We start from the raw sequence: 57,671 nt of genomic DNA on the forward strand, positions 1-57,671 counted from the left end.
ACCAGCGCAAACTCCTCTCCGCCGTAGCGCACGATGAGATCCGCAGGCCGGCTAAGCTCGGCCTGAAGCACCAGCGCGACTCGCTGCAGACACCGATCCCCCCCATCGTGACCAAAGCGATCGTTGTAATGTTTGAAATGATCCACGTCGCACATGATGACCGAAAGCGCCCCTGGGTGGCGGGTCAACCGCAGCCATTCGCGCCTTAAGGTGTCATCGAGCACCCGTCGATTCGCAAGCCCCGTCAACGGGTCGGTATTGCTGAGCGTTTCGAGCGCGTGGTTGTTGATCAAAAGCTCGCTTTCGGTGATCTCGAACTGATGGCGGTAGTGGAAAAGCAGCGTACCCAGCACCAGCAACACGCCCACGACGCTAAAACCGTGCAGCAGATTGGCCCAGGGCAGTGGCACCGGCGTATAGGCGGTACCGGAAGGAAACAAAACGTTCGCCGCGACGAAAAGCGCCACGCTGAGCAGCGTTAAACTCATCGAGAGGTACCACTGCTTACGGGGAAACAGAAACGACAGTGTCCCAGCCAGCGTGATATAGAAAAGAGGCACTCCGGCATCGACACTCAAATAGAACGCGCTAATGAACAGTTGCACCATGACCAGCGCCGTGAAAACGAGGCACGCCGTCATGTACCAGCGCCGATGATTGATCCATAAAATCGAGGCATAGCCGCCCATGAACAGCATATTGATGGTGAAATAAGTGCTATAGAGGTCGAAATCGGAAAGTATGAAGAAGGTCTGGTAACAGGTGCACATGAAGAACGCAAACAGACCCAGCTGGTTACACAGCTCGATTTGTCGACGCAGTCGCACGGGGTTGTCCGCCACACCCGGCGACCAGATTTTTTGAAGGTTACTCAGCATTCAGGGGGTTCCCGTTTTAAACGCCATACCGCGCTATATTCATCCATACCATCCATCCACTATAGGCACCCATTGACCGCAAGATAGTCGACCATAACGCGACGATTCGCCGCGCTTTTCAGAACCCGGAATTCATAAACAAGAGCGAACAGGCAACCCGCGCTCCCGCCTCCAAAAAAGATGCCTGCCGAGGCCGATTTACCTGCTCCAGAATGCTCTTTTGTCCCCTCCACCCGACAAGGCCCGGTCCTCTTAACGCTTGTCCATTCCAACCGTCTTTTGGGACATCATGAGCCTGAATTAATTTGGGTTACAGCTATGTATCGGCGCGGGGTCATCCGGCTTTATAGCCATACCATCTTTAAGCCGCGCACAGGGTACGGACGCGCAGCTAATAAACGAATATTCAACGACTCATAGAGATCCGATGGGTGACCAGCGCCGACGCCTAGGGCTTTTTGTTTCTGGCGCTCGTTCATCCCATTGCTTTTTTGTCACGACGTTCCTCGGAACGCCGCTTCTCTCGCAAGCAGCTGCATACCCATCTGACTACGCGCTTCTCGTTTCCAACCGGCTATATCACGGGGCTCTTGCTGTTCGACCTGGCAGCCTGGACAGGTACTGGCTGGATGGGCCCCCAGACTGCCGCGCCTGTACGCTATATAGGTACCAACGCGTCAGCCAAATTAACGTTAACCATCCAGACCGCTACGGATTATCCAGTGTTCAACAAATGCCTCTATCATAAAAAGTCTCTACAATAAAAAGCGTGTATAAAAAAACTTCTGAACAATAGGGCTAGGCTCTGTCTGAAAAGTGCCTGCGCTCGACAATACGGCGTTAAAAACTGGCTCGCGCGCGAGTCAGATCAGAATGCTCATTTACACGGTGTAAACTCCGTTTCTTCGCCAATTTTTGCCTTTTCTTATCTTCGCTCACCGACTTTTCAGGCAGACCCTAATCTTCAAAAGCGTTAATTAAATGTTCGCAAAACAACTGACTCATAGGCGGCAAGGTCTTGTCACTTAGCGTAATAATCGAAATAGTACGACGCAGTTTAGAGTCATCTACCGGAGCACTCGTTATATCGGGAAAGGCATGATCTTCCTTTGCCGCCGAAGGCAATACGGCAACGCCTAGTCCTGCGCTAACCATACTCGCTACGGTCATCATGTAGGTCGCTTCGCAGGCGGTTACGGGCGTCAAGCCCTCCCTGGCAAAAGCTTCTTCAACAACGGTTCGCAAACTTGTCAAGGCATTCAAGGTAACCAGTGGAAATTGAGCAATATCGGAAACACTTATTTTCTTCAAATTACCTAGCGGGTGTTCATGCGGAAAAATAACTTTAAGCGTTTCTGACTTCTTGAAAAGCGTTTTAACTTCTTTATCCCTGATCCACCCACCCGTAACGCCTATATCGACCTCACCTTCCTTTACCAGCTCGACAATCTTGTTATCGATGGCGTCGCGAACGATAAATTCAGCACCTGGATAGATGGCACGAAACTCCTTGATAACAAAGGGCAATAAAGAGGCAGCCACTGAAGGAAGAACGGCAATGCGCACAACGCCCCGCCTCATTGCAACGATGTCGCGCGCCTCGGTTACAACCGAATCAAGATCGTTGACCATTCTTTGAAATACGGGCAATAACGATGCCCCCACACGAGTAAGTTTTACAGTTCGCGTATTACGGTCAAACAAGCGAACATTTAACGACTCTTCCATATTACGAATCTGTATCGTCAATGCGGGTTGCGTCAGAAAAAGAGAAGTTGCGGCCTGAGTAAAACTCCCTAACTGGGCCACGGCAAGAAATGAGCGTATTTGACGAAAACTAAGATCCATAAAAATCCTTTATAATTACCATTTAATTATTTCAATTGTTTAATTGATTAGCCAGCTTTAACTTGAAACCAACCACTAGTAATCACACTCGATATCAATATTAGGCTTTAGTTCATAGCCTTTAGTCTTATACAAACAACAACGATAGGGTGGCGCATGCACAAAGTAAGAATTGGAGCTGGCGCTGGATATTCAGGCGATAGAATCGATCCAGCGGTAGATCTCGCCAGGCGAGGCAATCTGGATTTTCTCGTATTCGAGTGTCTGGCTGAGAGAACTATCACTAATGCCCAGCTGCAGTTGCTGTCCAGTCAACAAAAGGGGTATGACCCCTTCCTGGTCGCTCGCATGCAGGCCGTCCTAGGCCTTTGTCATCAGAACAACATACGCATTATAACCAATATGGGGGCGGCTGCCCCCTTGGCTGCGGCGCAGTGCATCCGTGATTTGGCACGTGACATGGGACTTGATTCGATACGCGTGGCAGCTGTCGTCGGCGACGATATCCTGACGCAATGCACGAAGAATAGCGCCTGCCTAAAAGAAGAACACGGTTATACGATTGCCGAACATCGTGACCAAATCATATCTGCCAACGCCTACATCGGTGCTGAGTCGATTGCCAAGGCTCTGGATGAAGGCGCAAACGTGGTCGTGACCGGCAGAGCGGCCGATCCCGCATTATTTCTAGGGCCGCTGATCCACTCATTCAAATGGGAAATGAATGATTGGGACAAGCTTGGCAAGGGAACTACGGCTGGTCACCTTCTGGAGTGCGCAGGGCAAATTTGCGGTGGCTATTTTGCCGATCCTGGCAAAAAGGATGTTCCGCAGCTGGCACACATTGGCTTTCCCTTTGGAGATATCTACGCCGATGGTCGCATCGAAATATCCAAGCTGGACAATACGGGAGGCTACATTACTCCCGCAACCGTCAAGGAGCAGCTTTTATATGAGATACATGATCCTGCCCGATATCTTCAACCAGACGTGATAGCGGATTTCAGCAATGTCTGGATCGAGGAGATAGCGACTAATCGTGTGCGTATTCATGATGCCACGGGGCATGCCAAGACCAACCATCTAAAAGTATCGATCAGTTATCACGATGGCTTTATTGGTGAAGGCCAGATTTCCTATGCCGGTATCGGCGCGGTCGCACGTGCGCAGCTGGCCAAGGACATCATTAAAGAAAGACTAACCGGCAATATATACCGTGACTTGAGAGTCGATTTCATTGGCATGAATGCACTTCACGGCGATCAGTTAAGCAGTGGTCATGAGCCGTATGAAGTGCGCCTTAGAGTCCTGGCAAAATGCGACTCCCAGGAGGATGCCGAACGCATTGGCAATGAAGTCGAGGCGCTTTATACCAATGGTCCATCGGGAGGGGGTGGCGCATGGAAATCGACGCGTTCTGCCGTATTTCTAACATCGCCACTCATTGCAGAAAGCCATGTACCCACATCGATCGTCTTCATGGAAACCGCCAGCTCATGATTCTGAGAGATATTGCTCATTGCCGAAGTGGTGACAAGGGAGATACCGCCAACATCTCCGTCATTGCTTATGAAGATAAAGATTACGAGTTATTGGTCAAGGAAGTCACGCCCGAACGTGTGGCCGAGCACCTGCGAGATAGTGTCAAAGGTACCGTTATACGTTATGAACTCCCCAGGCTTGGTGCGCTCAACCTGGTACTCACTCATGCCCTCTCAGGAGGTGTCGTAGGCTCTCTAGCGCTAGACGCCCACGGCAAATCATTGGGCTCGGCGTTACTTAGCTTGCCCATTGGCAGCCACACCAACAACCAAACCAGCAAGCTCGGATGAGCTGCACTACTCCTGACAGAATTCTTACAAGAGGCTCACATGAAAGATTTTGGTTGCTACATCGAGGGGACATGGCGTCCGGCAGAGACCAATGAGTGGATAGACGTGCATGACCCCGCCGACCAGAAAGTACTGGCTCGAATTGCGCGTGGTTCTGCAAAGGATATTGATCAAGCGGTCGCCTCCGCCCAAACAGCGCAGCAGGAATGGGCAACTCGACTACCAAGCGACCGGGCCAGAATTCTCTATAACATTGCACAGGTCATACGAGACAAGGCTGAAGAGCTGAGCATGATCGAATGTCGTGATGCCGGCAAACCCCTGGCACAAGCAAAGGCCGACGCCAATGCGGCAGCTCGCTTCTTCGAATACTATGCCGGCGTGGCCGACAAGATACTGGGTAACTCCATTCCCCTCGGACCGGATTATGTTGATTTTACCGTTCGTGAGCCCCTGGGCGTGACAGGCCAGATAGTGCCCTGGAACTATCCATTGCAAATTGCCTGTCGGGGCATAGCACCGGCGCTTGCCACCGGTAATGCCGTGGTACTCAAACCCGCCGAGCTTGCATGCCTGAGCATCTTCACCATTGCCGATATCTGTCAGGAAGCAGGCCTGCCGGATGGGCTACTCAATATCGTACCTGGCTTTGGTCATGAGGCCGGGGCCGCACTGGCGTCACACCCGGGGATCAATCTTCTCGTGTTTACGGGGTCTGTTGAAACGGGTACGGCGGTCATGCAGGCAGCCGCCAAAAACGTTACGCCCGTTCTTTTAGAGCTAGGCGGCAAATCTCCCAATATCATTTTGCCCGATGCGGAACTGGATACAGCCATACCCTTGATTATAAAGGCGGCCTTCCCTCATTCAGGACAGACGTGCTCGGCCGGATCTCGTGTTCTGGTGCATAGCTCGATAAAAGAGACTGTGATCGAGCGGCTTCGCGACTCGATCGATCAGCTGACCCTGGGGCGTGGACTGGATGATCCTGACCTTGGGCCTGTCGTGAGCGCTTCTCAACGACAGCGCATCGAGGACTACGTATTGCTGGGTCAGCAGGAGGAGGCGGATGTCTACACCGGCGGCCGATTTATCGGAGATGCGGATCAATCCACCGGCCATTTTGTAAAGCCGACCCTTATCTGCCCAGCATCCTCCAGCGCCAGGGTCGCGCGAGAGGAAATATTCGGGCCTGTCCTTACGCTGCTGCCTTTCGATACGCTCGAAGATGCTGAACGCCTGGCCAACGATACGGAATACGGATTGGTGGCGGGCATCTGGGGACGCGATATTGGACGTGCCCATTGGCTTGCGAATCGAATCAAGGCAGGACAAGTATTCGTCAACTGTTACGGCGCGGGTGGAGGTGCCGAAATACCCTTCGGCGGCTACAAGAAATCCGGGTTTGGCCGCGAGAAAGGCATGGACGCCATCCTCTCCTACTCCCAGATAAAGAACGTCTGCATACGCATCGATGCTTCGAACGTCAACTTCTAAAAAGACAATGACATGACTGACGCCAGCCTTTCAAAAAGCCACTGCCCCACACGTGTAGAGTTTGGACGCCAAGCGTGGACGCGTGTCGCGGAAATTGTCCAAAAGAACAACTGGAGCAAGGTACTGTTACTGACCGACCCGGGCTTGAAAGGAAGCCGTCTTCATCGATCGCTTGTCAGTTCATTGAAGAATCTGGGTATCGAACTTGAAGAGTTTGACGGCATCGATCCTGAGCCTACCGATAAAAACGTGGTGTCAGCAATGCGCGTAAGCAGCGCTTTATCACCACAAGTGCTGGTGGTGCTGGGCGGGGGAAGTGCCATTGATGTCGCTAAAGCAGTCGCCATCGTCGCAACGAACGGTGGAGAGATCAGTGATTACGAAGGTATCGACACGTTTGACGTGCCTCCCCTTCCGTTGATTGCCATACCCACGACAGCCGGCACAGGCTCAGAGGTCTCCGGTGCAGCGGTCATCACGGATACGCTGCGAAACAGCAAGATGGCCATACGTCATGCTCACTATGGTCCGGCCACGTACGCCATTCTGGATCCAGAGGCCATCAGTACCACACCACAGCACGTTGCCATTCATTCAGGCATCGATGCGTTCGTTCACGCTTTTGAATCCTATCTTTCCAAATTGGCAAACCCGTTCACTGATGCCCAGAACCTTCACGCCATCCGGTTGATCAGCGATAACCTTCGCCCCTACGTCGCTAACCGAGAGAATCAGGACGCAGCGTTCAATATGCTATGCGCCTCCTCCATGGCGGCCATGTCATTTGGCACGACCGGTACGGGTAATGTGCACTGCATGGCGATGGCACTGGGCAGTAAATATCCGATACCTCACGGGTTGGCGAACGCCGTTTGTCTGCCCCATGTCGCGGAATTCAACTTTATCGCCACGCCTCAACGATTTGCCATATTGGCCGCCACGATGGGCATCGATACGCGAGGATTATCGACATTAGACGCTGGCCGAAAAGCCATTACAGCGATCAAGGAACTCTGTGACGATTTAAACGTACCTCCTCGCCTACGCGACGTAGGAGTAGAAGAGAAGGATTTACCAGAAATTTCTGAGAAATGCTTCTTACTTGACTACAACCGCTGGAATCCACGATGGACGACTGAAAAAGACTTTTTGACACTCTTACAAAAAGCTTACTGACCAAGACCCTTTATTGAAAACAGCACTTCGAAAGAATAATTCCTAAAAAAATGGAGCACACCATGAAACAGTTCAGCCTCAAGAAACAGTTCAATCTCAAGAAACTTTGCATCGCTACCGCAAGCGGCATGTTGCTGGCCTCCACTCACTCGTTTTCCGACGACAAGATCGAGTGGACGGTCACCACCGTTTGGCCTGAAAGCCTTGAACTTATCGAAATAGACAAAGCCTGGGTAGACCGTGTCAATCGTATTACTGGCGATGACCTCGAGATTACCTTTTTCTCGGGCGGAACCTTGATGCCCAGTACCGAGGTTTTCGATGCAGTCGAAACAGGTGCCATTGACGCAGCAGGCGACTGGGGCGGTTACTGGGCGGGCCTTGATTCAGCTTTTTCTCCTCTATCGACTCATACCAGCCTCTTCAACGCCGCTGATTATCTCAACTGGATATTTGAATGGGGTGGTCTGGAGCTTTATCAGGAAGTTTACGGTGAATACGGCATTTATTACCTGCCTTTTGGCCTGGTAACGTCCGAATCAGGCTTTAGAGGAAGAACGCAGATCGATAGCCTTGCCGACCTGGAAGGAAAACGAATTCGACTGGCCGGTCGCGACCAGGGCCGCGTGCTGGAAAAACTGGGCGGCTCACAGGTGACGCTGTCGGGTTCGGAAATCTATCAGGCAGTAGAACGTGGCGTTGTCGACGCCGCCGAGTTCTCCATGCCTGGCGTTGATTTCAACGCTGGTTTTGCCGAAGTAGCGCCCTACTGGGCGACTCCGGGCTGGCACCAGACAGGTGGGGTACATGGCATCATGATCAATAAGGATGCCTGGGATGCGTTACCTGAACAGGTTCAGGAAAGACTCAAAGTGGCCGCTGAAGCCAATATGGCGTGGTCCTTAGCCTGGGCGGAAAGGAAAAATTCGGAAGGGGTGGCTGCCTTTGTCGATGCCGGGGTCGAGATAACGCGATTCTCTGAAGAGGACCTGGCGAGAATCCAGGAAGTCACCAATGAGATGATTCTTGAAAGCGCCTGCGAAAACCCCATGCATGCCAAGGTTTATCACTCGCAGATCAGCTACCTTCAGGAACATCAACAGTGGAATGAAGTATCCGCCCCCTTCAACTTGAGCAGGAACATTACCGATCTGCCTTCTCTCGAAGACATCGAAGCGTGCATGTAATTCTTGATGACCCAATCTGATAATCATCAGATTGGGTTTTTTAAGCGTGTGTGACGTTTGCCCTCAAGCCATCTCGAGCGCTGAAATGAAAAGATTATTCGTCATGATTGACGCCTTCAACGAAGGCGTCGGACGCTGCGTGGCTCCTCTTTTGGCAGTGATCACCTTCATTGTCATTTATGATATTGCCATGCGCTTCGTAATGGGCCGCCCCAGTGAGTGGGTCTTTGATATTACAAAGATGCTCTTTAGCGCCCACTTCATGTTGTTGGCTGCCTATGGATTACTTCATGGAAGTCATGTCGAGGTAGATGTCATCACTCGACTGTTCGATAACAAAAAAAGAACCATTATCAACGTACTGGGCTATCTCATATTCTTTATACCCTTTATCTGGATGCTCATATATTACGGCTGGGCTTTTTTCGAGCGCTCTTTTTCAAGAGGTGAAACTACCTATGGCATGACGGCCATCCCCCTTTATCCAATCAAGGGCGTCATTCTTGTATCGGCCATTTTGCTATTGATACAGGTTGTCTCCGTCATTCTTAAGTGCATTCATACATTAAAAGGTAGCAAGCCATGAGCCTGAGTCCTGAAATGCTGACCGTTGTCATGTTCAGTGGGTTATTGATCGGGCTTTTCATGGGCCACCCCCTCGCTTTTGTGTTGGGAGGAACCGCCGTCATTGGGGCCTACCTGGGGCCCGGGGAGCGCGTTCTTGGAACCATCATCAATAATATCTATGGCAACTCCATGGATAACTATGTTCTGGTCGCCATCCCTCTTTTTATCCTGATGGCACGCTTTCTCAACGACTCCAGCGTCACTGAGAAGATGTTTGAAGCCATGCGGCTTCTTCTTGCGAATTTAAGAGGAGGACTTGCCCTGACGGTGGTGATTGTCTCGGTGCTTCTGGCTGCAACGACCGGTATCGTAGGCGCCTCGATTGCCGTCATGGGATTGATCGCCCTCGCACCGATGCTGAAATACGGCTATCACAAGGGGCTGAGTTCCGGCGTGATCATGGCCAGCGGCTGCCTGGGGATCCTTATTCCCCCCAGTATCATGCTCATTTTGATGGCCAGCTACTCGCCCGTGTCGGTAGGGGCGCTTTTCGCGGGTGCTCTGGTACCCGGTCTCATGCTGGGCGCCATGTATGCGCTTTACGTATTAATTGTCTGTTTTATAAAACCCGCGTACGGGCCAAAAGTGCCTGCAGAGGAGCGCAGCCAGGTTTCCACCCCCCAACTCTTGCTCATGCTGGCCAAGTACGTGCTTCCCCCCATGGCACTCATACTGGGTGTACTAGGTGCGCTGTTTACTGGAATCGCAACGGCAACAGAGGCCTCGGCTATCGGGGTGGGGATTGCGTTCATCCTGTTTTTGATATTCGGCGATAGAAAGATCGGCACATGCTTCAATACGCTGCTCGAGGCGGGCAAGACCACCACCATGGTCATGTTGGTACTGGTCGGGGCAACGGCGTTTACAGGCGTTTTCTCTCGTGGTGGCGGCATGCAGGTGATCAACAATATCGTGCTCGCCATGCCTGGCGGTACGACAGGTGCCCTGATCGCGATCTTTCTGCTGGTGTTTGTTCTGGGCATGTTTTTGGACTGGACGGGCATCGTACTTTTAAGTTTTCCCATCATACTGCCCATCGTTCAGCAGCTGGGTATCGATATGCTCTGGTTCGTTGTCATGGTGGCCGTTGTACTGCAAACGTCGTTTCTTACGCCGCCCTTTGGCTACGCACTGTTTTATCTAAAAGGGGTTGCACCGGCAGGCGTTGAAACCCTGGACCTTTATAAAGCCGTCATACCTTTTGTCGCCATTATCATTCTGGCCTGCATCTTGATGTCCGTTTTTCCGCAAATCATTACTGGACTACCCAGCATACTTTTAAATAGTTAAGGAAAAACTCATGAAAAATGACAAAAAGAGAGAATACGATTATATCGTCGTAGGCAGTGGCGCCGCAGGAGGGATCGTTTCCTCTCGCCTTAGTGAAAAGCATCCGGGCAGCGTTTGTCTTATCGAGGCAGGATCGAGCAACTGGCACCCTTACCTGAATATACCGGCAGGGTTTATCAAGGTCATATTCAAACCCGCGTTTGCATGGCAGTTCTCCACAGAGGCCAATGCACTGACGCTCGATCGAAACATTCCCATTCCGCAGGGGCGTGTTCTCGGTGGTTCGACCTCGATCAATGGCCTCGTTTATAACCGGGGTTTGAAGTCGGACTACGACAACTGGTCGGCGCTTGGCAATGAAGGATGGGACTATAAAAGCGTCCTTCCGTACTTCAACAAGTGTGAGCGCCGGATCGGCCACGAAAAGAGTGAGGCTAGAGGCTCCGATGGCTTGATTTCGGTGACGGATTCGAACTGGTCGGATGCGGTATGCGACGCTTTCATCGAGGGCGCCTCTGAATTTGGTATCGACAAGAACCCGGATTATAACGGGGCCTCCCAGGAGGGAGTCGGATATTTCCAGCGCACCATCTTCTCGGGCAAACGCGTAAGCACTGCCAATACGTATATCAAAAGAGCCAAAAAGCAATTCGGCCTGAGTGTGTTGACGCATTCGCAGGTCACGAACGTACTATTCGACGGCAACCGCGCCATAGGTGTCGAACTCTTCAACTCGAAAAGCGGCGCAAAGGAAAAGATCTATGCCAACAAGGAGGTCATTTTAAGCGCGGGCGCAATCAACACCCCTAAAATTCTCAATTTTTCCGGGATTGGGGATAGCCAGGCTCTGGAAAAACTCGGCATCACGCCCGTTGTAGATCTACCGGGCGTCGGGAAAAACCTGAAAGATCACTATTCGATAAGAATCTCCAATCAAATTGAAAACGCGGTGACTATCAACGAAAAAGCGAAAGGCCCCAGACTCGCTCTGGAAGTTTTGAAATGGGTGGTTAAAAAGCCCAGCATCCTGAGCCTGAGCCCTTCTGTCGTGCATATTTTTTGCCGCTCGAGCGAAGACGCTCAAGAGCCCGATCTGCAAGGCGTGTTTTCGCCCGCCAGCTATCGAAATGGCTACGTTGGGGTGCTGGATAAATACCCCGGCATGACGTGTGGTTTCTGGCAGCACAGACCCAAAAGCACGGGTGAAGTAAAGCTGGTGTCCAGTGACCCCTTTGAGTCGCCCGCGGTACAACCCAACTACCTGCAGCATGAAGAAGATCAGGAAAAGATCATTCTCGGCGCCAAACTGGCACGTAAACTGATGGCAAGCGATGCCCTTGCGCCTTACAACCCTACCGAGACATTTCCAGGCCGCGAGTGCCAAACGGATCAGCAAATTCTCGACTTCTGTCGCCGTTATGGCGTGTCGTCCTACCATTTATGCGGCACCGCGAAGATGGGGCCGTCCAACGACCCGCTGGCGGTCGTGGATTCAAGGCTTCGGGTCAAAGGGATCACTTCATTAAGAGTGGTCGATGCCTCCGTCATGCCCGACATTCCCTCTGCCAATATCTGTGCCGCTACCATGATGATTGGAGAGAAGGCGTCAGACATGATCCTGGAAGATAACGGGAGAAGTTAACGAGGCGTCATGCTTGCATCCACTTCTTGATGAGCCAAACGAGAACTATTCCTGCGTCCAGGCGTCGTACAGGTGACTGCTACATGGACGTTGGAGGTCTACCTTGCTGATCAAGAAGAAAAAAGTGCGTTCTCACACTGAAGATCGTTACCTGGCGCTGGTGTTGGCCACGGCGGCGGGCATTCTCAACGCGATGGCGCTGGGCGCCTTCGGTTTTCTCCCTTCCCACATGAGCGGCAATGTCTCGCAAATATCTGATGAGGTCGCCAGCGCCGACACCCACGGCTTTTTGTTTCTGGCCACGCTGCTGCTCGTCTTCGTCATGGGCGGAATGCTGGCCCGCATTGTCGTGGTGTTGGGCCAACGCATTCGCACCATCTTCTGTTTGATCTTGCTGGCGGAAGGCGCGGCGCTGGCCGCGGTCTCGCTGTTCGAAATTCTGATGTACTCCCCGCGTTTCAACTCGGAAGTACTGCTGGCGCTGGGCTTTTTGATGGGAGTGCATAATTCGACCTCGACCCAGCTTTCCAACGGCCGCGTGCGCGCCACCCACGTGACCGGCACGCTGACCGATGCAGGTATCGCGCTGGGCTCGTTCATCTCGTCACGCTTTTCTCAGGACGCGGCGCTCGACCGGCGCTTTTCCCGCAAGCAGCTGTATACGCACCTGACCACGATCTTCTCTTTTCTGACCGGCTGTATCGCCGGACTCTTGTTGTTCGATCTGTTCGATTTCAAGGCGATGCTGGCGCTGGGGCTGTTTCTAATCATGGTCGCGGCCAGCGCTATCGTGATGACCGTGCGCACCGCCAGCCGGCTAATGGTCGTCAAACGCGCCCAGGTAGAAGGCTCATAATACCCGTAAGGTTCAGGCCCGTTGCGCAATGCCCGCCGTAAAGGCGGGCATTGGCAGGTACAGTGAGCGACTCCTCAAGCTTACTCGGCGAGCGCCTTGTGGAGCGTCAAAAAACGCATAATCGCTACCGCCACCGAATTAACCCGAAAACCGGTTACCCGGGTTCTCACGAAGGTTCTCCATCTCGCGGGCCAGGTGTGAAAGCATGGGAACGCGCGCCCCAGGCGACGCTGAAGGCGATCACCAGCAGCACCACCAGCGACCAGGGGAAGGCGCTGACTCCCAAGGAATCCAGCAGCATACCGCCCGCGACGCCGCCGCCCGCAATCGCGCCGTTCCATGCCACCACATTCATGGAAAGCGCCACATCCGCGCCACTTCCGGCGGTATCCGCCAGCGCGGTTTGCATCAAGGTGGAAGCACCGCCGAAGGTAATCCCCCACACCACAATGCCGATAAAGACGACCACGGAGCTTTGCGTGTTGATACCGAAAATGAACGCGGTGATTGCGAAGGCCGCCAGGCTTGTCAGCACCGTGATTCGCAAATGGCTGTCCACCAGCTTGCCGGCCATCCAGATACCACCTAGTGATGCAACGCCAAAGGTCAATAGCGCCAGATCAACCCGTTCGCCGAGTGCCGTGGCCGCCACAAACGGCGCAATGTAGGTGTAGAGAATATTGTGAGCCAGCATCCATGTGATGACCACGGCAAGCACCGGCCGTACACCCGGGGTCGTAAAGACGCTTCGCAGTGGCATGCGCTCGCCTTTCGGCTGGCCGGGATAGTCGGGAACCCTGGCCATTACCCATACTGCCAGCACCAGTGTCAACGCGGACATCACCCAGAAAGCGGTACGCCAGCCGGCGACCGAACCCATGTAGGTGCCAAGCGGCACGCCCAGAGACAGCGCCACGGGAATGCCGACCATCGCCACGGCCATGGCGCGCCCCTGTTGATGAGCCGCCACCATACGCCGCGCATAACCGGCGAGTAGACTCCAGGCAAGCCCGGCGGCCACCCCCGCAAAGAAGCGGGCAACCAACGTCAGGCCATAGCTACTGGACAGCGCCGTGACCGAGTTGAAAACGAAGAATCCGCCGATGGTAAGCAGCAGCACATTGCGCCGCCGCCAGCCGCGTGTCGCAATCGTCAAAGGAATCGCCGCCAGCATCGAACCCAGCGCATACGCCGTCACCATCTGGCCTGCCAACGACTGGCTGACCCCGAGGCCGTCACTGATTTGAGGCAACAATCCCGCCGGCAGCGTTTCTGTCACGATGCAGATAAAGCCCGTCATGGCCAGGGCCAGCAGGGCGGACATGGGCAGCTTATCGGACGCCGCCGATTCCGCTTGAGTAGAGGAGTAGGCCACAAAAAATACCCTTTCGAAGATGAGGTTTAACCCTGGGCAACAGGCAGCCAGAGCATTCCACGAAACATATGTATCGATCGGTACAAATATGTGGCGACGGGCTATTTATTGTCAAGGACTTTTGTATCGAGTAGTATTTAAGTCGCCCGTATTCAGCAACGCAAGGGAGTTCGACATGGCACAGATGGGGCGCCCCAGAGTGTTTGATCGACAGCAAGCCATCGAGCAAGCGATGCACCTTTTCTGGGAGCAGGGTTACGAAACAACGTCTCTAAGCCAGCTCAAGGCTCAGATCGGCGGCGGCATTTCTGCGCCCAGCTTTTATGCCGCTTTCGGCTCCAAGGAAGCGTTGTTCAACGAGGCGGTTCAGTGCTACCTGGAGAGCTACGCCCGGGTGACAGACGGCCTATGGGACGACGCCATACCGCCCAGAGAAGCGGTCGAGCTGACGCTACGTCGTTCGACGAAAATGCAGTGCGAATCGGGGCATCCCAAAGGCTGTATGGTGGCCCTGGGCACCATGAGCGCCTCAAAACCCGAGCATGCTCATATTACGAAGCCGCTGACCGTTTCACGGGCGCGCACTCATGCCGGGTTTGTACGCTGCGTTGAGCGTGGCATTGCCAGTGGCGAGCTCCAGGAAGGCACCAATGCTCAGGCCTTGGGCACGGCGTTCAGTAGTTTTCTGCTGGGGGTGTCGATATCAGCGAGAGACGGCGTCAAGTTATCAGCCTTCAATGCCTCTATTGCCGAGCTCATGAAGTTGTGGGACGCCGCATGCCACGAGCGGCACTGAGCAAACGTTGTTAGTACGGCGGGAGTAACGGCGTTTAAGCGACGGTTTTCAAGCCCCCCGGTTTTCAAGCAACGACTGAAAGAGAGGGCCTCGAAAACGGCCCTCCCGGGAGCTGATCACGAATTTTTAAGCCGTGAAGGAATCGCGCACGCCGCGCCCCGTGTTATCCCTACTGATACCTTATGCCGAATGCGCTTTTCTGAAAGGAACGAGGTGCAGCACACCCACCACCACCGAGCCTACCAAAAAGCCAATCACCGCCGAGCACAGCGTATTGAAGCCCCAGCCCAGCGCCCCGCCCAAAGTGCCGACGGATTCGTGGATGTTGAGTTCGATGTGATGCACCCAGTCATAAGGCGCGTTGAGCCAGCCCACGCCCTCCTCCCCCAGGTTGACCAGCAGAATATGTCCTCCGACCCAGAGCATGGCGATAGTCCCCACGAAGGCGATGCCCGCCAGCACCTTCGGCATGGCCGCCACCATGCCGCGGCCCAGCTTTTTCATCGTGGAGCTCTCTTTTTGAGCCAGCCTCAAGCCGATATCGTCCATTCGAATCAGCCCCGCGACCACACCGTACACCAGCACGGTGATCACCAGCGCCACGACCACCAGGCTCACCAGCTGCGACCAGAACCCCTGGTGGGCCACCGTCGACAGCGCAATGACCATGATTTCGGCGGAAAGGATCAGGTCGGTGCGAATGGCGCCGCTGACGATGCGCTTCTCGGCCTCCGGCCCTTTCATGACCGCGGGCGTCTCGTCTTCCTCCGCCCCGCTTAGCCGATGCCATACCTTTTCCGCGCCCTCAAACGCCAGATAGGTGCCGCCCAGCATCAAAATGATCGGCAGCAGCATGGGCAGAAAGTGGTTCAACAACAGCGCCACCGGCAGAATGATCAGCAGTTTGTTGCGAATCGAACCCAGCGCGATCTTTTTCACGATCGGCAGTTCGCGCTCGGCCTTGATGCCTTGAAGGTATTGTGGCGTCACCGCCGTGTCGTCGACCACCACCCCCGCCGCCTTCGCCGTGGCGCGCCCGGCGGCGGTACTCACGTCGTCGAGCGACGACACCGACAGCTTCGCCAATGCGGCGATATCATCCAGTAAGCCTAACAAGCCACCCATCATGGGGCGTTCTCCGTCTGTGAGGGCACATGCCATGCGTCAAGCATAACGCGAGTGGGCGCGGCTGACGCGATAGACTTAAGCGCTTTCAAACAAGCGCCGCCCTGACCCGCCGGGTAAACGCCTCGTTGGTTACGACGAGCAAAGCCGTTCCCATGCCGCTGCTGGCGCAGCTTTGATATCCTGACTCGCTCATCAACACCGCCATGGAGGCCTCGTGGGCCAGCAACCCCGCCCGGTCAGCGATCTCGAGCGCTACCACGCCCGCACGGTGCAAACCGGCTTGAAACTCATCAACGCCCTGGCCATGACCACTGGTGTCACTTCACTGTTTTGCGGTCTGGCACTCCCCGTGGCGTTTATGGCCGACGGCAAGCGTGTGCCGCTGGTCGCCAAATACGGGCGGCACTACCTGCTGCGTTATCATGCCGGTACGGCGCTCTGGGCGACTGCCCTGGCGGCGCTGACGCTGTTCGTCATCATGCAGCCCGTCACGACGGATTTTCTGGTCAGCATCAACTTTTTCTTGAGCCTTTTGGCCGTTGTGGGGTATCTCGCGGGGCTGGCGGTGGTTTCGTTGCTGGTTTTCAAGGGTTACCGAGCGCTGCGCCGACGCTTCGATCCCGGTTTCGATGAAACCCCGCACGAGGAAAGGTTGAAGGGGTAAGCGATGGTAGCTGGCCATCATGCCCCAACATCTCTTTAAACTTATAAGGAGCCCCGCTTGAGCAACCACACCCGCCCGCTGACCGCTCTGGAAAAGCACCACGCCCGCACGGTCTATCTGCGCGTGGTGTTCTTCAAATGGCTGCTGGTGCTATTGGGCAGTTTCTTTCTCGTGCTCAGCGTGATACTACCGGTTGCCTTCGTGATCGACGATACCCGCGCACCCCTGGCCCTGATCATCTTCATGGGCTTGCTGGATCTACTCGTGGTGGCGCTCGCCCTTTTCATCATGGCCCATGGCCTGGGGCGGGCCGCCACGCTCAGGCCTACCACCGCGCAACTGCGCGGTCGGCTGATCGAAAAGACGCATACAGCGAGTACAGGCAACGGCGGCGGGCGCTATACCGTGTACACCTATTTCATCGATGACCAACAGATTGTCTGGCCCGCCGGGGCCGAGCGCCTCTACAAGCCGCTGGTGGGTCAAACGATCACGCTGACGGTGGCCATGATCGACATGCGAAGCCGGGCCGGGCTGAAGGCGCTGCTCGAGGGGATCGGTATCGAAGCGCTCAAGAAGCAACCTGCCGCCGTGGGCGTGGTGCTCGCGTGCCCGCCCGTGATCGACGTTCACGGCGCGCTTATCAGGTACGGGCGTTACTATCTGCTGCGCTACCAGCTCAAGACGGCGGCGGCCATCGGTCTGTTCGTCGCGCTTTTCCTGCTGCCCTCTCTGTATCCGGCGACGACCGACTGGCTGGTGGGGCAAAGCCACGTCACGATGCTCGCAATTATTCTGGGGTGGGCCATTGGCAGCGTCGTGGTGACATATTTAATCGCTCGTGGCTACCAGGCGCTGCGTAAATGGCTGAATCCGGCGTATGACGATACGCCGCATGAGGAAAAGCTGAAGGGGTAAGCGCCGTCTTCCAGCGAATCGCCCCGTTTTAGCCTGACTGTCTCGTCATCACCCTGCTTTAGATCATCAGGAGTTCTTTTGAATCACAACGCCCGCCCGCTGACGGCTTTGGAAAAAACCCATGTGCGCACGGTTTACCTGCGCCTGGTCGCGCTTAAATGGGTGGCGCTGCTGTTCGGTGGGCTTTTTTGTCTACTCGGCTTGGCGCTGCCCGCAGCGCTGGTGGTCGACCCACAGGGCTTACCAGAATTGGCCGGCCTTTTCATGCTGCTGCTGAGCCTTTTTTTCCTTGCCGCTGGCACGCTTTTCCTCGCACTCGGGCTCAGGCAGGCGCTGAGGCAGAGAGGCGCGACCACTCGGCTTCACGGCACGCTGACCGAGGTCCGGATCAACGTTCGAGGTTCTGTCTATTATCGCTACTTGATCGACGACATCCAGATCATGTGGCCACCTGGCGCGCAGGATCTTTACGCCCGCTCGATCGGCCGCCCGCTCTCGCTGACGGTGGCCATGATCGACCTTGCCCCGCGCCAAAAGGTACACGCTTTTCTTGCACGCTGGGCCCCCAAAACGCTCAAGCGACAGCCATCGGGCTTCGCCGTCGTGCTCAACTATTCGCCCTACATCAATATTCACGGGGCGCTTGAAAAATACGGGTGCTACTTTCTGCTCTTGTATCAGCTCAAATGGGCCCTGGGGATGGGCCTTTGGGTAGCGCTCACGCTCCTGGTCATCATGCAGCCTTTTGTGCTCACGCTGGTGGCTCGCGGCTCCATTATTACATTCCTCCTGGCGCTCGTTGGCTATTTCATCGTCACCGGCCTGGTCTTTTGTGCAGTGATAAAGGGCTACCACACGCTGCGTAAATGGCTGAATCCGGATTACGACGATACGCCGCACGAGGAAAGACTGAAGGGCTAGCCTGTGCCGACGCGGCGCACGTGGTCCAGAAATGCGCGGAAAGCGGGCGGCTGCTGGGGTAGTAGATATAGAATCCCGGAAACGGCGGCGTCCAGTCGGCGATCAGCTGGATCAGCTTACCGCTTTCCAGAAAGGGGTCGACCTGATGGGCGAACTGATAGGCGATGCCTGTCACTCCCGCAGCAGATCAATAAAGGCCCGCAAATTGGGCGGCACATGGCGGTTATTGGGGTAGTAAAGGTACAAGCCGGAGATGTAAGGGCACCAATCCTCAAGCACCGTCACTAACGTCTCATCTCTAAGGTACGCGTGTGCATAGGGTTCCGGCACATACGCGATACCCAAGCCCGCCACGGCCGCCTCCACCATCAGTTGGCTGCTATCCAGCGTTATGGCGCCAGAAACATCAACCAACACCTCTTGGCCGTGCTGCTGGAATTCCCAGCGGTAGCGTTTGCCACTGGGCAACCTCTGCCTGATGCACTGGTGCAGGGCGAGCTCATCGGGCTTTTCAGGCATCGGTTTGCCCTGTAAATAACCAGGCGAGGCAACGGCAAGAAACCGCAGCTCTCCGCCAACAGGAACGGCAATCATATCCTTGGGGACCGCTTCCCTTAACCTTATCCCGGCATCGAACCCCTCCTCGACAATATCGACCAGTCGTCCCTCTGCCACCAGGTCAAGCTCGACATCCTCATACAGCGTCAGGAATCGGGGCACGACACGCGTAAGCAATAGGCGAATCGCTGCTTCACTGGCGTTGATCCTTAACCTCCCCGTGATCTTACCTTCAAGGCTTGAGGCTTCTTCAAGCAGGGTGTCCAGCTCCCCTAAAAGCGGGCCCAAACGCAAGAGTAAACGCTCACCACTCTCGGTCATCGAGACACTCCGCGTCGTTCGATGCAGTAGCCGCGTACCCAATCTGCGCTCGAGGGTTCGCAGGGTATGGCTTAGCGACGACCGACTAACGCCCATCAGATCAGCCGCACGGCGAAAGCTCTGGTGTTCGGCCACCGCCTTGAATGCTTTAAGGTCGGCTAACGTCGGCTTATTCATTGATGAACATGCTTCACTAACTTGTGCCAATTGTTGAGTATTCTATTAACAGTATTACTGGCCTAGCCTATCTCTCGCAACGCTCAATCGCTTCAAAGGAGATAATAAATGGCTAAAACCTGGCTGATTACAGGCACCTCGACCGGCCTTGGCCGCCTGCTCACTGAACGCCTGCTAGAACGCGGCGACCGCGTGGTGGCCACCCTACGCCGTCCCGGCGCCCTGGATAACTTGCTGGCCCAGCACGAAGAGCGCCTTTACGTGGTGAACTTCGACGTGACCGATACGCAGGCAATGAGACAGGGCGTAGCGCATGCCTTCGACGCTTTCGGACGAATTGATGTGGTGGTCAGCAACGCAGGCTATGGCATGTTTGGCGCCGCCGAAGAAGCCACGGACGAACAGATCGAGCGGCAATTAACGACCAATCTCAGCGGCTCGATTCAATTGATTCGAGCGGTGCTACCCCACCTGCGCGAGCAAGGCGGTGGGCGTATCGTGCAGGTATCGTCGGAAGGCGGCCAAATCGCCTACCCGTGTTTCAGTCTTTACCACGCCAGCAAATGGGGCATCGAAGGGTTCGTTGAGTCGGTCGCGCAAGAAGTCGCTCCCTTTGGCATCGACTTCATCCTTGCCGAACCCGGCCCCACCGCTACCCAATTCGGCGAAGCGCTGGACCGCACGACCCCCATGCCCGTATATGATGAAACACCCGCGGGCGAAACGCGCCGTGCGTTAGCGTCGGGGGCTTTCGCCATTAAAGGCGATGCGATTAAAACGGTGAACCGCCTCATCGATACCGCCGACCTTCCCTCTGCCCCGTTTAGGCTAGCCTTGGGCAGCACGGCCTATCACTCCATTAGCCAAGCGCTGACGCAAAGGATGAATGAACTGGAGACAAACAAACCGCTGACGCTGGCGGTCGATCAAGATGCGTTCATCGCCTAGAGCGTGCCCTAAACAGAGGAGAAATTAAGCCGATGACGGCGCCCTTTCGGCTCAATACCGAGAGCCGTAAAAATAAGCGGGCCAGCCAAGTAATGCGTCTCTGCCTACGAGGCAAGGCGTTCGCTGACGGTGACAGCAGGCGATGACTGCCTCTAACCGGCGCTTGCCAACCAATGAAATTCGCCGAGCAAAACGCTATTATCCGGCTCAGTTATTTTTATGCCGACTCCGTTCGCTTTCACACTCTTGCTGGACACGCCATGCACAACCTCTGGATTCCCGTCGTCGCCATTGTCGTCGTAGCGGGTTTGATCTTCGGCAGCCAGGCCTACTCCGAGGCCCAGCGCGATGCCCATATTTCTGAAGCGATTTCGCAGCGTCTCGACCGCCAAACGCCGGCCGAGATCTCCAACCTGATGAGCGTCAACAAGGGCTATGGGGTGTGCGGCGACTATGCGCTTTCAGGCGCCGAGACCGGGCGCTTTTACTACAACAGCGCCACCGAGCGGCTCGCAGTGGGTAGTGACGAGGCGCTGTACCAGGATAACTGCGCGAGCGTTACGAATTAATCTTCCCGAAATCCAGCCGAGCGCATTTGTAAACCAATCATTTGCACCTTGGTTAACATGGTGGCTAGAATAATGCAGTAAACCCATCCCATAAAAAAAGGTTACTGCCAATATGTACGATACGTCTCGTTCTTTCACACTCCCTACGCCTTCGGCTCTTTCGCACTACTCGCTGAGTTGGAAAATAGTCGCGGTCGTGCTGGGCTCTCTCTTTCTGACCCTGTGCTCCTATATCCAAGTGCCCATGGTGCCGGTGCCCGTTACGATGCAAACCTTCGGGGTACTGTTGATCGGCGCACTCTACGGCTGGCGCCTGGGCGCGCTGACCACGCTTGCGTGGCTGGGTCAGGCTGCCATGGGCCTGCCGGTGCTGGCGGGCGGTGCCAACGGCTGGGTGGCGTTTGCCGGGCCGACGGCGGGGTATCTATTCGCCTTCCCGCTGTGCGCGGCGCTGACGGGCTGGCTGGCCCAGCGCGGCTGGAACGGCCAGCGCGCAGCACTTGCCTTTATGGGCATGATGCTGGCCCACGTACTCTGCCTGGCCGCCGGCGGCGCCTGGCTTTCACAGTTCGTGGGCATGGAGCAAGCCATCGCCCTGGGTGTGACGCCCTTTTTGGTCGGCAGCGTGCTGAAATCGGCCCTGGCCACCGTGACGCTCAAGCTGATCGCCAGCCGCCACCGCGATAACGCGTGACCATCCGGCTACGCGGCCACCACCTGCTCTGCCTGCTCACCTATGTGGGCAAGGGTTACAGCACTGCCTTCGTGGCCAACTACGACCGACTCGCCGTGCGCCTTTCCAGCGCCGAGCCGGTAGCACTGGTCGCGGGGCCGGATGACATCTGCGCCCCGCTGTTGGCCCCCGCGTGCGAGGCGCCCCACTGCCTGAACGACAGCGTCATCGCACGTGACAGCGCCGCGCTCGAGGATATTAGCGAGACGCTGGGCCGCCCGCTGGCGGTTGGCGATCGCTTGAAACTGGATAGCGCCACGCTGGCATCGCTGAGAGCGGCCTTTCGCGTTGGGCGTATTCGGCGGGCGTGCGTTGACTGTCAGTGGCATTCGCTTTGTACGGGCGTGGCGGGGAGTGGTTATGCGGGAGTACGGGTCAACATTATTTGACCCTGCCTTACTCAAATTAGCTATTAAATCCCCCTAGACCTTGATGTCGGCCCTTGATACTAGCCTTGAAGTAGGTAACTCATTGTTGGCGAGCTTGTGTGAAAAAGAGGAGTGCTACTACGGCTTTATTTAGTACCACATGTTTCTTTCACTCAGCGTTTATTACTTGATGGCGCGCCCGTGTTGTGAAGATAAGACATAATGACCTCGACGGCGTGCGCTCGCCGCTCGGCCAGCCACTTCGCGTCGGCTAAATCCTGCTCGAAAATGATTGTTAGCGTGTCTCGCTGGTTTATATGAATGATCGACAGTGAAAGAATTGAGATGTAGAGCTGAGTCGGGTCGACGGCGCTACGAAACACCCCTGCCACCTCGCCGCGTTCGAGGGTGTCACGAATCATGCCCACCAGCGGCGTAGTCTGTTGCACCACCTTCGCCGATTTTCGTAGCATGCGACCACCCAGCAGGTTCTCGTTACGCACGAGGCTTGTAAACTCCGGGTGCTCGGCCATGTGATCGAAGGTGAACTCGACCAGCGCTTGCATACCCGCGACCGGCTCGAGATCGCTCAGATTGAGCGCTTTTTCCTTGGCCCGTAGCTCCTCGTAGACGTGCTCTAACACCGCCAGATAAAGGCCTTCCTTGTCGCCGAAGTAGTGGTACGCCATACGCACGTTGCATGCCGCGGCACGCACGATGCGCTGCATCCTCGCCCCGTCGAAACCGCACTCGCAGAACTCCTCCGTGGCCGCCTGTAGCAGGCGCTCGCGCGTCTCATTGGCGTTACGGCGGGTTTTCCCGGGCCGAGCGTTCGACGATACGCCCAGCGCCTCGCTGTCACTCATTGATACATCCTTGTTCTCTTGTGGTGTCTCACGCTATTGCCCTAACGCGATGCCATCGCTGCGCGGGTCGTGGGCTGCATAAAGCCCTTTTGAGGGGTCAATAAGCACTGCCCCAGGGTGGCCGGCCAGCGCGCTCTGAGCGGGTAGCGGGCTGACCTGGTGACCACGACGGGAAAGCTCTGCAAAGACCGCCTCCCCCGCGTCCTCTTCCAGTTTCAACGTATCACGTCCGTCGGAAAACGTGCGCCCTAAAAGAAAACGCGGTTTTTTCAGCGCGGTGAGCGGGTCCAGGCCGTAATCGATCAGGCGGGTCAGCACCGCCGCTAGGGTTTGCGGCTGGCCATCCGCCCCTTGGGTGCCATACAGCAGGCGCGGCTTACCATCGACGCGGTACATGCCCGGGTTCAGAGTATGAAAAGGCCGCTTACCCGGTGCCAGCGCGTTGGGATGAGATGGATCCGTGTTGAACGCCGCCCCCCGGTTGTGCCACAAAATGCCCGTATCGCCCACGCTGACGCCGCTGCCCCAGTCATAGTAGATCGTCTGCAGCATTGAAACGGCGTTGCCAAAACGGTCCGAAGCGGCCAGGTACACCGTATCACCATGCTGGTAAGCGTGGGGCCACGCCAGCGCGTTGTCTGCCTCAATATGGGTGGCCTGCGCATCGAGATAACGTGGCGAAAGCAGCTCTTCGAAGGGTATCGATGCAAAATCCGGGTCGCCCAAGTGGGCGTTTCGATCCAGAAAGGCGCGCTTCACTGCCTCGACCAGCAGATGGTAATAGTCCGCGCTTCCCTCTTCGATGCCGGCAAAATCGAAACGCTCGAGAATACCCATGATCTCCAGCGTGGTCATGCCTTGGGTAGGCGGGCGGTGGGCCAGCAGCTCGCCGCCCCGGTAAGGTATAGAGAGCGGCGACTCGACTCGCGCCCGCGTTGCCGCCAGGTCCTGAGCCGTCAACGGAGAGCCTGCCGCCGCCAGCCCGGCGGCAATCTTCGCGCCCAGTTCGCCTTCGTAGAAATCCCGGTAGCCATGGGCGGCCATCGAGCGCAGCGACGCGGCCAGCGCCGGCTGGCGCAGAATATCACCCGGCTCGGGCATTTTGCCTTCCGCCATGAATAGCGCCTGTACGCCGGGCATCGTCGCCATCTCGTCACGCCTGAAATCGAGCCAGAAGCGCTGCGAGGGCGTGACCTCAAAGCCCTGCTCGGCAAGCTCGATGGCAGGCGCCAGCAAGGCCTGCCAGCTCATCCGACCGCCACAGTGTTGATGCGAGATATCGTGGGCTTGGCCCCATGTGTCTACCGTGGCCGCCGTGGTCAAGAGTGACCCCGGCCCTCTAGCGGGTAGCGCGCCATCGTGCTCGAACTTGGCTTGGGGCGCCTGGCCAATGCCGGAGAGCGTGCGCACCCCGCCTTGGGCGTCGGCGATGATCATGAAGGCGTCGCCGCCCAGGCCGGTAAAATGCGGGTAGGTCACCGACAGGCAAGCGCCCATGGTGATCGCCGCCTCGACGGCGTTGCCCCCTTGGCGCAATACCTCGCGCCCGGCTCGGGTGGCGAGGGTGTGCGGGCTCGTCACCACGCCTTCCTGGGAGTGCGCCAAAGCGCCTGGGGCCGTGTTCGGGGAAGTTGCCACTATCGTCATCCTTGTTTCAGGCGTTTAGCCGCCGTACACCATATTGGGAAGCCACATGCTGACCGCAGGGAGGTAGGTCAGCAGCAGCAAGGCGATGAGCGCGATGCCGATAAAGGGCAGCGCCCCGCGCACCGTCTGCATGTAATCGACACCCTCAAGCGTCCCCGCGACGAACAGGTTGAGCCCGAACGGCGGCGTGAACATGCCGATCGCCCCATTCACGGTGAGCACCGCCCCCAGGTGGACCGGATCAATACCGATGCGCGTGCCCACCGCGTAAAACAGCGGCCCGAGGATCACCATGATCGAGGAAGCATCCAAGAACATGCCAGCAATCAACACCGTCACGTTGATCAGCAAAAAGATGTGGTAGGGGTTCTCAGAGAGCGACAGGATGGTATTGGCAAGCTGGGTGGCCAAGCCATTACTGGTCAGAAACCAGGCCAGTACCGAGGCCGCCGCGAGAATGATCATCACTTGTGCGGTCGTGGTCGCCGCGTCGACCATGCTCTGAAACAGCTCCTTGACGCTTTTCTCGCGGTAAATCAGCGCCGCGACCAGTAACGCGTAGACCACTGACACCGCGGCGGCCTCGGTGGGCGTGAAGATACCCAGATAAATACCGCCCAGCACGACGACGGGCACACCAAGCCCCCAGGAGGCGTCTTTCAGCCCGGCCAGCACCTCGCGCCAACTGGGTGGATCCATCGGGGCGACGCCATCTTTTTTAGCGCGATACCAGCAGTACGGTAGCAAGCACGCGGCGTATAAAAGCCCCGCGCCCACCCCCGCCATGAACAGCGCGCCCACCGACACCCCGGTGACCGCCGCGTAAACGATCATCACCACCGAAGGCGGGATGATAATGCCAAGCGAGCCGGAGGAGACCAGCAAACCAATCGAGAACGGCCCGGAGTACCCCTCCTTACGCATCGCCGGGTAGAGCAGTGATCCCACCGCAACCACCGTCGCGGGGCTGGAGCCGGAAATGGCGCCGAAGAACATGCTCGACGACACCGCCGTCATCCCCATGCCTCCGGTAAAGCGCCCCACCAGCAAATTGGCGAAGCGGATGATGCGCTGTGAAAGCCCACCAGCACTCATCAGGCTACCGGTCAGGATGAAAAACGGAATCGCCATGAGCGGAAACTTGTCCAGCCCCGCGAACAGCCGTTCGACGACGATGGCCAGCGGAATGTGGCTAAAGCTGCTCATCGTCGCCATGACCGAGCCGGCCAGGGCGATAAAGATCGGCGCCCCCACCAGCATCAACGCCGCCAACAGCGCTAAAAAAGTGATAACCATGGGCTCATCCAATCTGATCGAGGTGGGCGCTGGCCTGCCGGCGGCCGAGCAAAGCGCGGAAGAAATGCTGGGTAAAGCGAATGCCCATTAACAAGGCCCCTACGGGAATGGCCAGTTGCACGACCCACATGGGCGCCTGCAATGCCGAGCTTACCTGGCCGAACCGGTGGGTCTGCTCGGTGAGTTCGATACCGTAGAACACCAGAAAGGCGCAGAAGCCAATCGAGATCGCGTGCACCAGCAGTTCCAGAGCCCGCGCAATGGGCGGTGGGCTGAAGCGGCGTAGAATATCGATGCCGATATGAATGCCTTGCCGGGCGGCAACGCTGGCGCCCAGCAGCACCATCCAGACAATCTGGTAGCGCACCAACTCCTCCGCCCAGGAGAACCCAAAATTGAACACGTAGCGGGCCACCACGTTGGCAAAGAGGATGAGCGCGGCGGAGAGAATTAGCAGGCCGATCACGACCTCCTCGCTGCGCGACAGCCAGGCATCAAGTTTGCGCATGGCGCACTCCCAATCAGGACACTGCAAGGAAAAGAGAGCCAGCGGGATACCCGGCCGGCCCTCCCAAGAAGGAACGTTATTCTGCGCTGGCAATCGCTTGCTGGAACTCATCCATCAGATCGGCGCCGATTTCGCTGGCGAAGGCCTCGTGCACTGAGGCGGTCGCCTCACGAAACGCCGCCAGTTGCTCGTCATCGAGGGAGCTTACGTTGGTGCCACTGGCTTCGATGGTAGCGATGTAGCCCTCTTCGCGACGGGCGGTTTCTTCGCGCTGGAACGTGGTGGCTTCGCGCGCAACCTCGGTCAACAGCGCTTGGTCGTCCTCGCTCAGGCCATCGAACCAGCGCTGGCTGAACAGGAACGCGTAGCCCAGATACGCATGGTTGCTAATGACCACGTCCGATTGCACTTCGAAAAACCGCATCTGGGTAATCGACACCAACGGGTTCTCCTGGCAATCCACTACGCGCTGCTGCAAGGCGTTGTAGGTTTCCCCGAAGGCGATGGGCACCGGGTTGGCGCCCATTGCGCTGAACTGCTCCATGATGATGGGGCTCTGCATCACCCGTACCTTCTGGCCTTCGAAGCTCTCTGGCCCTTCAATCGCGTGGTTACAGGTGAACTGCTTGAAGCCACTCTCCCAGAACGTCACCCCTTTTAGCCCCACCTGCTCGGTGGTGGCGAGCAGATCGTCACCGGCTTGGCCGTCCAGCACGGTGTGCGCGACTTCCGGAGAAGGAAATAAAAACGGCAGGTCGACGATCTGCATGGCCGGCACGAAGCCCGAGAGCTTGGCGGTCGGGATGATGGCGGCTTCTACCGCGCCCATCTGCATTTGCTGGGTCACCTCGACATCGTCGCCCAGCGTATTGTTGGGAAAGAGCTGCACGGTGATCTCGCCGTTGCTGCGCTCCTCAATGGCCTGCTTGAAGCGCTCCGCTGCCAAATGCTGAGCACTGTCTTCTGGCAGGTCGTGGTGAAACTTCAGGTGTGTATTGGCGCTTGCAGTGCCGGCAAGGGTCAAAGCGCCCAGTGCCACGCTATAAGCAAGTACTTTAAGTTTGGCGTTGTTGAGTTGCGTTTTCATGGTGAGACCCTCTGCCAAGGCGCTGGTAGATGTAGCGCTCTACGTTGGTTGAGTTAAGTAACTGTTTACTTACCTCAGTACTTAGCAAGGATCGTGCCATGCCCGAGAAAGCCGTATTTCGTGGGCTTGATCGCATTCATAAGCCATTTCGTCGCACCATATATGTGCCTTAAGCACGAAGGTGGTGCGACGATGGGTAAATTTTCGCCAATATAAGGTTTTTATCTGGCTCGTAGGGTAGTGACCGTATGCTTCAAGCCTTTTCTTTAGGTGTACTCTCGGCTCACAAGATAGAGTCGAACTCAAGATACGTCTTACGGAGATGAGGAATGAAGCAACTAACCGGTGGCTGCTTGTGCGGCAAGGTGCGATTCGAAGCGCGTGGCGAACCGCAGAGTGTAGGCACCTGCCACTGCATGGATTGCCGCAAACACCACGGTGCGCTTTTCTACGCGGCGGCGGATTACCCTAGGAAAGCGGTCGTGATCGAAGGCGAGCCCGCCTGCTACCAGGGGCGCTACTTCTGCGCGACCTGCGGCTCATCACTGTTTTCGATCAGCGAGCATGAAATCGAGATACACCTTGGTGCCCTCGATGCACCGAACCAATTAAAGCCGACCTACGAGCTTTGGAATATTCGCCGTGAAGATTGGCTACCGCCCTTCCCTGACGTTGAGCGCCATGATCGGGACCGGAATCGAGCACATGTGCCACGCGGTAAGCTTTGAAATATGCCACGTGGGATCAACGCACTTGGAGATGCTTTCTAGCTTCAATTACCGAACGGTAATTTTTTAAAAGACCTTATCGCGTCTTTTCCATAAAATTACCGATCGGTAACTAGGTGGTGGCTACCTACCAAAAACAAACCTATAATTACCGAACGGTAATCAAAAGCAGGCTCTCCATGTCGACCGATAATGCCACCGCCCCTACAATCATTCGTCAAAGCGAAGAGCTGGGCCAACTGGTTCGCCAAATGCGCAATGAACAAGGCTTGTTGCAGATGGATCTGGCGGGCCTTGCCGGTACCGGCAACCGATTCATCGTTGACTTGGAGCGAGGAAAGCCCACCCTCCAGCTGCAAAAGGTGCTGGATGTATTGGACTTAATGGGGCTAGAGGTGGTCGTGAAGCGCAAAGGATCTAATCGCCATGGCGAGTGACGCCGTCCTGACGCTTTATCAAGGCGAGAGGCTCGTCGGGTGGCTATTTAATACGCATCCACTGCGTTTTGAGTACGCCCCGGCATGGCGTGAGCAATCTGACGCAGTGAGTCTCTCACCTTCACTGCCGCTTTCGCCGCTCGTTCACGAAGGCGATAGCGTACTGACCTATTTCGAGAATCTGTTACCGGAAGGCGACCTGCGCCACCAGCTGGAACTTCGCCACCACACCACCACCGTTTTTGGGCTATTGAACGCCATTGGCGGTGATACGGCCAGCGGCTTCACCCTGCTATCACCCAATGAATCACCCGTTTTACCCCATTATACGCCCACTCGTTGGGCGACCGTGGCGGCGCATCTACAAGCGCGCACCCAAGGCGCGTTATTTACACAACACGATAACGAGCCGCGTATCTCGCTCGCGGGGGCACAAAACAAGCTACTGCTGATGGTCATGCCGGATGGAAGTCCTGCCATACCGGAAGGCTCGGCCCCTTCCAGTCATATTCTCAAACCCGACATTCAAGGCTTGAAAGGTGTGTGGGCAACGGCGCTCAACGAAACGTTCTGCATGCAGCTGGCCGCAGAACTTGGGCTCGATGCGGCTGAGACGAGCTACCAGCCTTACACCCGCGCTTGTCTGGTGCGCCGGTATGATCGTAGGATTGATGCCCAAGGCAGTTTGCAGCGCCTGCACCAGCTCGATTTTTGCCAGCTCGCCGGCACGCCCTCAACCATTAAATACGAAAGTGACGGCGGCCCAGGCCTGGTTCGCTGCCGTGAGCTCTTGCAGCAACAGGGCGCACCGGCTAAAGACATGCAGCGGTTGATCGGCTGGCTCTTCTTCAACCTGTTGATTGGCAATAACGATAGCCATGCCAAGAACCTCGCCACTCTTTACACCGCTGATGGGCCACGGCTGGCACCGTTCTACGACTTGATGTGCACCACGCTTTACAGCGGCCTTTCGAGCCGTTTTGCCATGAGCATCAGCGGTGAAGACCGCCCCGGCCACATCGAGCGTTCACACCTCGAAGCATTGGCCCGCGCGCTGCGCTTTCAGCCACGTTACTTTTTGAAGCAAGGGCTCGAACTGGCCGAGCGAATGCCGCAAGCCATCGACGCAACAGTCGCCTCTCTGAGTCATGTAGCGGGTAAAGGAACCGAACAGACGTTGCTGGAACGGCTACAACGGCGGCTGTCAGGCAACTGCCGGAAAATGACGCAGCGGTGGGTTGGCAAGCGATGAGCATGGCGCTCGCTGATCGGAAGATGTGGCGGCGATAAAGCCCATCCGTTGAACTCGATATCAACCATCCTGTTTTGGCTAGCCCTTACAGCGCGCTCGCAAGGGTTGGCTCGAACGGTATCGAGTAACGCGTACTACGCCCGCCCCCGGGCAGTTTGACGAGGCATCCCTTCTCCAGCAGTTCAGCCAGGTCCCGGGTAGCGGTGGCCTTGCTCACCTTCGCCAGCGACTGATACTTGCGCGCGTTGATGCCTTGCGCGAACTCCACGCCGGCCGTATCCAGCAAGCGGTTCAATACCTTGATCTGGCGTTCGTTTAGTACAGTGGTCGCATGGCGCTGCCAGAAGCGGGTTTTCTCGAGCACCCGGTCGATTCTCGATAGCGCCTGCTCGAGTGCTGCTTTTAATGTATCCAGAAACCACGCAAGCCAGGGCGTGATATCCAGGCCGCCCTTTTGCGTGCTCTCGAGGTGATCGTAGTACGCCTCCCGGCGCGCCATGATCGCTGCACTCAGCGAGTAAAAGCGCACCGACTGCCGCTCGGCCTGGGCCAGCGCCCTATCCGTGACCGCGCGCGTCAAGCGCCCGTTGCCGTCGTCAAAGGGATGCAGCGTGACCAACCAAAGGTGAGCAATGCCCGCACGAATGAGCGGGTCGAGGTTCTCCGGCGGCTGGTTGAACCAGGCCAGGAACGCATCCAGCTCTGCTTCGAGCTGACGCCGCGGCGGCGCCTCGAAATGAACGGTGGGCCGATCGATTCGCCCGGAAACGACCTGCATGGGCTGTTCACCGCGTAGCTCGCCCACCCGCACTTTATCGATCACGCCTGGCCCCTGTACGAAAAGAAGGGACTGCCAATGGCACAGCCGCTCAAGAGTGAGCGGTTGATCCGGGTAGTGCGTCGCTTGCAGCAGAAGCTCGATGAGCGCCTCGGATTCAGGCGTCGTTCTGCCAGGAACACCGGCCTGATCCACCCCTAACTGGCGAGCCACCGACGAGCGTACGGAGCCTACATCCAACCGCTCCCCTTCGATCTCACTGGTACGGATGGCGTTCTGAATGAGTGCATCCATTTCTACGCTTGCATCCGCATGCTCGGAGGCTGATTCCGTTCTTCCCACCACCCGGCCTTGCAGTAGCCTGAGTTCGTCCAGCATGGGGCGTAAAGTGGGTTCACTCCATTCAAACGATGGCCAACCCTTTCGCTCCCAAATATACATGAGCCGATTACCCCGTCTATTTGGATCAATAAATGAGCCGAATATAGCGTTTATTCGGCTCAAATTGCAAAGTGAGTACAGCAGCGTCACTCAGCGGCTCATGATGGACTCTGCTTTTATTGCGGGAACAATGTTGTGCCTGACACTACCGGACAACCCGGCTGACAGTAGAGTCACGCCTCGCCCGACACGACTCCCTCTCTCGGTTACACTAGCGCGACCGCCTCCCAGCCTCTTCCCAATCTGTGATGCATCCTATGTCCATTGCCCAACGCCCTTCGAAGCTGAGCCTGCCGCAGGTCAATCCCGGTGTGTCGACGGTACTTGAGTATCTGCTGCTCACGTTTCCAGCCATGGGTGAAGCGACATGGCGTGAGCGCATGGCCACCGGCAAGGTGCACCGCGATGACGGCAGCTGGATTACGCCGGCCTCATTCTTCAAGCCCCATCTTCGCGTGTTCTATTATCGCGAAGTAGAAAGCGAGCCGAGCATTCCCTTCGCCGAGCATATTGTCTATCGCGATGAGCACATTCTGGTGGCCTACAAACCGCACTTTCTGCCCGTCACGCCCGGCGGGCGCTACGTCAATGAGTGTCTGCAACAGCGCCTGCGACAAAGCACGGGGATCGAGGCGCTGCAGCCGGTGCATCGTCTGGATCGAGTGACGGCAGGACTGGTGCTTTGTTCGCTGAATCCCGAGACCCGCCCGCTGTATCACCAGCTGTTCAAGTCACGACAGATTCACAAGACCTATCAAGCCATCGCCGAGGTAGACGGCGATACGTCATGGGTAGGTCGAGCGTGGGAGGTCAAGAATCGCATCGAGCCAAGCGAGCAGCGCTTTCGCATGCGCATCAGCGAGGGCGACGCCAATAGCCACTCGGTGATCCGCTGCGTGCAACAAACCGACACGCAGGCGCTGTTCGAATTACACCCCGTCAGCGGGCGCCGCCACCAGCTGCGCCTGCACATGCAGTCACTTGGCTGGCCGATTTTGCATGACCGCTACTACCCGGTGCTGCATCCGCTCTCGCCGGATGATGTCACGCGGCCCTTGCAGCTGCTCTCCAAGGGGTTCGAGTTCACTGATCCCGTTACACACGAGCCTAAGTGCATTGAATACTGTGGTGACCTGACGCTTGAATAGCGCGGTGTTATCAATCTTCTATCCTTGGCTATCCGAAGCGCGTCTTAAGCCAGACCAGTTTCATCCCGGCTATTGCATGCTTAGCTGAACGACACCGGACTGATCCTCTACCGTAACCTTTTGAAGCAAAAAGACGCACCGGCTAAAGACCTGCAGCGGTTAATCGGCTGGCTCTTCTTCAACCTATTAATCGGCAGCAACGACAGCCACGCTAAGAACCTTGCCTTCCTCTATACCTAGGAAGGCCCTCGATTAGTGTCCTTCTACATCTTGATGAGCACGACCCATTACAGCGGCCTTTCAAACTGTTTTGCGCTGAGCCTCAATAGTGAGGATCGCCCCGGCCACATAGAGCGCTTGCACCTCAAAGCGCTGGCCCGCGCGCTAGACTTTCAGCTCCGCTAATTCGTAAAGCAAGGGTTTGAACCTGCGGAACACATGCTGAACGTATTGGCCGTGAACTCGCTACGCTAGGCCCTTTAGCGCGCAAAGAAAGCGAGCAAACATTACTCAAGCGGTTACGGAAACAACTTTTAACTAACTGTTGCAAAATGCCGCAATGATTGACCCGCTAACAAGATTAATTCAGCTTCTACCACGGCACCAACTGGGATATTGAAAAGTGCGTCGAATCCATCGCGCAGGAAACCGCGCTCTAGGGCATCGATTTTATTTTCCGAACTCGGCCCCACAACCACCTCTTTTGGGGGACGTGCTGAATCACACCGAGTCGATACACGAATATGAAGTTACATTAGTCGGTGAGCTTCGCTACGCGCTGGCCACGGGCGCGTTCATCATTAATAGCGATGCACTGAAAACCGTTAATGGCATCATTGAAGCTGCCGACATTGCAATGCCACCGCTACGCTTAACGCTAGACAGTACGGTCTATCACTCCATTCATTGAGCGCTTACGAATAAAATGCATGAACTAAGGACGAGCAAAGCGATGATGCTCGCGGACGATAGCGATGCGATTATCGAACAACCCGCACTAAGTCCACAAAGATATCGATGAGCCAATTGTTACCTTTATTTGGCTCATGAATCAATCATAATACGGGCAAATTTTAATGTTTGCCCGGCCCCATAATATAAAACGCGACTTGGCTTACTTTTACGCTATGACTTGCAAACCACACCGGCAAGAAGTTACGTTTAAACAATAATGCAAAAAACTAGATCAGGTCATCAATCCAGCTATCTAAAGAACTCTTTGACTCCTCAATAAGCGATACTTCTTTGCACGCCATCTCATGATTAATAATATATGGAATATTAATTAACAAAAACTCGTTAACAGCATTAAAGTTTTTCACCAAATTACAATCTGATCTCTTCTTATTATTTACCTTATAAATTTTATCTGTAGAAAAATTCTCCAAGAAATCTTTTCTCTTGCTTTCTCCATCTAATAGATTATCGCTTTTATAAAAAACATTTGGACAAACCTTTCTAACAATAGGAAGAATATTTAGGCCTTCACCACCTATGATATTCACTGCCGCAGTTATACGCTCATTTTCATCATCAGTTTCGATCGAAACAATTTTTAGAGAGCTCAAAAACTTAGCATCATCGCCATTATTACTAAAAACTTTATTTATAAATCTAGAGAAAGCCAGCTTTCCAGAGTTACTATCCCCAAAAATAAAAAACTCTATCTCAGAATCAAATGTTAAAGATTTTCTAATCTCCAGACTTTCTTTAGGAATAGACTTTGGCAACAACGCATATTCATCACCCTCAAAATATATAATAAAATCAGATAATACTTCTTTAACTATTGTCCTTTTAAACCCTTCTGTATCTTCATTGGAGTATATGTCAAAAAAATTATCCAACTCACCTGACGCACTTTCTCTATATAAAGAAAGGAGTAACTCTCTATTCTTATCTTTTGTATCCCTATATACAAATGATGCCGCAAAATACTCCATTAAAGATTTATGTGACCATCGCACTGACTGACCTTCTTTTTGAAACAATGGCACAGTTTCCGTCAAATCTTTTAAATAACTTTGCGAGGAGCAAGATATAAAGTCGATCTTTTCCACTATTTCATGAATTTTAGTTCTTAACTCATGCATCGAGAATTCAACTTTACCTTTTCTCAAACAGTAGAAGGCTAATCTTCTTAAAACAACTTCAAAATTAGATGAGTCTAAACCCGAATACTTTTCTCTAAAAAAACCTCCTTTACTAGTAGCATCATGATGATTGAAAAGTGCATCATATACATTGGCGTAAAATATGTGCTTTTGGTTCGGTATTTTCGACCTATGACGATAAACACTGAAAAGGAGACAAACGTAAAGTGGTGTAGTTAAAAACTCATCAATAGTACTATCCTTTTTTTGCTTTATTTCCTGTATTAAACGCTCAGCTATCTCAGGGTCTTTTGAAATTCTCTTAATAACTTCATAACTTTCATTTTTTTCAAGAGGACGTACATTAAAGGATGAAAACGAGTAAAAAATATTAGCTACATCTTCGTCTCGAGAAGTAATTAGAATTTTCTCCTCACTAAATCTTTCTGAAAACTCTAATATTTTTTTAGCAATACTTTGCTTATCTTTATGTGGAACCTCATCTAACCCATCAAAAATAAATGCGAATCCTAAATTTTTAATAAAATTTTCATCGATATCACTTTCGTTCAAACCGAACATCTTTAGAATTTGACCAAGAATGCTCTCATCTTTAAGGTTACGTAATTCAACAAAAATTGGAGTATATTTTCTCTGAAGCACCAAGTTCAGGAAAACTCTTTTAGAAATAGTAGTCTTACCCATGCCAGCACTATCTTTTATCAAGACTTTATTATTATGGTGAAATATATCTATAACGTCGTCAACTTTGTAGCTTTCGCCACCCTCTTCCGAGTTAATTGTTAAAGGAACATAGATATCTTCTATTTTCTTAAACTCACCAGGATAAACTATAGTATTGACACAAGAACATTTTTGATAGGAAGTTGCAAGAAAGTGCTCTGATGCTTTAATAAACTTTCGTTGATTAATTAAACGAGCACTCTTTTTAGAAACTCGATCAGCAATATTATCAATTATTGGAGCTGTTATTCTTTTACCTGCTTCTAGAAAAAAAGCATAACTATAAGTCTCTAAAGTCACAAAATATCTCCATCTATTTTAATTCTTAATAATTATCAAATAACATACCAAAAATTACATATGATGCAATATTAATAAGCCCGCTTTAATGCGGGCTTAAATAGCCTTCTCGCCTAGTTACTCCCACTCAATAGTAGCGGGCGGCTTACTAGAAACATCATAAGTCACCCGCGAAACCCCTTCCAGCTCATTGATCACCCGGTTGGACACCTTCTCCAGCAGCTCATACGGCAGGTGCGCCCAGCGGGCGGTCATGAAGTCGATGGTTTCGACGGCGCGTAGCGCGATGACCCATTCGTAGCGGCGGCCGTCGCCGACCACGCCGACGGACTTGACCGGCAGGAACACGGCGAAGGCCTGGCTGGTTTTCTCGTACCAGCCGGAGGCGCGCAGTTCTTCGATGAAGATGGCGTCGGCTTCACGCAGGATGTCGGCGTACTCTTTCTTCACTTCGCCCAGAATCCGCACGCCCAGGCCCGGCCCCGGGAAGGGGTGGCGGTAGACCATGTCGTAGGGCAAGCCGAGTTCGAGGCCGAGTTTGCGCACTTCGTCCTTGAACAGTTCGCGCAGCGGCTCGACGAGCTTGAGCTTCATGGTTTCCGGAAGCCCACCCACGTTGTGGTGGGATTTGATCACGTGCGCCTTGCCGGTTTTAGAAGCAGCAGATTCGATCACATCCGGGTAGATGGTGCCCTGGGCCAGAAACTCGACGCCTTCGATCTTGCTGGCCTCGTCGTCGAACACGTCGATGAAGGTGTTGCCGATGATCTTGCGCTTGGCTTCCGGGTCGTTTTCGCCCTTGAGCTTATCGAGGAACAGGTCCTCGGCGTCGACGCGGATCACCTTCACGCCCATGTGGCTGGCGAAGGTTTCCATTACCTGGTTGCCTTCGTCCTTGCGCAGCAGGCCGTTGTCGACGAACACGCAGGTGAGCTGGTCGCCAATCGCCTTGTGGAGAAGTGCCGCGACCACGGAAGAGTCCACACCGCCGGAGAGGCCGAGCAGCACGTGGCGGTCGCCCACCTGCTCGCGTACGCGCTGCACCTGGTCTTCGATGATCTGCGCCGGCGTCCAGAGCTTTTCAGACTTACAGATATCCAGCACGAAGTGCTCGAGGATGCGCTGGCCCTGCAGCGTGTGGGTCACTTCCGGGTGGAACTGCACGCCATAGAACTGCTTCTCTTCCCACACCATGGCGGCGATCGGGCAGCTCGGGGTCGAGGCGGTCACGGTGAACTCGGCAGGGGCCTGGGCCACCTTGTCGCCGTGGCTCATCCATACGTCCAGAAGCGCCTTGCCGGATTCAGCGTCCACGTGATCCTTGATGCCGTTGAACAGGGCGTTGTCCGAGTCGATCTGGATCTGGGCGTAGCCGAACTCGCGCTTTTGCGAGCCTTCCACCTTGCCGCCAAGCTGCTCGGCCATGGTCTGCATGCCGTAGCAAATGCCGAAGATCGGAAGGCCCATTTCGAACACGCACGCCGGGGCGCGCGGGGATTCGAGCTCGGTCACGGATTCCGGGCCGCCGGCGAGGATGATGCCGTTGGGGTTGTACTCGCGGATCTCCTCTTCGGTGATATCGAAGGCGCGCACTTCGGAATAGACGCCGATTTCGCGCACGCGGCGGGCGATCAGCTGGGTGTACTGGGAGCCGAAATCGAGGATCAGAATCTTGTGGGCGTGAATGTCGGTCATGGCGGTATCTCTCAAGCAGTGTAAGCGCGGCCGCGAAGGCTTTGATAAGGCTCTAAAAGCAAGCGACGGGCCAAGGCCCGCCGCATCAATACTGATCCCCGGGGTTAGCTCACCCGGTAATTGGGGGCTTCCTTGGTGATCTGCACGTCGTGCACGTGCGACTCGTTGAAGCCGGCGCCGGTGATCTGCACGAACTCCGGCTTGGTGCGCATCTCTTCGACGTTGTGGCAGCCGGTGTAGCCCATGGAGGCACGCAGCCCGCCCATCATCTGGTGCACGATGGCGCTCATCAGGCCCTTGTAGGGCACGCGGCCTTCGATGCCTTCCGGCACCAGCTTCTCGGCACCGGCGCTCTTGTCCTGGAAGTAGCGATCCGCACTGCCTTGGCTTTGCGACATCGCGCCCATGGAGCCCATGCCGCGGTAGGCCTTGTAGGTACGGCCCTGGTAGAGCTCGACCTCGCCCGGGGCTTCCTCGGTACCGGCCAGGAGGCCACCCACCATGACCGCGCTGGCGCCGGCGGCAATCGCCTTGGCCAGGTCACCGGAGAAGCGCACGCCGCCGTCGGCGATCAGCGGAATATCGAACTCCTTGAGCGCGGCGGCGACGTTGGAAACGGCGGTGATCTGCGGCACGCCCACACCGGCGACGATGCGCGTGGTGCAGATCGAACCTGGGCCGATACCCACTTTCACGCCGTCGGCGCCGGCTTCGGCCAGCGCGCGTGCGGCGGCGGCGGTGGCGATGTTGCCGCCGATCACCTGAATCTCGGGGAAGTGCTCTTTCACCCAGCGGATGCGGTCGATCACGCCCTGGGAGTGGCCGTGGGCGGTATCGACGATCACCACGTCCACGCCGGCTTCGGCCAGTGCGGTAATGCGATCGGCGGTTTCCGGGCCAGTACCGACGGCGGCGCCGACCAGCAGGCGGCCGTCGCTGTCTTTCGCGGCGTTCGGGTAGGTGCGTGCCTTCTCGATGTCCTGGAAGGTGACCAGGCCACGCAGGTGGAAGGCGTCATCGACGATCAGCATCTTCTCGATGCGGTGCTCGCGCATCTTGGCCTTGCTGGTTTCGAGATCGGTGCCCTCGGATACGGTAACCAGGCGCTCGCGCGGGGTCATGATGTCGGCGACGCTGTCGCCCACGTTGGGCTGAAAGCGCATGTCACGCTCGGTGACGATACCCACCAGCGTTTCGCCTTCGACCACCGGGAAGCCGGAGAAGCCGAACTCGTTCGCCATGTTGAGCAGGTCTTCGAGCTTGGCGTTGGGGCTGACGGTGACCGGGTCCTTCACGATCACGCTTTCGTGCTTTTTGACCTTGCGCACTTCCGCGGACTGCTGCGCGATGCTCATGTTCTTGTGGATGATACCGATGCCGCCTTCCTGGGCCATCGCAATTGCCAGCCGCGCTTCGGTCACCGTGTCCATGGCGGCGGAAACCAGCGGAATGTTGAGCGTGATATTGCGGGTCAGGCGGGTTTTGAGGCTGACATCCTTGGGAAGAACGTCGGAGAAGCCGGGAACGAGGAGAACGTCATCGAACGTAAGCGCTTCTTGGGCCATACGTAGCATAGCGGCAACACCCATTGAACAGTGGGAAGATGGGGCGAGGAAAATTAATCGACCATTATAGCGTTTTCGGGGATGCATCATCAATGTGGAGGAGCGCTCGCGCGATGGCTAATTTCGAACAAGCAGTGCCGCCACAGGTGCTGAACTCGCTACGCGGCTGCCTCCATCCAGTAGTTGATCGAGGCATCCGACACGATACCGTGGCGTTTGCCAATGCAGTGATCGTCTCCTGGTAGCCGGTACTGCCGCACAAGTGCCGGTGCGCGACAAATGCGCTATGTTACGTGGCCTGATGTATGAATTCCCGAATCGATCTGGAAACGCCTTCATGAGTGCTCAACCGCCTACCGCCCTTTCCGTCAGCGACCTCAATAAACGCTCGCGCCAGGCGCTCGAGCGCGACATGGGCGAAGTGTGGGTAGAAGGCGAGCTTTCCAACGTCTCCAAACCCGCCTCTGGGCATATCTACTTCACGTTGAAGGACGACCGCGCCCAAGTGCGCTGCGCGCTGTTTCGCCAGCGGGCGCGGTTCGTGGCCGCGCCGATGCGCGACGGCGACCAGGTGAAGCTCAGAGGCAAGGTGTCGCTGTTCGAGCCGCGCGGCGACTACCAGCTGATCGCCGAGGCGGTGCAGGCGGCGGGGCTGGGTGAGCTGTTGGCGGCCTTCGAGCGGCTGAAAGCGCAGCTCGACGGTGAAGGCGTGTTCGTCAACGCCCGCCCCCTGCCCTACCCGCCACGCAAGCTTTTGATTCTGAGCTCGGCCAGCGGCGCGGCGATTCGCGACGTGCTGGCGGTTCTCAACGCGCGCTGGCCGCTGGCGGACGTAACGTTGATCCCCGTGCCGGTACAGGGGGCAGAGGCGGCGCCTGCGATGATTTCGGCGCTGGCGCTGCTCAACCGGCAAAAGCAGCTCGACCCGGCGCGTGACGCCGTGCTGATCACCCGCGGCGGTGGGAGCCTGGAAGACCTGTGGGCGTTCAACAACGAACACCTGGCGCGGGCGATTTTCAACTCCCGCCTGCCGGTGATGTCCGCCGTGGGCCACGAGGTGGATACGACGCTTGCCGACTTCGCCGCCGATGTGCGCGCGCCCACGCCCTCGGCGGCAGCGGAGCGGCTGGTGCCGGATGGACGGGCGCTTTTGCAGGCGCTGGGCCAAAGCGAGGCGCGCCTGACCCGCGCCGTTCGGGCCAGCCTTCAGCGTGAAAGCCAGCGGCTGGATCACCTGCGCGCCCGGCTCAAACATCCCGGCGAGCAGCTCGCGCAGCGCCGGCAACACGTCGAAACACTTTTCCAGCGCCTGCAGCGTGCCATGAACCAGATGCTTGGCCAGCAGCAGAGCCGTACCGCGCAGCTCGCCAAACGGCTGGCAAGCCAGGACATGGCAAGGCTACAGCAGGCTGAGCAGGCGCGCCTGGCCCAGCTCGACCGTCGCCTGAAAAGCGCGGTGGCGCGCACGCTGGAGGCGCGCCGCGCAAGGCTTTCGAGCGTTGCCCGCGAGCTCAACGCAGTGAGCCCGCTGGCCGTACTGGGCCGAGGCTACGCCATCGCTCAGGACAGCGCCGGCCAGGTGGTGCGCCGCGCCGAGGACACCGCGCCGGGCCAGACGCTGTCGCTGCGTTTGGGAGAAGGCCGCCTGAGCGTGGAGGTCAAACGCCGCCACAAAAAATAGCGCCCGGCGGTGGCCGGGCGCTATCAGCATGTCTTGCCTAATGTTTCATAGGAGCGCTAACGAGCGTTCACACCCCGTTTAACGCTTGGGCGGCTCGAGCGTGTCGTCGCCCTGGGTGTTGCCGGAGGGCGTGTCGGAGTCGGCCAGGCCGTGCTCTTTCTTGCTCTTGTCCTTGTCGTGGGGCGTCGGCTGCTTGCCCGGGTTGCCGCTCTGGCCCGAGGCGGCGTTGTGCCCCGGCATCGCCTCGTCGGAGTAGCGCATGTGCTCGCTGTCGGTGTCGCTCGGCGTATGGCGCGTGTCGTGCTCCTGATGCTCGTTTTGATGCGAGTCTTTCTCGTGCTGGTCTTTCTGTTGCTGGTCCTTGTCGGTTTCGTTTTTCATCTTCTCGGTCCTTTCGTGAAGAGAGTGCTGCATCTTATCGGCCTGCTGATGGCCCATCTCGGCGGCCTCGCCCATCAGGCGGTCGCGATATTCGCCCATATAAGCGTCTTCCCGCCGTGTTGAGGGTAGAAGCCCGCCAAGCGCGGCGCCAATGGCAAACCCCAGTGCCCCGGCAACCAGCGGGTGCTCCTGAATGAAGTCCGACGAGTGGCGGCCGGCGTCTCTGGCCCACTGCCCGGCGTCGTGCATCCCGTGCTGGGTGGAGCGGTACAAGCCTGAGGTCGTGTCGCGCATGTTGCCTCCCATGTGGTGAGCCCGTTCGCTGATATGGTGGACGGCGTCACTGGCACTGTGGCCCATGTGGCGGGCGCCGCCGACGACGCGCTCCTTCATGCCCGAGTTCATGCCCGCGCCCTGGTCGAAACCGGTATTCGGGTCGCTGTCATCGAACGCCGGCGGATGCGAAAAGGCGCTGCGCTCGGGGTGGTCAAACGGGGCGCCGCCTTCAAGACCCGCCGGGCGCGCGCCGCCCGTCAAGGCATCGGCGTACTCACCGGCAGGGCGGTCCACCCGATTGGAGAACGGCTGCGACATCGGCGGAGGGTTCATGCGCGAATCGAAGCGCCCTTGCGGGCCGCTGTGCGGGTAGGCTTCGGAATTGGCGTAGTGGCGGTCATCGCGCTGAGCGCCGCTGCGCTGGGCGGTCAACAGCCAGCCAAGCCCTGCCCCGGTGACCAGAAACGGAACCGGGTTCTCCTTGATGGTCGTACCCAGATTAGTGAAGAACTCGTTGGCGCCGCCGTGACGAAGGTAGTCGTAGGAAGCGTTGAACAGCCGCTGGGGTGAAAAGCGCTCCTCCAGCTCGCCAAGCGTGGAGTCGAGCCGCTCGCGGGAGTGCTGAATGTCCTTTTCGATCTCTTCGGGGGTGCGGTGATCCTTGTGATCGCTCATTTCAACGCCTCCTTGACGTTATGCTCGTGCTCCTGGGCCAGCTCCTTGTCCCGCTGTAAACTTTTTAGCGTGCGCTGCGGTGCCAAACGCTGCGCCTTGATCTTGTTGAGCCCCACGTTGAGCATGATCAACCCGATAACGGCGGTCACGACGCCGACGATGGCGGCGGAGAGCCAGGGGGTCATGTCCGGCGGCAGGATTTCGTTGAGCAGGGCGACCGCCGATGCCAGCAGCACCAGAAAGCCGGCGAAGATCACCGCGCCCGCCACGGCGATTGCGGCGATGCCGGTCAGGGCCTGATGGGTCTTTTCCGATACCTCGGCCTTGGCGAGTTCGGCTTCGCCTCGAACCAGGTCGGTTACCTCGCGGGTCAACGTCGTTAAAAGCGAGCCAACGGACGCTCCCTGCGTCGTGCTATTGCGCTGCGTTTCCATATAAGCCTCGTTCGTACTGGCCAATCGTTGAGCGTTAAACGCGTGGAGGGTTATCGCGGTGTGCGGTAAGGGTCGCGATCGCCGGGCAGCGGGTCGTCGCCGGGCCGGGGGGTAATTCTCGGCCGCGCGTCATTGGCATCAAAAGGCTCGCTCGGGTCGCGCTCGGCGCTGCTGCCGCCAGGCACAGGGCCGTCGTTATCGAAGGATGACAGGGGACGAGACGAAGGGTGCTGAGAGGTAAAGCGCGACCCGGCGGCGTTCATGTCCGTATGGCGCTCGCGGTAGTCGCCCTGACCACCGGAAGCCGAGCCGCGATTCACAGCCCCAAAGCCTTCAGCGCCATAATGGCGGGGGTCGTCTTGAGGGTTCTGGCGTCTGGCGTCGTATGCTTGCGAACCGTAGCCTTGTGAACCGTAGCCTTGTGAACCATAGCCTTGTGAACCATAGCCTTGTGAACCATAGCCATGAGAACCATTGCCACGAGAACCGCGCTCTTGGGAATCATGGTGCTGCGAGCTTCGCAGAAAGCGGGCAACGAGAAAGCCCGCGGCGATGGCGCCGCCAATGAAAACTGCCGGTTCGCGGCGGCTGTAGCCCTGAACGTCGTGGAAAACGCGCTTGAGATCCTTGTCGCGAAACTGGTTCGAGAAGTCGTCGGCAAGCGCTGCCGCCTTGCGTGCCTGCTGCGAGAAAAAGGGCTGGTGCTGGCTTTCGAACTCGTCTGCGGCCTGGTTCAGAACCTTCGTGAACTTGCCGGCTTGCTTGGCGACCAGCTCGCGCTGCTGCTCATAGAAGTGCTCGGCCTGGTGCTGGGCGGCGTCGCCAAGGTCGTGAGCGGCCTCTTTACCCTGGCTTTTGAGCCGTTCGGTATCGAGAGTATCGTGTTCCTGAGAGGTGTCAGCGCTTTTTGCGCCGCTGGCATCGGGGTGGGAGTACTTTCCTTGATCGCTCATTAATTGCATCCTCCATGCGTTGCATTGTTTGCAGCCGGGGTAGTGAACAAAATGAACTTTTAGCGCTGATAAACGCCATCCTTTTTATAACATGAGTTAACTACTTATTTTTAAAACTTCTTACAGACCACTTATGAACTATAGCGGGGGGTTAATAACTGTCAATTTTAAAACAACGCTTTTACAAAAAACTCCAGACACTTATTCCCAAAACCAACAAAATATTTATATTTCAATGATTTAAAAATAATTTAAAAACTTGAAATCTCGGCCGCAAGGATTATTAAAAAACCCCTTTAACTAATTCTTTTAAAAACAAACGCGTTTTCCTGAAATATAAGTAGACCATCCTTTTTTTTAAAAAAGTGTTAAGTAAAAATCACTTAAAGCAAACCGTAAAAGTGGCCAGGTTTGGCCCTTTCGTAACGTTGGACTAAGGTAAACGATGGTGCGACCCAGGAGCGGGTCGGCCATCGCTATACACCGCGTCGAAACGGTTACAAAGGAAGGAATCAATATGAGCGAGCAGAAACAGCCCCCGCAGCATCAGGACAAACAGCCCGGCGACGAATACGCCATGCACCCGGCGCCGGAGTACATCCGCGCAAGCTATCGCGGCTCCGATAAGCTCAAGGACAAGGTAGCACTCATCACCGGCGGCGACAGCGGCATCGGCCGCGCCGTGGCCGTACACTTTGCCCGCGAAGGCGCCGACAGCGTGATCGTACATCTGGAAGAGGATGAGGACGCCGAAGAGACAAAGCGCCTGGTGGAAGCCGAGGGCCGGCGCTGCCTGGTGCTCAAGGGCGACGTGGCCCAGCCGGTCTTTTGCCGCGAGGTCATTCAAAAGACCCTCGATGAGTACGGCAAGCTCAACGTGCTGATCAATAACGCCGCCGAGCAGTACGACTGGGACGATATCACCGATATTCCCGACGATCAGCTTTTGCGCACTTTCCAGACCAACATCTTCAGCCACTTCTACATGATCAAGGCGGCCCTGCCGCACCTCGGCGAAGGCGATACCATCATCGAAACCTCGTCGATCAACGCCTTCAAGGGCAACGACACCCTGATCGATTACACCGCGACCAAGGGCGCCATTCAGGGGCTGATGCGCTCGATGGCCATGTCGCTGATGGAGCGCGGCATTCGGGTCAACGCCGTAGCCCCGGGCCCGGTCTGGACGCCGCTGATTCCCGCCAGCATGAGTGAGGAGAAGGTCGAAAGCTTTGGCGGCCAGGTGCCGATGAAGCGCGCCGGCCAGCCCAGCGAAATGGGCCCCGCCTACGTGTATCTGGCAAGCGAAGACTCGTCCTACATGAGTGGCCAAACCCTCCACCTGAACGGCGGCGTGATTCTGAACACCTGATACGCCACGTTGAACGCACAAGGCGGCCTGCGGGCCGCCTTGTGCGTAGGTAGAGCGTAGGTAGAGCGTAGTTAGAGCATAGGGTAAAGCGATGATCGCGTGCGCGACGCCAGCCGCCTTTCAGGCGCTCTGGCGCGCCACGGGTTCGATCAGCACGTATTCGAACAGAATCGACTCGAACTGCTCCATGGGCGTGACCGACTTGAGCGTCTTGGCGCGCAAAATTGCCCCTTCCCAGCCGCTCAGAATGAAGCTGGCCAGCGCCAGGACGTCAGCCCGAGGGCTCACCGCGCCCTGGGCCTGGGCGGCCTGAAGGCAAGCCACGAAGTGCTGTTCCCAGCGCTGGAAGACCGTGTTCAGCGCGTCGCGAAAGACATCGCTTTGGCCGGAAAGCTCCTGGCCCAGGTTGCCGATCAAACAACCGGTTTCGTGGTTGCAGGTCTGCATGTAGTCCCGGCCGCGGGCGAAGTAGCGTTGAAGCCGCTCGAGCGGCGCCACGCTTTCATCTTCCAATAGCGCCTTGAGACCCACGGCGTAGTCGTCGGCGAAGCGCTCGATCACCGCCAACCCGAAATCCTCCTTACTGGAGAAGTAGTGATAGAACGAGCCCTTGGGTACTCCGCAGGAATTGAGCACGGCGTTGATGCCGGTGGCGTTGTAGCCGTGCTGAGCGATCAGCTCGGCACCGGTATCGATCAATTTGTCGCGGGTCGAGGTGTTTTTCATATCGTCCAGGCCTGTCGGTCAAGGCAATCAATCAACGTGAAGCCGGTCTAGTTGTTAGGATCGAGTGGTTAGATGCGGATGTTTTTATCAGCGCGTCACGTTGCACGCTCTTTACACATTGCTTGCCTAATCACTGCTTAACTGGAGTAGATGCTAGCATACTACGCTTATCTTCCAGCATTTTTAGCTTCCAGCCAACGGATGACGTGCGGTAATGACCCTTCTTGATAAAACGCCCGCCCGCCAGCGCGGCCGGGTGCGTTTGGGCGCCATCGCGGCGCTTTTGATTCTGGCCGGCGGCCTGGCCCTGGCCTGGTGGATTCTCACTCAGCCCCCGCGTATCGAGCGCCGCCCGCCGCCGCCGGCATCGCCCCCGCTGGTCGATGTCATCAGCGTCGAGCGCCGCGTTCAGGCCCCATCACTTTCAGGCTTTGGTCGGGTAGAGGCCGAGAAATCGACCATGATCTCGAGCCGAGTGGCCGGCGAGCTCGAACGCTTTGCCGAAGGCGTGGTACCCGGCGAAGTCGTAGAGGAAGGCGCCCCGCTTGCCTATATCGACCGCGCGGATCTCGAACTTGCGCTGCAGGATGCCCAGGCCCAGGTCGCCACCGCCGAAGCCGGCGTTGCGCTCGAACGCGCCGAGCAGCAGCGCGCCGAGGGCGACTACGCCCGCTTTGGCCGCGAGCTTACCGCCGAGCGCCGTGCGCTGGTGCTGCGCGAACCGCAAAAGCGCCAGGCCGAAGCCGCCCTGACCCAGGCCCGGGTGCTACGCGACCAGGCCGCCCTGAATCTGGAACGCGCCACGCTCACCGCGCCCTGGCGGGCGATGGTCGCCGAACGCACCCTCGGCGCCGGCAGCCTGTTGAGCCTGGGCACCGAGGTGCTGAGTCTGGTCGGCGTCGAACAGTTTTGGGTGCGCGCCTCGCTTCCCGGCGACACGCTTGCCTGGCTCGAGCCCGGCGATCGCGTCACGCTCACCAGCCAAAGCTGGCCGGCGGAGGAGAGCCGCGAAGGTGAGTTGACCTCGATTCTGCCGAATCTCGAAGAGAACGGCCTGCAGGCACAGCTGCTCGTCTCCGTCGACGACCCGCTGGCACTGGACCAGAACGGGCCGGCGCTGCGCCTGGGGGATGTCGTGCGCCTTCGCTACCACACCACCGCGCGCGAGGCGTTGATCGCCCTGCCCTCCTCGGCGCTGCGCCCGGGCGACGTGGTGTGGTGGCTCGATGACGACGACCGGCTCCAGAGCTCGACGGTGACGCTTGCCTACCGCGGCGAAGAGCAGGCGCTGGTGAGCGACGGGCTCAGCCCGGGTCAGCGCGTGGTCACCGCCGGGCTTGCCCAGCCGCGCGTCGGCCAACAGGTGCGCCCGCGCTCGTCCACTGAGGCACCGACCCAACCGGATGAGGAGAACGCCCCATGACGAGCAAGGGCCCGCTTGCCTGGATGGTGGATCACGGCGTCGCGCCGAACCTGCTGATGGCGCTGTTCATCGTCGGTGGCCTGATGGCCTCGCTTGCGATCAAGAAGGAGGTCTTTCCCGACTTCGAAAGCGAAACCGTGCAGGTCACCATCAGCTATCCCGGCGCCACGCCGGAAGATATCGAGCAGAGCCTTTTACTGCCGGTCGAGGCGGCGATCTCAAACGTCGAAGGGATCGACGAGCTGACCGCGACCGCCAACGAAAGCAGCGGCGTGGTGCAGGCCACGCTGATCGACGGCGTGGAGGTGATGCGCGTTTACCAAGAGATTCAGCAGGCGGTGAATGGGATCACCACCTTCCCCAACGCCGCCGACCCGCCGCGCTTTAGCCTGGCCGGTTTCTCCCGCGGCGTGGTGAGTTTGCAGGTGTACGGCGATGCCAGCCTTTCCGCGCTGCACGACGCCGCCGAAAACGTGCGCGCCGAGCTTCAGGCCAATAGCGGCATCTCCCGGGCGGAGCTTTCCGGCAACCGCGACCGTGAGATTCAGGTGCTGCTGGACGATGAGGCGATCGAGCGTTACGGGCTGGACCACCAGGCGCTTGCCGCGCGCATCGGCGAGGAAGCGCTGGATCTGGCCAGCGGCCAGCTCACCACTGCCGAAGGCGAGTGGCTGATCCGCTACCAGGGCCGGCGCCAAAGCGCCGCCGAGTTCGCGCGCCTGCCGATTCTGACCACCGCCCAGGGCGCACCGGTAACGCTTGGCCAGATCGCCCAGGTGCGCGAAGGCTTTGCCGAAACTGACCGCGAGGAGTTTTATAACGGCCAGCAGGGCCTCTCCGTCGAGGTTTTCCAGGTCGGCAATCAAACCCCCACCAGCGTCTCGAAGGCGGTGCAGGGTGAGCTCGAGCGCCTGCGCGCCGGGCTTCCCCCGAACATTCATCTGGACGTAGCCCGCGACAGCTCCGAGGTGTACGAGGACCGCCTGGGGCTTCTGCTCAAGAACGCCTGGATGGGCCTGGCGCTGGTGATGATTCTCATGGCGCTGTTTCTCGAGGCGCGCCTGGCGTTCTGGGTGACGCTCGGCATTCCCACCGCGTTTTTGGGCGCGATGCTGTTTCTGCCCTGGATCGGGGTGTCGCTGAACATGATGTCGATGTTCGCCTTCATCATCGCCCTCGGCATCGTCGTGGATGACGCGATCATGGTGGGCGAGAACATCTACAGCTACCGCGAAGAGGGCTATTCGCTGCGCGATGCGGCGGTCAAGGGCGCCAAAGAGATCGCGGTGCCGCTCACCTTCGCCATTCTGTCCAATATCGTGGCGTTCATGCCGCTGCTGTTTTTGCCGGGCTTTTTGGGCATGATCTTCGCCACCGTACCGGTGGTGGTGGTCACGGTCTTTCTGATCTCCTGGGCCGAGGCACTGTTCATCCTGCCAGCGCACCTGGCCCACAGCCACAAGCCGCGCAAGACGCCGGCTTGGCAGCGCCCGCTGGAGCGCCTTCGCCACGCCTTGCAAGGGGGCCTGCACGCGTTTACCTACCGCCGCTTCGAGCCGTTTTTGCAGCGCGCGCTGAATCAGCGACTTCTGAGCGTGAGCCTGGGGGTTACGCTGCTGGTGGTAGCGCTGGCCTGGGCGATGAGCGGACGGCTCGGCTTTTCGCTGATGCCCCGGGTCGAGTCGGACCAGGTGCGCGCCACCGTGACCCTGCCGATCGGCAGTAACATCAGCGTCAGCCGCGAACTCGGCCAGCAGTTGATCGACGCCGCCGAGACGCTCAGCGCCGAGGAGCCGACGCTTTCATTCGCCAGCACCCGCAGCCGGCTGGACGGTGAAAGTCTGGAAGTAACGCTGGATATCGCCAGCGAGAGTCTCGATCAGTGGCCGCCATCGCGCATCGCCGAGCGCTGGCGCGACGTGAGCGGCGATCTGGTCGGCGCGCAGTCGGTGCGCTTCGCCTCGGACGTGGGCGGGCCGGGCAGCGGCGCCGCGCTCAGCCTGCGCCTTTCCCACCCGGATACCCAGGTGCTGGAAGCCGCCGCCACGCGCCTGGCCGAGCAGCTCGGCGAATACGGCCTGACCGATATCGACAGCGGCCTGGGCGACGGCAAGCCGCAGCTCGAAATGCGCCTGTCCGCCGAGGGTCGCGCGCTGGGCCTGACCGGCAGCGACCTGGCCCAGGCGCTACGCGGCCCGCTGCAGGGCGCCACCGCTGTCGAGCAGTTCATCGGCCGCCAGGAGGTCAGTGTCGAGGTGCGCCTGCCCGAGCAGGACCGGGCGAGTCTGAACGAGCTCTACCGCCTGCCGGTGCGCACCGCCGATGGCTTGAGCGTTTCGCTGTCGCGGGCGGCCGATATCACCCTGAGCCAGGCCTCGAGCAGCCTGACGCGTATCGACGGGCGACGCATCATCACCGTGACCGCCGACTCCGACAACGACCAGACGATCAACCAAATGCTCGCCACGCTGCAGGAGGACGTGTTCCCTACGCTGACCAACACCTGGCCGGGGCTCGAAGTGGCCCTCGGCGGGCGCCAGCAGGACACCGCCGACAACCTCGCCACGCTCAGAACCGCCATGTGGCTGATGCTCGCCGCGCTCTATGCCTTGCTCGCCATTCCGTTTAGAAGCTACCTGCAGCCGCTATTGGTGCTGGCCGCCATTCCTTTTGGCCTGGTCGGCGCGGTGGCGGGCCATATGGTCATGGGCTTTGGGCTCTCGATCATCAGCCTGCTGGGAATGCTGGCGCTCTCCGGGGTGGTCATCAACGATGCGCTGGTGCTGATCGACTACGCCAATCGCAAGCGCCGCGAGGGTATGGCGGCGCGCGAGGCGATCGTCGCCGCGGCCACTCGGCGCCTTCGCCCGATCATGATGACCACGCTCACCACCTTTTTGGGGCTGGCGCCGATGATTCTGGAAACCTCGCGTCAGGCACGCTTCATGATCCCCATGGCCATCTCGCTGGGCTTCGGGATGATCTTCGCCACCGCCATTCTGCTCATTCTGGTGCCCTGCCTGTACCTGGGGCTTGAAAACCTGCGCGAGCGCCTGAGCGCCCCGCCGCAGCCAACCCCACAACCCGACCAAAGCGGTGGCGTATCATGACCCGGCTTCAAACGCTGTCACGCTGGCGTCCGTCGCGTCTTGGGTGGCGCCTGTTCGCGGTAATTCTGAGTGTCAACGTGGCGATCGCCGCCAGCACCTTTCTGGCGGTCTCCTACAGCATCGACCGGGGCTTCATCGAGTACCTGACCCAGGCTCAGGAGCGCCGGGCGACCCTACTGGCCGACGGCCTGGTGACCCGCTGGAACGGCCAGCGAAACTGGGCGTGGCTCGAGCGCTCCCCGGACCGCTGGCCTCGCGTGGTGCGCTTCGAGCTCGGCCGCGAGCGCGAGGAGCGCGCCTCTCCTTTGGGCGAAGCGCGAGACTTCGCGCTGCGCGACGCCGAGGGCCGCTTCGTCGTGCGCCCTCGCCCGCTGGGCGAGCCCAGCGACTGGCACTGGCTAACGCTTTACAGCGAAAGCGCCAGCGGCGGCGAGCGCTTGAGTATCGGCGAGCTGGGCTTTCGCTCGCCCCAGCAGGTCATGGAGCGCATGGAGAGCCGTTTTCTGGAGCGCCAGCAGCGCAACCTCATCGTTATCGTCCTGTCGTTGGTGGTCGCCTCGCTGCTGCTGGCCGGCGGGCTCTCCTGGTGGCTCGGCGGGCGCACCCGGGCGCTGGCCGGCGCCACGCGCCGGCTCACCGAAGGCGACTACCACATCCGCCTGCGCGCGCGCGGACGCGACGAGCTCTCGCGGCTGGCCCAGGACTTCAATCTGCTGGCCGAAACGCTGGAGGCGAGCCGCAACGCCCGGGCGCGCTGGGTATCGGACACCGCCCACGAGCTTCGCACGCCGCTGGCCGTGCTGCGCGGCGAGATCGAGGCGATGCAGGACGGCGTGCGAGCGCTCGACCAGGAGAATCTGGGGTCGCTCGCCCAGGAGGTCGATCAGCTCGAGCGGCTGGTGGCGGATCTTCGCCTGCTATCGCAAAGCGACGCCGGCGCGCTCGATATTCACCTGTCGCCGATGGATCTCAGCGACAGCCTGTTGGGCCGGCTCTCGGATGCCGACCGCTGGCTGGCGGACAGCGGCCTTGCGCTTTCCACCGAGATCGCCCCGAACGTCATGGTGCTGGGCGACCCGCAGCGTCTGCGCCAGCTCTGGAGCAACCTGTTGGATAACAGCTGCGCCTACACCGTGGCCCCGGGGTCGCTCGACGTTCGCTTGACCGTCGAGGCCCACCAGGCCGTGGTGATATGGCAAGATAGCGCCCCGGGCGTACCGGAAAGCGAGCTTTCACGGCTGACCGAACGACTCTACCGGGTCGAGGGCTCGCGCAGTCGCGCAAGCGGCGGCAGCGGCCTGGGGCTTTCGATTGCAAGCGCGCTGGCCGGCGCCCACGGCGCGACGCTCACCGCCAGCACCTCGCCCCTGGGCGGGCTTTGCTGGACGCTGCGCTTCCCGCTTCTGTCTTCGCGTTAGCGTTAGCGTTACATTAGCTTCACGCTGGATTTTCACTCTGGAGCCTCGAGTGCCCATGTCATCGACCGATTCGTACCCCGCCAACGCCTCACTTCTGATCGTCGAGGATGAGCCGAAGATCGCGCGCCTGATGGCCGACTACCTGACCGGCCACCACTTCGCGCCGACGCTGATCGAGCACGGCGACGACGTGCTTGCTTGGCTCGACGCGAATACGCCGGCGCTGGTACTGCTGGATTTGATGCTACCGGGCATGGATGGCACCACGCTCTGCCGCGAGATCCGCCAGCGCTGGCCGGCGCTGCCCATCATCATGGTGACGGCCAAGGTCGAAGAGGTGGACCGCCTGGTGGGGCTCGAGATGGGCGCCGACGACTATATCTGTAAGCCGTTCAGCCCGCGGGAAGTGGTGGCCCGGGTCAAGGCGGTGCTGCGCCGAAGCCGCGCCGCCGAAAGCGCCTCCATTGAGGCCGCCGCCCCAATCGCGCCGGTCACCCTGGACGATGAAGGCTGGGTGGCACTTGCCAAGGGCCAGGACCTGGGCCTCACCGCGGTGGAGTTTCAGCTTTTGCGCGTGATGATGCACGCCCCCGGGCGGATCTTTAGCCGCGAGCAGCTGATGGATCACATGTACCGCGACAACCGCATCGTGTCCGAGCGCACCGTGGATAGTCACATCAAGAAGCTGCGCAAAAAGATCACCGAAGCGCTCCCCGATCAGGAGATCATCCGCTCGGTGTACGGCGTCGGTTACAAGTATCAGCCTGAAGGCTGAGTGTCGGGGCCATTATCCACCTTGCGATTCACTTCTCGATTGAGAAACGCGATCGCCGCATCAACAGCTCCGCCGCGCAGTAGAAAAGCCGCAATGTGCCCGCGGCCGTGCTGCAGGTAGAGCTCGGCGGGTGTGCCCTGGGCGCGCAGCGCCTCATAAAAGTCCCGGGCGTGATCCACCGGCACTAGCCGGTCGCGATTGCCGTGGAAAAGGAAAAACGGCGGCGCCTTTGGCGTGAGCTGGCGAATCGGCGAGGCCTGCACGTAGGCGTCGTACACCTCGTCGCGGGTACCGCCGAGCAGGCCGATCACAAGCTCCCCGTCATCGAATTTCAACAGATCGCTCGGCAGCCCCCCGACCGCCGCGGCGCGAAGTCTGGTGTGCTCGCCGCCATACGGCTCGGCCAGCGGCCCCGTTTGGCTTGCCAGCGCCAGAAGGCTCACCAGGTGGGCGCCGGAGGAGTAGCCCACGCCGACGATGCGGTCGGTATCGACCCCCAGGCGCTCGGCGTTATCGTGAATCCAGCGCATCGCCTGCTGCAGGTCATGAAGCTGGGCGGGAAAACGGTAGCGCGGCGCAAAGCGATACTCGACGTTGACCGTCACATAGCCCTGCCCCGCCAGCTGGTGGGCAATTTTCTCCATATCGGCGGGGCTTCGCCCGCGCCAGCCGCCGCCGTGCACGATCAGCGCCGCCGGGCGCAGGCCCGCTTTTGGGGTGTCGGGCAGGCGCACGCGGGCGGTGAGCGGCTCGGGCCAGTTTGCCGGGGTATAAATTTGGGGGCTGAGCGATGTCGAGCGCACCGAGGGCGAACGCGCGGTTGGGGAGATGGCCACCTGGGCGATGGCGATCTCTCCGCTGGTGGCGAGGTGGGTCGCGCCGCAACCGCCGAGCAGTAGCGCCAAGCTCCCTGCGCCCAGCGAGCGGCGAATTATACGAAACGCGTGCATCGATAACTCCTTTTATCCGGATGCTTAGCCTATGAGAAGGTCACGTTGTTTGCACACTTTGTGCAACGACTTTACACCGGGCCGCTCGATACTGCAGGTGTCACCTTCGACAGCATCGCATCAAGGAGAGAAACCATGACGCTATCACTTCGCAAACTCTTCGCCCCGGCTCTACTGGCCGCCGCGCTGGTCCCCGTCGCGATGACCGCTCAAGCGCACCCGCACGACGGCCACGGCCAGGGCCGCGAGCAGATGCGCGAGCAGATGCAGGAGCAGCGCCAGGAAGTCTACCAGCGCGCCGAGATCGATGAAGAGAAACAGCAGGCGCTCAACGAAGTCAACAGCGAATTTTTCGAAGCGATGAAGACGCTGCACGACGAGCACCAGGCGCGCATCGACGAGATCCTGACCGAAGAGGAGCATCAGGCACTGCGTGAAGCCATGCGCGAGGTACGCCAGGAGCATCGCGGCGAGCGCGGCGGCGAGCGTGACCGTCACCATGGCGAACAGGGCGACGAAGCGGCCACGGCGACGGACGAGACCCAGACCGAGCAGTAAACGCCTCATCGATAGGTTGGGTTCCAAAGACACCGCCCGGCTCATACCGGGCGGTGTCTTTTTATGCCTTTAGTGCATGGAGGTAGCCCGCTGTCATCAAGGCCATTGGGCGAGGCCGTTGTGTAAGACATTAGGGCGGCGTAATTTATCCGGGTTCGCCATTGATCCCGAGGCTTTGCCATGTCCCACGCTCCCCGTCGCTTCCAGGCCCAACTTCCGCTTCCCGGCCGCGCCCTGCTGAACACCTGGCGCGAAGGCTACACGCCTGGCAAGCTCAAGCGGGACGTGCTGGCGGGGCTCACCGTAGGCGTGGTCGCGGTGCCGCTGTCGATGGCGCTGGCGATCGCCATCGGGGTGGCGCCGCAGCATGGGCTCTACACGGCGATCGTAGCCGGGGCCATCATCGCGCTGACGGGCGGCTCACGCTTCAATATTTCAGGCCCTACCGCGGCGTTCGTGGTCATTCTCTTTCCTATCGTGGCCGAGTACGGGTTGGGCGGGCTGCTCGTCGCCACGCTCATGGCCGGTTTGATTCTGGTGGCGCTGGGGCTCGCCCGATTGGGAAGCTTGATCCAGTACGTGCCCTACCCGGTCATTCTCGGCTTTACCGCGGGCATCGGTGTGGTCATCGCGCTACTACAGGTGCCCGGCTTTCTTGGCTTGAGCGATATCGCGCTTGGCAGCAGTACGCTTAATAACCTGGTGGTGATCGGCCGCGCGCTTCCCGAGCTTTCGCCGCCGGATCTATGCATAGGGGCGGCCACGCTTGCCACCTTGATTGCCTGGCCGCGCCTGAAAACGCCAATCCCCGCACCCCTGGTGGGCCTGAGCGTTGGCACGCTGGTGGCGCTTATGCTTGCCTGGGGCGGCATTGAGGTGGCGACCATTGCCTCGCGCTTTAGCTGGGAGGCCGATGGCGTGGCGGGTAGCGGCATTCCTCCTTTCGCGCCCAGCTTTGCCTTGCCCTGGCAGCTTCCCGGCGCCAACGATGATCCGCTGACCGTCGACTTCGCGCTGATCCAGGCGCTGCTCGGCCCGGCCCTGGCAATCGCGCTGCTGGCAGCCATCGAGTCGCTTTTGTGCGCCGTGGTGGCCGACGGCCTGACCCGCACCCGGCACGACTCCAACGCCGAGCTGATCGGACAGGGGCTGGGTAACGTGATCGCGCCGTTCTTTGGCGGCATGACCGCCACCGCCGCACTTGCCCGTACCGCGACCAATATCAAAAGCGGCGCCTGTTCGCCGGTGGCCGCGCTCGTTCATTCGCTGGTCGTGCTGCTGGCAGTGGTCGCGCTGGCCGGCGCCATGGGCTACGTGCCGATGGCGGCGCTGGCCGCACTTTTGTTCATCATCGCCTGGAACATGAGCGAGGCGCGCCACTTCGTGCACACGTTGAAAAGTGCGCCGGGCAGCGACGTGGCGGTGCTGGTCATCTGCTTTTTGCTCACCGTGGTGTTCGACATGGTGATCGCGGTGGCCGTGGGCATGGGCCTGGCCGCCGCGCTGTTCATCCGGCGAATGGCAAAGCTCACCCACACTCGCCGTCTGGAGGCGCCGGAGCCCGCAGCCGCCTTCCCGGACGGCGTCGCCCACTACCGGGTCAGCGGGCCGCTCTTTTTCGGCGCCGCCGAAAAGGCAATGGCGACGCTTCGCGTGATCGACCGCGACGTGCGCATCGTGGTGCTGGAGATGCAGGAGGTGCCGAGTTTGGACGCTTCCGCGCTGGTCGCCATCGACACGCTGCGCCGGGAGCTTGCCGAGCGTGGCGTCGGCATTATCGTGGTCGGTCTGGCGCCGCGCATGGTGTTAAAGCTCAAGCGCACCGGCATCCGCCGCCAAGCGGGCCGGTTCGCCGTGGTCCGCCAGCTCGAACAGGCCAGGCGGCTGGCGCGGCGCTGGCTGGAGTTCCGGTCTGAAAAACCGGCATGAAAAACCCGGCCAGTGGCCGGGTCGCTGTGTTTCGAAAGCCCGTGGGGCGAGTTAGAAAAAGCCCATCGGGTTCACGTCGTAGCTGACCAGCAGGTTCTTGGTCTGCTGGTAGTGTTCGAGCGCCATCTTGTGGGTTTCGCGGCCGACGCCAGACTTCTTGTAGCCACCAAACGCGGCGTGGGCCGGGTACTGGTGGTAGCAGTTGGTCCACACGCGCCCGGCCTGAATGCCACGGCCCATACGAAACGCCACGTTGATGTCGCGGCTCCACACCCCGGCCCCCAAGCCGAACTCGGTGTCGTTGGCGATCGCCAGCGCCTCTTCTTCATCCTTGAAGATGGTGACCGACACCACCGGGCCGAAGATCTCCTCCTGGAAGATGCGCATCTTGTTGTTGCCTTTCAGAATCGTCGGCTCGATGTAGTAGCCGCTGTCATAGTCACCGTCGATGCTCGCCTTGTTGCCGCCGGTGAGAAACTCCGCGCCCTCTTCGCGGGCGACATCCATGTAGGACATGATCTTGTCGAACTGCTCTTGCGATGCCTGAGCGCCGACCTGCACGTCGGTATCCAGCGGGTTTCCGCGCTTGATCGCCTTGGTGCGCTCGAGCACCTTCGCCATGAACTCGTCATACATGCTCTCCTGCACCAGCGCGCGCGAGGGGCAGGTGCAGACCTCGCCCTGGTTCAAAAACGCCAGTACCAGACCTTCGACGGCCTTGTCGACGAAGCTTGGCTCGGCGTTCATGATGTCGGCGAAGTAGATGTTCGGCGACTTGCCGCCAAGCTCCACCGTGGAGGGAATGATGTTCTCGGCGGCGCACTTCAAAATGTGCGAGCCCACCGGGGTGGAGCCGGTGAAGGCGATCTTGGCGATGCGTTTGCTCGTCGCAAGGCTCTGACCGATCTCCTCGCCGAAGCCGTTGACGATGTTGACCACGCCCGGCGGCAGCAGGTCGCCCACGATCTTCATCACCTCGAGAATGGAGGCCGGCGTCTGCTCGGCGGGCTTCAGCACCACGCAGTTACCGGCGGCAAGCGCAGGCGCCAGCTTCCACACCGCCATGAGGATGGGGAAGTTCCAGGGAATGATCTGCCCCACCACGCCCAGCGGCTCGTGGAAATGGTAGGACACGGTGTTGGCGTCGATATCCGCTGCACTCCCTTCCTGGGCGCGGATGCAGCCGGCGAAATAGCGAAAGTGATCGATGGCAAGCGGCAAGTCGGCGTTCAGGGTCTCGCGTACCGCCTTGCCGTTGTCCCAGGTCTCCGCCACCGCCAGAAGCTCGAGATTCTGCTCGATGCGATCGGCCATCTTGAGCAGGATATTGCTGCGCTCGGCGGCGGAGGTCCTGCCCCAGGCGGGGGCGGCCTTGTGGGCGGCGTCGAGCGCCTTTTCCAGATCCTCGGCGCTGGATCGGGGAATCTCGCAGAACACCTGGCCGTTGACCGGGCTGAGATTGTCGAAGTACTCACCTTTCACCGGCGCCACGAATTCGCCGCCGATGTAGTTGCCGTAACGCTTTTCGAAAGTGACGACGGCGCCGCTGTCGCCCGGATTGGCGTAGATCATGGTAAGGCTCCCAAGCATTATGGTGTTTGAAACCGCTCGCTCAGTGTTGGTCACCCGGCGCGGGAACGACATTAGCCAAACGTCGCAGTCGCCGTCGCTGGCACAAAAAAAGGCGGCCGAAGCCGCCTTTTGGTGTGAAACGCGTACTGTCAGCGCACGATCATCACCGAGATTTTCGCATGGTGCACCACGTGCTCGGCGTTGGGGCCAAGCACGTAGTCGGCGAACTTGCGCCTGGTGTGGGAGGCCATGACGATCAAATCGGCGTCGATTTTCTTGCCGACCTTGATGATCGCCTCCCAGGGTGAGCCGTCGATGATCACGCTTTGGGTCGGGATATCGTTTGGGACGTGCTCATCGATGAAGGCGGCCTGAGCCTCCTTCATCCCCTCGTGGGCCTTTTGCGAAAAGTCTTTCGGAAAATAGGCCCCCACCATCGGCATCTTGAACTCCGGCAGCACGCTCACCAGGTGCAGTGACGCGCCAAAGGTCTGACACAGCGTGGCGGCCACCGGCAGCGCCTTTTTCCACGAGCTCTCTTCGT

The 57,671-nt window shown here is 58.2% G+C and carries 51 protein-coding genes and 1 pseudogene (2 of these 52 cut by a window edge); 30 read left to right on the forward strand and 22 right to left on the reverse strand.

Annotation, left to right across the window (positions count from 1 at the left end; all coding sequences use genetic code 11):
• Both RN346_RS13350 and RN346_RS13355 read right to left on the reverse strand, forming a co-directional pair.
• Window positions 1–878 carry the 5' portion of a GGDEF domain-containing protein gene (locus RN346_RS13350; RefSeq protein ID WP_263586342.1) on the reverse strand. The gene continues 265 nt to the left of window position 1, outside the view, so only the first 878 of its 1,143 coding nucleotides appear in the window; the start codon lies at window positions 876–878; its stop codon lies beyond the left edge, outside the window.
• 957 nt (window positions 879–1,835) lie between these two features.
• Window positions 1,836–2,726, reverse strand: coding sequence for a LysR family transcriptional regulator (locus tag RN346_RS13355; protein WP_311961392.1), 891 nt, complete (start codon window positions 2,724–2,726; stop codon window positions 1,836–1,838).
• A 156-nt stretch (window positions 2,727–2,882) separates the two neighbouring features.
• Between RN346_RS13355 and RN346_RS13360 the strand changes: the two genes are divergently transcribed.
• The 9 genes from RN346_RS13360 (at window position 2,883) to RN346_RS13400 (ending at window position 12,833) form a co-directional block, all read left to right on the forward strand.
• Entirely contained in the window at window positions 2,883–4,226 is a 1,344-nt protein-coding gene (locus RN346_RS13360; RefSeq protein ID WP_311961393.1) for an acyclic terpene utilization AtuA family protein, read from the forward strand.
• Window positions 4,223–4,558: a hypothetical protein gene (locus tag RN346_RS13365; protein WP_311961394.1), complete on the forward strand. Its 336-nt coding sequence runs from the start codon at window positions 4,223–4,225 to the stop codon at window positions 4,556–4,558. The genes RN346_RS13360 and RN346_RS13365 overlap by 4 nt, the downstream gene beginning before the upstream one ends.
• A gap of 39 nt (window positions 4,559–4,597) precedes the next feature.
• A complete protein-coding gene (locus RN346_RS13370; protein WP_311961395.1) occupies window positions 4,598–6,055 on the forward strand; it encodes an aldehyde dehydrogenase family protein in 1,458 nt (485 codons plus the stop codon).
• A gap of 12 nt (window positions 6,056–6,067) precedes the next feature.
• A complete protein-coding gene (locus RN346_RS13375; RefSeq protein WP_311961396.1) occupies window positions 6,068–7,231 on the forward strand; it encodes an iron-containing alcohol dehydrogenase in 1,164 nt (387 codons plus the stop codon).
• Between the two features lie 62 nt (window positions 7,232–7,293).
• A complete protein-coding gene (gene dctP, locus RN346_RS13380; RefSeq protein ID WP_311961397.1) occupies window positions 7,294–8,418 on the forward strand; it encodes a TRAP transporter substrate-binding protein DctP in 1,125 nt (374 codons plus the stop codon).
• Between the two features lie 85 nt (window positions 8,419–8,503).
• Complete coding sequence (locus RN346_RS13385) at window positions 8,504–9,004, forward strand: TRAP transporter small permease subunit (RefSeq protein WP_409335765.1); 501 nt, start codon at window positions 8,504–8,506, stop codon at window positions 9,002–9,004.
• Entirely contained in the window at window positions 9,001–10,335 is a 1,335-nt protein-coding gene (locus tag RN346_RS13390; RefSeq protein WP_263586335.1) for a TRAP transporter large permease subunit, read from the forward strand. Before RN346_RS13385 ends, RN346_RS13390 begins: the two co-directional genes overlap by 4 nt.
• Before the next feature lie 10 nt (window positions 10,336–10,345).
• Window positions 10,346–11,977: a GMC family oxidoreductase N-terminal domain-containing protein gene (locus tag RN346_RS13395; protein WP_311961398.1), complete on the forward strand. Its 1,632-nt coding sequence runs from the start codon at window positions 10,346–10,348 to the stop codon at window positions 11,975–11,977.
• Window positions 11,978–12,101: 124 nt separating this feature from the next.
• Window positions 12,102–12,833, forward strand: coding sequence for a YoaK family protein (locus RN346_RS13400; protein ID WP_311958523.1), 732 nt, complete (start codon window positions 12,102–12,104; stop codon window positions 12,831–12,833).
• A gap of 166 nt (window positions 12,834–12,999) precedes the next feature.
• Here the strand turns inward: RN346_RS13400 and RN346_RS13405 are convergent, their stop codons facing one another.
• Window positions 13,000–14,208 (reverse strand): MFS transporter, encoded by a 1,209-nt coding sequence (locus RN346_RS13405; RefSeq protein ID WP_311961399.1) that lies wholly within the window; start codon window positions 14,206–14,208, stop codon window positions 13,000–13,002.
• 175 nt (window positions 14,209–14,383) lie between these two features.
• On the opposite strand from RN346_RS13405, the gene RN346_RS13410 reads away from it, so the two are divergent.
• Window positions 14,384–15,004 (forward strand): TetR/AcrR family transcriptional regulator, encoded by a 621-nt coding sequence (locus tag RN346_RS13410; RefSeq protein ID WP_311961400.1) that lies wholly within the window; start codon window positions 14,384–14,386, stop codon window positions 15,002–15,004.
• A gap of 180 nt (window positions 15,005–15,184) precedes the next feature.
• Here RN346_RS13410 and RN346_RS13415 read toward each other — a convergent pair whose 3' ends face one another.
• A complete protein-coding gene (locus RN346_RS13415) occupies window positions 15,185–16,132 on the reverse strand; it encodes a DUF808 domain-containing protein (RefSeq protein WP_263586330.1) in 948 nt (315 codons plus the stop codon).
• 214 nt (window positions 16,133–16,346) lie between these two features.
• On the opposite strand from RN346_RS13415, the gene RN346_RS13420 reads away from it, so the two are divergent.
• The 3 genes from RN346_RS13420 (at window position 16,347) to RN346_RS13430 (ending at window position 18,635) form a co-directional block, all read left to right on the forward strand.
• A complete protein-coding gene (locus tag RN346_RS13420; RefSeq protein WP_311961401.1) occupies window positions 16,347–16,796 on the forward strand; it encodes a hypothetical protein in 450 nt (149 codons plus the stop codon).
• A gap of 57 nt (window positions 16,797–16,853) precedes the next feature.
• A complete protein-coding gene (locus RN346_RS13425; protein WP_311961402.1) occupies window positions 16,854–17,714 on the forward strand; it encodes a hypothetical protein in 861 nt (286 codons plus the stop codon).
• Window positions 17,715–17,792: 78 nt separating this feature from the next.
• Entirely contained in the window at window positions 17,793–18,635 is an 843-nt protein-coding gene (locus RN346_RS13430) for a hypothetical protein (protein WP_311961403.1), read from the forward strand.
• Window positions 18,636–18,806: 171 nt separating this feature from the next.
• Here the strand turns inward: RN346_RS13430 and RN346_RS13435 are convergent, their stop codons facing one another.
• A complete protein-coding gene (locus RN346_RS13435) occupies window positions 18,807–19,514 on the reverse strand; it encodes a LysR substrate-binding domain-containing protein (protein WP_311962719.1) in 708 nt (235 codons plus the stop codon).
• A gap of 42 nt (window positions 19,515–19,556) precedes the next feature.
• Window positions 19,557–19,691: pseudogene (locus tag RN346_RS13440) on the reverse strand (LysR family transcriptional regulator); the annotation flags it as partial.
• 108 nt (window positions 19,692–19,799) lie between these two features.
• On the opposite strand from RN346_RS13440, the gene RN346_RS13445 reads away from it, so the two are divergent.
• The 4 genes from RN346_RS13445 to RN346_RS13460 all read left to right on the forward strand — a co-directional run bounded on the left by RN346_RS13445 (window position 19,800) and on the right by RN346_RS13460 (window position 22,330).
• On the forward strand, window positions 19,800–20,639 hold the full coding sequence (locus RN346_RS13445) for an SDR family oxidoreductase (RefSeq protein WP_311961404.1): 840 nt from the start codon (window positions 19,800–19,802) through the stop codon (window positions 20,637–20,639).
• Between the two features lie 260 nt (window positions 20,640–20,899).
• Complete coding sequence (locus RN346_RS13450) at window positions 20,900–21,208, forward strand: hypothetical protein (RefSeq protein WP_311958532.1); 309 nt, start codon at window positions 20,900–20,902, stop codon at window positions 21,206–21,208.
• A gap of 196 nt (window positions 21,209–21,404) precedes the next feature.
• The gene (locus tag RN346_RS13455) at window positions 21,405–21,902 is read left to right on the forward strand and encodes a biotin transporter BioY (RefSeq protein WP_311961405.1); all 498 of its coding nucleotides are present in this window, start codon (window positions 21,405–21,407) and stop codon (window positions 21,900–21,902) included.
• Entirely contained in the window at window positions 21,899–22,330 is a 432-nt protein-coding gene (locus tag RN346_RS13460) for a DUF1284 domain-containing protein (RefSeq protein WP_311961406.1), read from the forward strand. The genes RN346_RS13455 and RN346_RS13460 overlap by 4 nt, the downstream gene beginning before the upstream one ends.
• Window positions 22,331–22,482: 152 nt before the next feature.
• Here the strand turns inward: RN346_RS13460 and RN346_RS13465 are convergent, their stop codons facing one another.
• The 5 genes from RN346_RS13465 to RN346_RS13485 form a co-directional block, all read right to left on the reverse strand.
• Complete coding sequence (locus RN346_RS13465) at window positions 22,483–23,175, reverse strand: TetR family transcriptional regulator (RefSeq protein ID WP_311961407.1); 693 nt, start codon at window positions 23,173–23,175, stop codon at window positions 22,483–22,485.
• 33 nt (window positions 23,176–23,208) lie between these two features.
• Window positions 23,209–24,813, reverse strand: coding sequence for a gamma-glutamyltransferase (gene ggt, locus RN346_RS13470; RefSeq protein WP_311961408.1), 1,605 nt, complete (start codon window positions 24,811–24,813; stop codon window positions 23,209–23,211).
• 24 nt (window positions 24,814–24,837) lie between these two features.
• Window positions 24,838–26,118: a TRAP transporter large permease gene (locus RN346_RS13475; protein ID WP_311961409.1), complete on the reverse strand. Its 1,281-nt coding sequence runs from the start codon at window positions 26,116–26,118 to the stop codon at window positions 24,838–24,840.
• A gap of 4 nt (window positions 26,119–26,122) precedes the next feature.
• Window positions 26,123–26,626 carry a TRAP transporter small permease gene (locus tag RN346_RS13480; RefSeq protein WP_263586318.1) on the reverse strand — a complete coding sequence of 168 codons (504 nt, stop codon included), beginning with the start codon at window positions 26,624–26,626 and terminating at the stop codon, window positions 26,123–26,125.
• A 76-nt stretch (window positions 26,627–26,702) separates the two neighbouring features.
• Window positions 26,703–27,713 (reverse strand): TRAP transporter substrate-binding protein, encoded by a 1,011-nt coding sequence (locus tag RN346_RS13485; RefSeq protein ID WP_263586317.1) that lies wholly within the window; start codon window positions 27,711–27,713, stop codon window positions 26,703–26,705.
• Between the two features lie 329 nt (window positions 27,714–28,042).
• Here RN346_RS13485 and RN346_RS13490 point away from each other — a divergent pair, with 329 nt between their 5' ends.
• From RN346_RS13490 to RN346_RS13500, 3 genes are all read left to right on the forward strand, one after another.
• Window positions 28,043–28,441, forward strand: a complete 399-nt coding sequence (locus RN346_RS13490) for a GFA family protein (protein WP_263586316.1) — start codon at window positions 28,043–28,045, stop codon at window positions 28,439–28,441.
• A 179-nt stretch (window positions 28,442–28,620) separates the two neighbouring features.
• Entirely contained in the window at window positions 28,621–28,878 is a 258-nt protein-coding gene (locus tag RN346_RS13495) for a helix-turn-helix transcriptional regulator (protein ID WP_263586315.1), read from the forward strand.
• A complete protein-coding gene (locus tag RN346_RS13500) occupies window positions 28,868–30,130 on the forward strand; it encodes a type II toxin-antitoxin system HipA family toxin (protein ID WP_311961410.1) in 1,263 nt (420 codons plus the stop codon). The genes RN346_RS13495 and RN346_RS13500 overlap by 11 nt, the downstream gene beginning before the upstream one ends.
• A gap of 85 nt (window positions 30,131–30,215) precedes the next feature.
• Here the strand turns inward: RN346_RS13500 and RN346_RS13505 are convergent, their stop codons facing one another.
• Window positions 30,216–31,349 carry a Fic family protein gene (locus RN346_RS13505; protein ID WP_311961411.1) on the reverse strand — a complete coding sequence of 378 codons (1,134 nt, stop codon included), beginning with the start codon at window positions 31,347–31,349 and terminating at the stop codon, window positions 30,216–30,218.
• A 257-nt stretch (window positions 31,350–31,606) separates the two neighbouring features.
• Between RN346_RS13505 and RN346_RS13510 the strand changes: the two genes are divergently transcribed.
• A complete protein-coding gene (locus RN346_RS13510) occupies window positions 31,607–32,497 on the forward strand; it encodes a pseudouridine synthase (protein WP_311961413.1) in 891 nt (296 codons plus the stop codon).
• Between the two features lie 120 nt (window positions 32,498–32,617).
• Window positions 32,618–32,737, forward strand: a complete 120-nt coding sequence (locus RN346_RS17070; protein WP_409335766.1) for a HipA domain-containing protein — start codon at window positions 32,618–32,620, stop codon at window positions 32,735–32,737.
• 941 nt (window positions 32,738–33,678) lie between these two features.
• On the opposite strand, the gene RN346_RS13515 is transcribed toward RN346_RS17070, so the two are convergent.
• From RN346_RS13515 to guaB, 3 genes are all read right to left on the reverse strand, one after another.
• Window positions 33,679–35,634: an NB-ARC domain-containing protein gene (locus tag RN346_RS13515; protein WP_311961414.1), complete on the reverse strand. Its 1,956-nt coding sequence runs from the start codon at window positions 35,632–35,634 to the stop codon at window positions 33,679–33,681.
• Window positions 35,635–35,751: 117 nt separating this feature from the next.
• Entirely contained in the window at window positions 35,752–37,329 is a 1,578-nt protein-coding gene (guaA, locus tag RN346_RS13520) for a glutamine-hydrolyzing GMP synthase (protein ID WP_311961415.1), read from the reverse strand.
• Between the two features lie 104 nt (window positions 37,330–37,433).
• On the reverse strand, window positions 37,434–38,903 hold the full coding sequence (gene guaB / locus RN346_RS13525) for an IMP dehydrogenase (protein WP_263586308.1): 1,470 nt from the start codon (window positions 38,901–38,903) through the stop codon (window positions 37,434–37,436).
• Between the two features lie 328 nt (window positions 38,904–39,231).
• Here guaB and xseA point away from each other — a divergent pair, with 328 nt between their 5' ends.
• A complete protein-coding gene (gene xseA / locus RN346_RS13530; RefSeq protein WP_311961416.1) occupies window positions 39,232–40,575 on the forward strand; it encodes an exodeoxyribonuclease VII large subunit in 1,344 nt (447 codons plus the stop codon).
• Window positions 40,576–40,653: 78 nt separating this feature from the next.
• Here xseA and RN346_RS13535 read toward each other — a convergent pair whose 3' ends face one another.
• Genes RN346_RS13535 through RN346_RS13545 form a run of 3 tightly spaced genes read right to left on the reverse strand, consistent with a single transcriptional unit; the run spans window position 40,654 to window position 43,294 of the window.
• Window positions 40,654–41,907, reverse strand: coding sequence for a DUF3618 domain-containing protein (locus RN346_RS13535; protein ID WP_311961417.1), 1,254 nt, complete (start codon window positions 41,905–41,907; stop codon window positions 40,654–40,656).
• On the reverse strand, window positions 41,904–42,341 hold the full coding sequence (locus RN346_RS13540; RefSeq protein ID WP_263586294.1) for a phage holin family protein: 438 nt from the start codon (window positions 42,339–42,341) through the stop codon (window positions 41,904–41,906). Before RN346_RS13540 ends, RN346_RS13535 begins: the two co-directional genes overlap by 4 nt.
• Window positions 42,342–42,391: 50 nt before the next feature.
• Window positions 42,392–43,294, reverse strand: coding sequence for a hypothetical protein (locus RN346_RS13545; RefSeq protein WP_311961418.1), 903 nt, complete (start codon window positions 43,292–43,294; stop codon window positions 42,392–42,394).
• Window positions 43,295–43,811: 517 nt separating this feature from the next.
• Here RN346_RS13545 and RN346_RS13550 point away from each other — a divergent pair.
• On the forward strand, window positions 43,812–44,666 hold the full coding sequence (locus tag RN346_RS13550) for an SDR family oxidoreductase (protein WP_311961419.1): 855 nt from the start codon (window positions 43,812–43,814) through the stop codon (window positions 44,664–44,666).
• 120 nt (window positions 44,667–44,786) lie between these two features.
• Here RN346_RS13550 and RN346_RS13555 read toward each other — a convergent pair whose 3' ends face one another.
• On the reverse strand, window positions 44,787–45,392 hold the full coding sequence (locus RN346_RS13555; protein ID WP_311961420.1) for a TetR family transcriptional regulator C-terminal domain-containing protein: 606 nt from the start codon (window positions 45,390–45,392) through the stop codon (window positions 44,787–44,789).
• 214 nt (window positions 45,393–45,606) lie between these two features.
• Between RN346_RS13555 and RN346_RS13560 the strand changes: the two genes are divergently transcribed.
• Genes RN346_RS13560 through RN346_RS13575 form a run of 4 tightly spaced genes read left to right on the forward strand, consistent with a single transcriptional unit; the run spans window position 45,607 to window position 52,118 of the window.
• Window positions 45,607–46,815, forward strand: coding sequence for an efflux RND transporter periplasmic adaptor subunit (locus tag RN346_RS13560; RefSeq protein WP_311961421.1), 1,209 nt, complete (start codon window positions 45,607–45,609; stop codon window positions 46,813–46,815).
• Complete coding sequence (locus RN346_RS13565; RefSeq protein ID WP_311961422.1) at window positions 46,812–49,925, forward strand: efflux RND transporter permease subunit; 3,114 nt, start codon at window positions 46,812–46,814, stop codon at window positions 49,923–49,925. Before RN346_RS13560 ends, RN346_RS13565 begins: the two co-directional genes overlap by 4 nt.
• On the forward strand, window positions 49,922–51,343 hold the full coding sequence (locus RN346_RS13570) for an ATP-binding protein (RefSeq protein WP_311961423.1): 1,422 nt from the start codon (window positions 49,922–49,924) through the stop codon (window positions 51,341–51,343). Before RN346_RS13565 ends, RN346_RS13570 begins: the two co-directional genes overlap by 4 nt.
• 55 nt (window positions 51,344–51,398) lie before the next feature.
• Window positions 51,399–52,118, forward strand: coding sequence for a response regulator (locus tag RN346_RS13575; protein WP_311961424.1), 720 nt, complete (start codon window positions 51,399–51,401; stop codon window positions 52,116–52,118).
• Here the strand turns inward: RN346_RS13575 and RN346_RS13580 are convergent.
• Window positions 52,103–53,068, reverse strand: coding sequence for an alpha/beta hydrolase (locus RN346_RS13580; RefSeq protein ID WP_311961425.1), 966 nt, complete (start codon window positions 53,066–53,068; stop codon window positions 52,103–52,105). The genes RN346_RS13575 and RN346_RS13580 overlap by 16 nt on opposite strands.
• A 135-nt stretch (window positions 53,069–53,203) precedes the next feature.
• Here RN346_RS13580 and RN346_RS13585 point away from each other — a divergent pair, with 135 nt between their 5' ends.
• The gene (locus RN346_RS13585; RefSeq protein ID WP_311961426.1) at window positions 53,204–53,626 is read left to right on the forward strand and encodes a hypothetical protein; all 423 of its coding nucleotides are present in this window, start codon (window positions 53,204–53,206) and stop codon (window positions 53,624–53,626) included.
• Window positions 53,627–53,806: 180 nt separating this feature from the next.
• Window positions 53,807–55,555: a C4-dicarboxylic acid transporter DauA gene (gene dauA, locus RN346_RS13590; RefSeq protein ID WP_311961427.1), complete on the forward strand. Its 1,749-nt coding sequence runs from the start codon at window positions 53,807–53,809 to the stop codon at window positions 55,553–55,555.
• Between the two features lie 51 nt (window positions 55,556–55,606).
• Here the strand turns inward: dauA and RN346_RS13595 are convergent, their stop codons facing one another.
• Window positions 55,607–57,127: an aldehyde dehydrogenase family protein gene (locus tag RN346_RS13595; RefSeq protein WP_311961428.1), complete on the reverse strand. Its 1,521-nt coding sequence runs from the start codon at window positions 57,125–57,127 to the stop codon at window positions 55,607–55,609.
• Between the two features lie 149 nt (window positions 57,128–57,276).
• Window positions 57,277–57,671, reverse strand: partial view of a universal stress protein gene (locus tag RN346_RS13600; protein ID WP_263586282.1) — the 3' portion only. It continues 34 nt past the right edge of the window; only the last 395 of its 429 coding nucleotides appear in the window; its start codon lies off the right edge, out of view — the gene reads right to left on this strand; it ends in the stop codon at window positions 57,277–57,279.

Origin of the sequence: Halomonas sp. PAMB 3232 (assembly GCF_031954225.1) — a bacterium.
In the GTDB taxonomy this organism is placed as follows: Bacteria; Pseudomonadota; Gammaproteobacteria; order Pseudomonadales; family Halomonadaceae; genus Vreelandella.

Coding starts and splice junctions, on each gene's coding strand:
- RN346_RS13355 (WP_311961392.1), bottom strand. CDS start 2,726: ATGGATCTTAGTTTTCGTCAAATACGCTCATTTCTTGCCGTGGCCCAG.
- RN346_RS13360 (WP_311961393.1), top strand. CDS start 2,883: ATGCACAAAGTAAGAATTGGAGCTGGCGCTGGATATTCAGGCGATAGA.
- RN346_RS13365 (WP_311961394.1), top strand. CDS start 4,223: ATGATTCTGAGAGATATTGCTCATTGCCGAAGTGGTGACAAGGGAGAT.
- RN346_RS13370 (WP_311961395.1), top strand. CDS start 4,598: ATGAAAGATTTTGGTTGCTACATCGAGGGGACATGGCGTCCGGCAGAG.
- RN346_RS13375 (WP_311961396.1), top strand. CDS start 6,068: ATGACTGACGCCAGCCTTTCAAAAAGCCACTGCCCCACACGTGTAGAG.
- dctP (WP_311961397.1), top strand. CDS start 7,294: ATGAAACAGTTCAGCCTCAAGAAACAGTTCAATCTCAAGAAACTTTGC.
- RN346_RS13385 (WP_409335765.1), top strand. CDS start 8,504: ATGAAAAGATTATTCGTCATGATTGACGCCTTCAACGAAGGCGTCGGA.
- RN346_RS13390 (WP_263586335.1), top strand. CDS start 9,001: ATGAGCCTGAGTCCTGAAATGCTGACCGTTGTCATGTTCAGTGGGTTA.
- RN346_RS13395 (WP_311961398.1), top strand. CDS start 10,346: ATGAAAAATGACAAAAAGAGAGAATACGATTATATCGTCGTAGGCAGT.
- RN346_RS13410 (WP_311961400.1), top strand. CDS start 14,384: ATGGCACAGATGGGGCGCCCCAGAGTGTTTGATCGACAGCAAGCCATC.
- RN346_RS13415 (WP_263586330.1), bottom strand. CDS start 16,132: ATGATGGGTGGCTTGTTAGGCTTACTGGATGATATCGCCGCATTGGCG.
- RN346_RS13435 (WP_311962719.1), bottom strand. CDS start 19,514: ATGACCGAGAGTGGTGAGCGTTTACTCTTGCGTTTGGGCCCGCTTTTA.
- RN346_RS13445 (WP_311961404.1), top strand. CDS start 19,800: ATGGCTAAAACCTGGCTGATTACAGGCACCTCGACCGGCCTTGGCCGC.
- RN346_RS13450 (WP_311958532.1), top strand. CDS start 20,900: ATGCACAACCTCTGGATTCCCGTCGTCGCCATTGTCGTCGTAGCGGGT.
- RN346_RS13465 (WP_311961407.1), bottom strand. CDS start 23,175: ATGAGTGACAGCGAGGCGCTGGGCGTATCGTCGAACGCTCGGCCCGGG.
- RN346_RS13475 (WP_311961409.1), bottom strand. CDS start 26,118: ATGGTTATCACTTTTTTAGCGCTGTTGGCGGCGTTGATGCTGGTGGGG.
- RN346_RS13480 (WP_263586318.1), bottom strand. CDS start 26,626: ATGCGCAAACTTGATGCCTGGCTGTCGCGCAGCGAGGAGGTCGTGATC.
- RN346_RS13485 (WP_263586317.1), bottom strand. CDS start 27,713: ATGAAAACGCAACTCAACAACGCCAAACTTAAAGTACTTGCTTATAGC.
- RN346_RS13490 (WP_263586316.1), top strand. CDS start 28,043: ATGAAGCAACTAACCGGTGGCTGCTTGTGCGGCAAGGTGCGATTCGAA.
- RN346_RS13495 (WP_263586315.1), top strand. CDS start 28,621: ATGTCGACCGATAATGCCACCGCCCCTACAATCATTCGTCAAAGCGAA.
- RN346_RS13500 (WP_311961410.1), top strand. CDS start 28,868: ATGGCGAGTGACGCCGTCCTGACGCTTTATCAAGGCGAGAGGCTCGTC.
- RN346_RS13505 (WP_311961411.1), bottom strand. CDS start 31,349: ATGTATATTTGGGAGCGAAAGGGTTGGCCATCGTTTGAATGGAGTGAA.
- RN346_RS13510 (WP_311961413.1), top strand. CDS start 31,607: ATGTCCATTGCCCAACGCCCTTCGAAGCTGAGCCTGCCGCAGGTCAAT.
- guaA (WP_311961415.1), bottom strand. CDS start 37,329: ATGACCGACATTCACGCCCACAAGATTCTGATCCTCGATTTCGGCTCC.
- guaB (WP_263586308.1), bottom strand. CDS start 38,903: ATGCTACGTATGGCCCAAGAAGCGCTTACGTTCGATGACGTTCTCCTC.
- xseA (WP_311961416.1), top strand. CDS start 39,232: ATGAGTGCTCAACCGCCTACCGCCCTTTCCGTCAGCGACCTCAATAAA.
- RN346_RS13535 (WP_311961417.1), bottom strand. CDS start 41,907: ATGAGCGATCACAAGGATCACCGCACCCCCGAAGAGATCGAAAAGGAC.
- RN346_RS13540 (WP_263586294.1), bottom strand. CDS start 42,341: ATGGAAACGCAGCGCAATAGCACGACGCAGGGAGCGTCCGTTGGCTCG.
- RN346_RS13545 (WP_311961418.1), bottom strand. CDS start 43,294: ATGAGCGATCAAGGAAAGTACTCCCACCCCGATGCCAGCGGCGCAAAA.
- RN346_RS13550 (WP_311961419.1), top strand. CDS start 43,812: ATGAGCGAGCAGAAACAGCCCCCGCAGCATCAGGACAAACAGCCCGGC.
- RN346_RS13555 (WP_311961420.1), bottom strand. CDS start 45,392: ATGAAAAACACCTCGACCCGCGACAAATTGATCGATACCGGTGCCGAG.
- RN346_RS13560 (WP_311961421.1), top strand. CDS start 45,607: ATGACCCTTCTTGATAAAACGCCCGCCCGCCAGCGCGGCCGGGTGCGT.
- RN346_RS13565 (WP_311961422.1), top strand. CDS start 46,812: ATGACGAGCAAGGGCCCGCTTGCCTGGATGGTGGATCACGGCGTCGCG.
- RN346_RS13570 (WP_311961423.1), top strand. CDS start 49,922: ATGACCCGGCTTCAAACGCTGTCACGCTGGCGTCCGTCGCGTCTTGGG.
- RN346_RS13575 (WP_311961424.1), top strand. CDS start 51,399: ATGTCATCGACCGATTCGTACCCCGCCAACGCCTCACTTCTGATCGTC.
- RN346_RS13580 (WP_311961425.1), bottom strand. CDS start 53,068: ATGCACGCGTTTCGTATAATTCGCCGCTCGCTGGGCGCAGGGAGCTTG.
- RN346_RS13585 (WP_311961426.1), top strand. CDS start 53,204: ATGACGCTATCACTTCGCAAACTCTTCGCCCCGGCTCTACTGGCCGCC.
- dauA (WP_311961427.1), top strand. CDS start 53,807: ATGTCCCACGCTCCCCGTCGCTTCCAGGCCCAACTTCCGCTTCCCGGC.
- RN346_RS13595 (WP_311961428.1), bottom strand. CDS start 57,127: ATGATCTACGCCAATCCGGGCGACAGCGGCGCCGTCGTCACTTTCGAA.